General features: G+C 71.5%; 52 protein-coding genes (2 of these 52 cut by a window edge). 33 read left to right on the top strand and 19 right to left on the bottom strand.

Annotated features, from left to right (window positions below):
- Both QC818_RS02645 and QC818_RS02640 read left to right on the top strand, forming a co-directional pair.
- Window positions 1–407, top strand: the 3' portion of a protein-coding gene (locus QC818_RS02645) for a hypothetical protein (RefSeq protein ID WP_309651293.1). It extends 160 nt beyond the left edge of the window; only the last 407 of its 567 coding nucleotides appear in the window; its start codon lies beyond the left edge, outside the window; its stop codon occupies window positions 405–407.
- A 34-nt stretch (window positions 408–441) separates the two neighbouring features.
- Window positions 442–1,170 carry a hypothetical protein gene (locus QC818_RS02640; protein WP_309651292.1) on the top strand — a complete coding sequence of 243 codons (729 nt, stop codon included), beginning with the start codon at window positions 442–444 and terminating at the stop codon, window positions 1,168–1,170.
- A gap of 220 nt (window positions 1,171–1,390) precedes the next feature.
- On the opposite strand, the gene QC818_RS02635 is transcribed toward QC818_RS02640, so the two are convergent.
- The 5 genes from QC818_RS02635 to QC818_RS02615 form a co-directional block, all read right to left on the bottom strand.
- Entirely contained in the window at window positions 1,391–1,582 is a 192-nt protein-coding gene (locus QC818_RS02635; RefSeq protein WP_309651291.1) for a hypothetical protein, read from the bottom strand.
- 1 nt (window position 1,583) lies between these two features.
- Window positions 1,584–2,435 carry an IS3 family transposase gene (locus QC818_RS02630; protein ID WP_309651290.1) on the bottom strand — a complete coding sequence of 284 codons (852 nt, stop codon included), beginning with the start codon at window positions 2,433–2,435 and terminating at the stop codon, window positions 1,584–1,586.
- Window positions 2,399–2,710 (bottom strand): DUF1153 domain-containing protein, encoded by a 312-nt coding sequence (locus QC818_RS02625; protein ID WP_309651289.1) that lies wholly within the window; start codon window positions 2,708–2,710, stop codon window positions 2,399–2,401. The genes QC818_RS02630 and QC818_RS02625 overlap by 37 nt, the downstream gene beginning before the upstream one ends.
- Window positions 2,711–2,864: 154 nt before the next feature.
- Window positions 2,865–3,557 carry a contractile injection system protein, VgrG/Pvc8 family gene (locus QC818_RS02620; RefSeq protein ID WP_309651288.1) on the bottom strand — a complete coding sequence of 231 codons (693 nt, stop codon included), beginning with the start codon at window positions 3,555–3,557 and terminating at the stop codon, window positions 2,865–2,867.
- A gap of 152 nt (window positions 3,558–3,709) precedes the next feature.
- Window positions 3,710–3,868, bottom strand: a complete 159-nt coding sequence (locus QC818_RS02615; RefSeq protein WP_309651287.1) for a YqaE/Pmp3 family membrane protein — start codon at window positions 3,866–3,868, stop codon at window positions 3,710–3,712.
- A 356-nt stretch (window positions 3,869–4,224) separates the two neighbouring features.
- On the opposite strand from QC818_RS02615, the gene QC818_RS02610 reads away from it, so the two are divergent.
- Both QC818_RS02610 and QC818_RS02605 read left to right on the top strand, forming a co-directional pair.
- Window positions 4,225–4,455 (top strand): hypothetical protein, encoded by a 231-nt coding sequence (locus QC818_RS02610; RefSeq protein WP_309651286.1) that lies wholly within the window; start codon window positions 4,225–4,227, stop codon window positions 4,453–4,455.
- A gap of 36 nt (window positions 4,456–4,491) precedes the next feature.
- Complete coding sequence (locus QC818_RS02605) at window positions 4,492–4,674, top strand: hypothetical protein (RefSeq protein ID WP_309651285.1); 183 nt, start codon at window positions 4,492–4,494, stop codon at window positions 4,672–4,674.
- 7 nt (window positions 4,675–4,681) lie between these two features.
- Here QC818_RS02605 and QC818_RS02600 read toward each other — a convergent pair whose 3' ends face one another.
- Window positions 4,682–5,281, bottom strand: a complete 600-nt coding sequence (locus tag QC818_RS02600; protein WP_309651284.1) for a DUF938 domain-containing protein — start codon at window positions 5,279–5,281, stop codon at window positions 4,682–4,684.
- Between the two features lie 149 nt (window positions 5,282–5,430).
- Between QC818_RS02600 and hutC the strand changes: the two genes are divergently transcribed.
- Window positions 5,431–6,141, top strand: coding sequence for a histidine utilization repressor (gene hutC / locus QC818_RS02595; protein ID WP_309651283.1), 711 nt, complete (start codon window positions 5,431–5,433; stop codon window positions 6,139–6,141).
- Between the two features lie 91 nt (window positions 6,142–6,232).
- On the opposite strand, the gene QC818_RS02590 is transcribed toward hutC, so the two are convergent.
- The gene (locus tag QC818_RS02590) at window positions 6,233–7,561 is read right to left on the bottom strand and encodes a YjiH family protein (RefSeq protein ID WP_309651282.1); all 1,329 of its coding nucleotides are present in this window, start codon (window positions 7,559–7,561) and stop codon (window positions 6,233–6,235) included.
- A 283-nt stretch (window positions 7,562–7,844) separates the two neighbouring features.
- Between QC818_RS02590 and hutI the strand changes: the two genes are divergently transcribed.
- The 6 genes from hutI to QC818_RS02560 all read left to right on the top strand — a co-directional run bounded on the left by hutI (window position 7,845) and on the right by QC818_RS02560 (window position 16,433).
- Window positions 7,845–9,062: an imidazolonepropionase gene (gene hutI / locus QC818_RS02585; RefSeq protein WP_309651281.1), complete on the top strand. Its 1,218-nt coding sequence runs from the start codon at window positions 7,845–7,847 to the stop codon at window positions 9,060–9,062.
- The gene (gene hutG, locus QC818_RS02580) at window positions 9,052–10,011 is read left to right on the top strand and encodes a formimidoylglutamase (RefSeq protein ID WP_309651280.1); all 960 of its coding nucleotides are present in this window, start codon (window positions 9,052–9,054) and stop codon (window positions 10,009–10,011) included. Before hutI ends, hutG begins: the two co-directional genes overlap by 11 nt.
- 54 nt (window positions 10,012–10,065) lie before the next feature.
- The gene (gene hutU / locus QC818_RS02575; protein ID WP_309651279.1) at window positions 10,066–11,754 is read left to right on the top strand and encodes a urocanate hydratase; all 1,689 of its coding nucleotides are present in this window, start codon (window positions 10,066–10,068) and stop codon (window positions 11,752–11,754) included.
- Window positions 11,755–11,828: 74 nt separating this feature from the next.
- A complete protein-coding gene (gene hutH / locus QC818_RS02570) occupies window positions 11,829–13,361 on the top strand; it encodes a histidine ammonia-lyase (RefSeq protein ID WP_309651278.1) in 1,533 nt (510 codons plus the stop codon).
- An 87-nt stretch (window positions 13,362–13,448) separates the two neighbouring features.
- Entirely contained in the window at window positions 13,449–14,795 is a 1,347-nt protein-coding gene (locus QC818_RS02565) for a Na+/H+ antiporter family protein (protein WP_309651277.1), read from the top strand.
- A 303-nt stretch (window positions 14,796–15,098) separates the two neighbouring features.
- Window positions 15,099–16,433, top strand: coding sequence for a Na+/H+ antiporter family protein (locus QC818_RS02560; RefSeq protein WP_309651276.1), 1,335 nt, complete (start codon window positions 15,099–15,101; stop codon window positions 16,431–16,433).
- Between the two features lie 138 nt (window positions 16,434–16,571).
- Here QC818_RS02560 and QC818_RS02555 read toward each other — a convergent pair whose 3' ends face one another.
- Both QC818_RS02555 and hrpB read right to left on the bottom strand, forming a co-directional pair.
- Window positions 16,572–17,027, bottom strand: a complete 456-nt coding sequence (locus QC818_RS02555; RefSeq protein ID WP_309651275.1) for a YchJ family protein — start codon at window positions 17,025–17,027, stop codon at window positions 16,572–16,574.
- A gap of 40 nt (window positions 17,028–17,067) precedes the next feature.
- Window positions 17,068–19,518, bottom strand: coding sequence for an ATP-dependent helicase HrpB (gene hrpB / locus QC818_RS02550; protein WP_309651274.1), 2,451 nt, complete (start codon window positions 19,516–19,518; stop codon window positions 17,068–17,070).
- 198 nt (window positions 19,519–19,716) lie between these two features.
- Between hrpB and QC818_RS02545 the strand changes: the two genes are divergently transcribed.
- Window positions 19,717–21,090 carry an NCS2 family permease gene (locus QC818_RS02545; RefSeq protein ID WP_309651273.1) on the top strand — a complete coding sequence of 458 codons (1,374 nt, stop codon included), beginning with the start codon at window positions 19,717–19,719 and terminating at the stop codon, window positions 21,088–21,090.
- Here the strand turns inward: QC818_RS02545 and QC818_RS02540 are convergent.
- A complete protein-coding gene (locus QC818_RS02540) occupies window positions 21,077–21,760 on the bottom strand; it encodes a TetR/AcrR family transcriptional regulator (protein WP_309651272.1) in 684 nt (227 codons plus the stop codon). The two genes, QC818_RS02545 and QC818_RS02540, sit on opposite strands and share 14 nt — an antisense overlap.
- Before the next feature lie 178 nt (window positions 21,761–21,938).
- Between QC818_RS02540 and xdhA the strand changes: the two genes are divergently transcribed.
- From xdhA to guaD, 4 genes are read left to right on the top strand one after another with little or no spacing between them, the layout of a single operon-like run.
- Entirely contained in the window at window positions 21,939–23,423 is a 1,485-nt protein-coding gene (gene xdhA, locus QC818_RS02535) for a xanthine dehydrogenase small subunit (protein WP_309651271.1), read from the top strand.
- Entirely contained in the window at window positions 23,407–25,863 is a 2,457-nt protein-coding gene (gene xdhB / locus QC818_RS02530) for a xanthine dehydrogenase molybdopterin binding subunit (RefSeq protein WP_309651270.1), read from the top strand. Before xdhA ends, xdhB begins: the two co-directional genes overlap by 17 nt.
- Complete coding sequence (gene xdhC / locus QC818_RS02525) at window positions 25,850–26,716, top strand: xanthine dehydrogenase accessory protein XdhC (protein ID WP_309651269.1); 867 nt, start codon at window positions 25,850–25,852, stop codon at window positions 26,714–26,716. Before xdhB ends, xdhC begins: the two co-directional genes overlap by 14 nt.
- A gap of 34 nt (window positions 26,717–26,750) precedes the next feature.
- Complete coding sequence (gene guaD, locus QC818_RS02520; protein WP_309651268.1) at window positions 26,751–28,076, top strand: guanine deaminase; 1,326 nt, start codon at window positions 26,751–26,753, stop codon at window positions 28,074–28,076.
- 103 nt (window positions 28,077–28,179) lie between these two features.
- On the opposite strand, the gene QC818_RS02515 is transcribed toward guaD, so the two are convergent.
- From QC818_RS02515 to QC818_RS02490, 6 genes are all read right to left on the bottom strand, one after another.
- Window positions 28,180–29,175, bottom strand: a complete 996-nt coding sequence (locus QC818_RS02515) for an adenosine deaminase (protein WP_309651267.1) — start codon at window positions 29,173–29,175, stop codon at window positions 28,180–28,182.
- Between the two features lie 26 nt (window positions 29,176–29,201).
- Complete coding sequence (gene cydC, locus QC818_RS02510; protein WP_309651266.1) at window positions 29,202–30,935, bottom strand: thiol reductant ABC exporter subunit CydC; 1,734 nt, start codon at window positions 30,933–30,935, stop codon at window positions 29,202–29,204.
- Window positions 30,928–32,589, bottom strand: a complete 1,662-nt coding sequence (gene cydD, locus QC818_RS02505; protein ID WP_309651265.1) for a thiol reductant ABC exporter subunit CydD — start codon at window positions 32,587–32,589, stop codon at window positions 30,928–30,930. Before cydD ends, cydC begins: the two co-directional genes overlap by 8 nt.
- 4 nt (window positions 32,590–32,593) lie before the next feature.
- Entirely contained in the window at window positions 32,594–33,595 is a 1,002-nt protein-coding gene (gene cydB / locus QC818_RS02500; RefSeq protein WP_309651264.1) for a cytochrome d ubiquinol oxidase subunit II, read from the bottom strand.
- Window positions 33,596–33,598: 3 nt separating this feature from the next.
- Window positions 33,599–35,008 carry a cytochrome ubiquinol oxidase subunit I gene (locus QC818_RS02495; protein WP_309651263.1) on the bottom strand — a complete coding sequence of 470 codons (1,410 nt, stop codon included), beginning with the start codon at window positions 35,006–35,008 and terminating at the stop codon, window positions 33,599–33,601.
- Window positions 35,009–35,418: 410 nt separating this feature from the next.
- The gene (locus tag QC818_RS02490; RefSeq protein WP_309651262.1) at window positions 35,419–36,402 is read right to left on the bottom strand and encodes a calcium/sodium antiporter; all 984 of its coding nucleotides are present in this window, start codon (window positions 36,400–36,402) and stop codon (window positions 35,419–35,421) included.
- A 107-nt stretch (window positions 36,403–36,509) separates the two neighbouring features.
- On the opposite strand from QC818_RS02490, the gene QC818_RS02485 reads away from it, so the two are divergent.
- The 13 genes from QC818_RS02485 (at window position 36,510) to QC818_RS02425 (ending at window position 51,338) form a co-directional block, all read left to right on the top strand.
- On the top strand, window positions 36,510–37,859 hold the full coding sequence (locus tag QC818_RS02485; RefSeq protein ID WP_309651261.1) for a paraquat-inducible protein A: 1,350 nt from the start codon (window positions 36,510–36,512) through the stop codon (window positions 37,857–37,859).
- The gene (gene pqiB, locus QC818_RS02480; RefSeq protein ID WP_309651260.1) at window positions 37,856–39,538 is read left to right on the top strand and encodes an intermembrane transport protein PqiB; all 1,683 of its coding nucleotides are present in this window, start codon (window positions 37,856–37,858) and stop codon (window positions 39,536–39,538) included. The genes QC818_RS02485 and pqiB overlap by 4 nt, the downstream gene beginning before the upstream one ends.
- Window positions 39,535–40,125, top strand: coding sequence for a PqiC family protein (locus QC818_RS02475; protein WP_309651259.1), 591 nt, complete (start codon window positions 39,535–39,537; stop codon window positions 40,123–40,125). Before pqiB ends, QC818_RS02475 begins: the two co-directional genes overlap by 4 nt.
- Window positions 40,126–40,260: 135 nt before the next feature.
- Window positions 40,261–41,574 carry a DEAD/DEAH box helicase gene (locus QC818_RS02470; RefSeq protein ID WP_309651258.1) on the top strand — a complete coding sequence of 438 codons (1,314 nt, stop codon included), beginning with the start codon at window positions 40,261–40,263 and terminating at the stop codon, window positions 41,572–41,574.
- 82 nt (window positions 41,575–41,656) lie between these two features.
- Window positions 41,657–42,160: a hypothetical protein gene (locus QC818_RS02465; protein ID WP_309651257.1), complete on the top strand. Its 504-nt coding sequence runs from the start codon at window positions 41,657–41,659 to the stop codon at window positions 42,158–42,160.
- A gap of 3 nt (window positions 42,161–42,163) precedes the next feature.
- Window positions 42,164–42,706, top strand: a complete 543-nt coding sequence (locus QC818_RS02460; RefSeq protein ID WP_309651256.1) for a hypothetical protein — start codon at window positions 42,164–42,166, stop codon at window positions 42,704–42,706.
- Window positions 42,693–43,913 carry an MFS transporter gene (locus tag QC818_RS02455; RefSeq protein WP_309651255.1) on the top strand — a complete coding sequence of 407 codons (1,221 nt, stop codon included), beginning with the start codon at window positions 42,693–42,695 and terminating at the stop codon, window positions 43,911–43,913. Before QC818_RS02460 ends, QC818_RS02455 begins: the two co-directional genes overlap by 14 nt.
- A gap of 82 nt (window positions 43,914–43,995) precedes the next feature.
- The gene (locus QC818_RS02450) at window positions 43,996–44,709 is read left to right on the top strand and encodes an ABC transporter ATP-binding protein (RefSeq protein WP_309651254.1); all 714 of its coding nucleotides are present in this window, start codon (window positions 43,996–43,998) and stop codon (window positions 44,707–44,709) included.
- Window positions 44,706–47,063 (top strand): ABC transporter permease, encoded by a 2,358-nt coding sequence (locus QC818_RS02445; protein WP_309651253.1) that lies wholly within the window; start codon window positions 44,706–44,708, stop codon window positions 47,061–47,063. The genes QC818_RS02450 and QC818_RS02445 overlap by 4 nt, the downstream gene beginning before the upstream one ends.
- Window positions 47,064–47,076: 13 nt before the next feature.
- Window positions 47,077–48,285 (top strand): efflux RND transporter periplasmic adaptor subunit, encoded by a 1,209-nt coding sequence (locus QC818_RS02440; RefSeq protein WP_309651252.1) that lies wholly within the window; start codon window positions 47,077–47,079, stop codon window positions 48,283–48,285.
- 58 nt (window positions 48,286–48,343) lie between these two features.
- Complete coding sequence (locus tag QC818_RS02435) at window positions 48,344–49,402, top strand: asparaginase (RefSeq protein WP_309651251.1); 1,059 nt, start codon at window positions 48,344–48,346, stop codon at window positions 49,400–49,402.
- A gap of 70 nt (window positions 49,403–49,472) precedes the next feature.
- Window positions 49,473–49,709 (top strand): DUF2789 domain-containing protein, encoded by a 237-nt coding sequence (locus QC818_RS02430; RefSeq protein WP_309651250.1) that lies wholly within the window; start codon window positions 49,473–49,475, stop codon window positions 49,707–49,709.
- Between the two features lie 105 nt (window positions 49,710–49,814).
- A complete protein-coding gene (locus QC818_RS02425; RefSeq protein WP_309651249.1) occupies window positions 49,815–51,338 on the top strand; it encodes a sensor domain-containing diguanylate cyclase in 1,524 nt (507 codons plus the stop codon).
- A 16-nt stretch (window positions 51,339–51,354) separates the two neighbouring features.
- On the opposite strand, the gene QC818_RS02420 is transcribed toward QC818_RS02425, so the two are convergent.
- Complete coding sequence (locus QC818_RS02420; RefSeq protein WP_309651248.1) at window positions 51,355–51,765, bottom strand: SRPBCC family protein; 411 nt, start codon at window positions 51,763–51,765, stop codon at window positions 51,355–51,357.
- A 94-nt stretch (window positions 51,766–51,859) separates the two neighbouring features.
- Window positions 51,860–53,269, bottom strand: a complete 1,410-nt coding sequence (gene trhP / locus QC818_RS02415) for a prephenate-dependent tRNA uridine(34) hydroxylase TrhP (RefSeq protein WP_309651247.1) — start codon at window positions 53,267–53,269, stop codon at window positions 51,860–51,862.
- A gap of 291 nt (window positions 53,270–53,560) precedes the next feature.
- Between trhP and queC the strand changes: the two genes are divergently transcribed.
- Genes queC through QC818_RS02395 form a run of 4 tightly spaced genes read left to right on the top strand, consistent with a single transcriptional unit; the run spans window position 53,561 to window position 55,980 of the window.
- Entirely contained in the window at window positions 53,561–54,247 is a 687-nt protein-coding gene (gene queC, locus QC818_RS02410) for a 7-cyano-7-deazaguanine synthase QueC (protein WP_309651246.1), read from the top strand.
- Complete coding sequence (gene queE / locus QC818_RS02405) at window positions 54,240–54,881, top strand: 7-carboxy-7-deazaguanine synthase (protein ID WP_309651245.1); 642 nt, start codon at window positions 54,240–54,242, stop codon at window positions 54,879–54,881. The genes queC and queE overlap by 8 nt, the downstream gene beginning before the upstream one ends.
- Window positions 54,881–55,726, top strand: a complete 846-nt coding sequence (locus QC818_RS02400; RefSeq protein ID WP_309651244.1) for a 6-carboxytetrahydropterin synthase — start codon at window positions 54,881–54,883, stop codon at window positions 55,724–55,726. Before queE ends, QC818_RS02400 begins: the two co-directional genes overlap by 1 nt.
- The gene (locus QC818_RS02395; RefSeq protein ID WP_309651243.1) at window positions 55,723–55,980 is read left to right on the top strand and encodes a YkgJ family cysteine cluster protein; all 258 of its coding nucleotides are present in this window, start codon (window positions 55,723–55,725) and stop codon (window positions 55,978–55,980) included. The genes QC818_RS02400 and QC818_RS02395 overlap by 4 nt, the downstream gene beginning before the upstream one ends.
- 48 nt (window positions 55,981–56,028) lie before the next feature.
- Here the strand turns inward: QC818_RS02395 and QC818_RS02390 are convergent, their stop codons facing one another.
- On the bottom strand, window positions 56,029–56,199 hold the 3' portion of the coding sequence (locus tag QC818_RS02390; RefSeq protein WP_309651242.1) for an AAA family ATPase. The gene runs 3,729 nt beyond the window's last position; the window shows 171 of its 3,900 coding nt (coding positions 3,730–3,900); its start codon lies off the right edge, out of view; the stop codon is at window positions 56,029–56,031.

Below are 56,199 nucleotides of genomic sequence, written 5' to 3'. Positions count from 1 at the left end.
ATAAAAAAGAATGGAACAAAATTAATTCAAAATACAAAAGCATATTGAAAAACGACCCGCTATTGAAATATCTAAAGATCGCGCGAAACATCGAATATCACGGAATCAAGGAGATTACAGAACACCAGCCAGCGACAACCACAATCTCCTCCACACCACCGAAACCAGGATTCAAACAACCTGATGGCTCAACAGTCATCCCAGCCCAAGAACTACTAAAAATCAGACTGGACGGACCCAGAGTAAAACTAATATCACTAGAAGACCGGGGAAAGACGTTTCATCCACCAACTACTCACAGGGGAAAACCCATTGATCAAAACAACATCATCGAAGTAGCAAAAAAAGCGGCAGATTTTTATCAAGAGGTACTTCAAGCTGCCCAGACTGAAATTAACACAGACTGAACAAGGTGCAATAGATACTTACAAGGAGCGAAGGATGAACGACAAAAGGGACTCAGGTGATGACCACCAACGAAAAGCCAAGTATAAGAAGTCATCGCTGTACGGCTTCAATTTCGAGCTATTAGCTGATCAAGCTGAAAAGGCTTTCCAGTCATACCTCGACTCGGGAAAGACCGACATTGGATACTTGGCTACCGCTGCTCTGCACTCACTTCATTCGCTCGAATATATCTTACCCCCCTTAACTGTTAGGGCTGCTGCAAGATTTCACAATCCTTCGGCAACCGAATCTCTAGAAAGCAGTGAGAGCAAGCACGCCAAGGACACACTCAAGGAAAAGTCTAGGCTGGCTAAAATCAACGCTCGCGTAAACAACTGGATCAACCGAATTCCTTACGAAAATGGAGACATCAATCCACCTTCACCGTATGACAACCTTGTAAATGAGTTAATTGACCAAGCTCCAATGCTTTTCGCCATCGAGAACTTGGCCAACCACTTCAAGCACTCAGAGGCGCGCACAGACTCCCTGATTAGAGTAGAGAGGGTAAAAGGATTCCAAGCGGGATTTGCAAGAGCTGGAGATACACTCGGCATGGTGACATTCAAGGCCGCCACAAGCCGCTCCGCGGTCAGGGTAGATGACGCCGTACAAAGCATTTTAGGAATTATCCGTCGCCACCAAACTGGCAAGGCCTTCCATGAGATCATTGAAGAAGAGCTGAAGAAAGAAGCAGCGAAAGAGAATAATAGAATTTCGTGAGAAGCCCCCAGTGCCTGTCGAGAGGCAGCCGATCTGCTCGAGGAGATGCAGGCAACCGAAAGGAGCGCCACCAAGACGCCCCCTGCTGGCCATCAGGATTGGCTCAGTCGAAGCTGAACTCGCTGCGGTTGTTAGCTGCCGAGCTCTCCATCTGAACGCAGGACTCCAGCATGGTGTAACTGCCGGGGCCGCCGAAGCCGGCCACCTGCTCGCAATGGTCTTAGATCCTGGACGAAAGGTTGGCCCACTGTCCCTTCAGGTTGTTGTAGGCGCCCTGCTCCTGGTCGATGCAGCTGTTGTACATGGTGCTGCTGTAATCTCCCTCGAAGCCTGCCACTTGCTCGCAGTGGGTCTCCACGTCGAAGCGCGAGATCTGGTCGGCCTGTGTAATGACCCCCTGGTTTCTGCACACCCTACGCGGCTAATGCTGGGTGTGCTCGGGGTGCCACATAGTCCAGAGACTGATGTGGCCGCTCGTCGTTGTAGTACCGGATCCAGCGATCGATCACGACCCTGGCTTGCCCCAGCGACTCGAAGCGATGGAGCCAGATGCATTCTTCCTTCAAGGAGCGGAAGAAGCGTTCCACGAGCCCGTTCTGTTCCGGTGTATACGGCGTCGTGAATTCCTGGGTCAGGCCATAGGCCTTCACCGTGCCCGTGTAGTGCCGGCTGCTGAAGACCAGGCCGTTGTCGGAGCGTAGTGCCAGCGGTTGCTGAACGCGTCCCAGCGCTCCCAACCGATAGATCAGCGCCTCCTCCAGGGCAGCCTCCGCTGTCTTGCTGCTGCCATTGTCCGATAATCGCCAGCCGAGGATCTCTCGCGTACAGCAGTCGATGATCACCGCCAGGCTGGCCCGCCGATCCTTGCCGCACCACACGTGCGTGAGATCCGTCGCCCAGCGCTCGTCAGGCCTTGAGGCGACCGACGGCAAGTTCCTGGCACGGGGTCGGAAGCCTTGTGGCCGCTTGCGCACCTGCCAGCCTTTCACTTGCAGGATGCGCTGTATTGGCTTGCGGTTCTCCCCCAGGACGCACGCCAGGCGCCGATAGCCGTAGGTGGGGAACCGCTCCAGGGCCAGTTTCACTCGCGCCGCCAGATCGACATTGATGACACGCTGCCGCGCCTTGGGCCGGTAGTACAGGCTTCGCCGGGGGAATCCCAGCCAACGACAGAGTTTGACGAGCGATACCACATGGCCTTCCTCGGCCAGTTGCGCCTGCAGCGACCTTACGAGTTCTCGTCCTCGTCGAGCAGGCGGCGCCACTTTTTTAGCGCATAGATCTGCAGATGGGCCTCGCCCAGTGCCTCCTTGGTCTCCCGGAGCTCAGACTCGTACTGCTCACGGATGTCCTTGGGGCGGGCCTTGAACCCGTTTTCCATGCTGCGCTGGGCCTCATCGATCCAGCCCTCGACCTCGGAGACGGTGAGGTCGTGCTGGCGGGCCACCTCAGCGGCCGTGGTCTTGCCCTTGAAAATGTCCATGACCACGGCCGCCTTGCGCTTGGCGGTCCATCGCTTGATCGGGTTGTCGTCGCTCATCCTGTCCTCCTGATGGCTGCACTATACCCTGTGCAGCTATGGAGGGGGTCACTTCACCTGAGCGGTGGCGAGGGGCAGGATGGCCAAGGCGGCGGTGATGAGTGCTTTCATGCGATCTTCCTTGTGCGATGAGTGCCACACCAGCCTAGCAACATTAGCTATCGTCGCCAGGCAGCTCCCCCTTCACCAAGCTGGAGAAGCCGCTGGCATCGAGGCGGTGCTGTACCTCGGTGATCAGCCATTCGCCGTCGGCGCCCTCACGGAAGCCGGAGAGCGACAGCCGACCCTCGGCCATCAGGGCGGTGTTGCCCGGCAGGGTCAGCTCGAGAGCTTGCTCGCCCCGCTGCCCTCGGCGCAGGGCTGCCCGGGCCGCCGAGCGGGCAGCGGCCTCGTCCGGGTAGATCGTCTGGAGGCGCTGCACCGGCTCCCCCTTCCCTTCGGTGATCTCGAGGCTGGCCGCGGCCTCGGTGTCTCGCCAGCGTGCCACGACGCTGCCGGCGGCGCCGCGCTTGGCCAGCTTCATGCGCCCCCGGCTCTCCATGTCCGGGGTGATGACCACCGTCGGTAGCGTCTGGCCTCCACCCTCGCCCCCTGCACTCTGCGAGGCGGCGCGCTGCGCCAGCAGCAGCCTGCCGCCGCCCGGCTTGATGATGCCGTCGTACTGATGCGCCAGCCGCGTCAGCAGGCTCGTGTCGGATTCGTCGGTCTGATCGATATGCGAGAGGCCGATGCCGTCCATGGCGTCCTGGACGGCCGGCTCGAGGCCATGCTCGCCGGCGATGGTGCGCACCATGTCGCCGAGGGTGGTTCCGGCCTCCCAGCTGCGGGTCTTCTTGGTCTGGAGCATGGACCGCTGGCTGCACTCCCCTGGCCAGCTCATCTCGAGCATCAGAAAAACAAGCCGCCATCCCCGGCCGAGCCGTCAGGGACGACGCTCGCCGAGAAAAGGCCACCGGCGCGGCGGCCCTTGGCGTCGCGCCCCGGGCCGGGAGCTATCGCTCAGCGCCGGGCGATGATCCAGACGGCGTGGACGATCCCCGGGATGTAGCCGAGCAGGGTCAGCAGGATATTCAGCCAGAACTGCAGGCCGAGGCCGACCTGGAGGAAGACGCCGACCGGCGGCAGCAGGATCGCGAAGAGGATGCGGATCACGTCCATGAGCGGACTCCTTGTCGTTGGACCATGCCTCCCCACTGACCGCAACGCCGGCGAGGCGTTCGCCGGGGCCGCAAACGACCGCGCCCGGGGGCGGTCGACCCCCGGGCGCGGTGACGCCTCCGTGACGGCGATCAGCCGATGTAGCGGGCGATCGCCTCCTCGGCCTGCCGGCGGGCGACGGCGATGGCGTTCCAGTGGGCGAGCACTTCACAGGTCAGGGACGGGGTCATGGCGGGTCCTCGTTCGTACGCTTATATTATCGTTCGCAAGCATACCGTTTCGCCGGTCGCGGCGCCACTCGCCATTCGACGCACGCCTTGCGATACTGAGCGAAAGCCCCGAACCGGGAGGACGCCGTGCGCCGCCACGAGAGGACCCACATCGCCTTCGACGAGCAGGGCAACGAGTACGTCATCGACGAGTTCCACGACGGCGCCGGCCCGGAGGCTCCCCACCCGGGCCAGCCCCGCTTTCGCACCCGCGACGGCCACGAGGTCGAATGCCTGTCGCCCGGCGCCTTCGCGGTGCGCATTCCCGGCGAGGAAAAGGGCATCCCGGTCTGGACCCACGACGCCACCCATGTCTGATAGGCTGGCGCCGATTCCCAGCCGCAGGAGCCCCGGATGCGCCTCGCCCTCCTCGCCGCCCTCTGCCTGACGCTGCTCGCCGGATGCACCACCTATCGATGGCCGGACGGCCACCGGGAGACCGTCTGGGGCGTGCCGGCCCAGGACGATACCCGGACCCGCCACCAGCGCCGGGTGGAAGGGATCCAGTACCGAGGTCCCGGAACCCTGCCGCCGTGATGCCGTCCTAGCGGCGCTGCCAGATGACCGTCAGGTTGTTGGCGGGCATCGCCACCACCCGCTCCCGCACCAGCCCGTGGCGCTCGGCGATCGCCGAGATCGCGTCCAGGTCGCGCAGCCCCCAGCGTGGATCGCGCTCGCGCAGATCGGCGTCGAAGGCCAGATTGCTCTCGGCGGTCGGCCGCCCCGCCTGGAGGAAGGGGCCATAGACCACCAGCCGGCCACCCGAGGCGAGCCGCTCCCCCGCCCCCGCCATCAGCGCCTCGCTGACCGCCCAGGGGGAGATATGCAGCAGGTTGATGGCCACCACCGCCTCGAAGGGCCCGGCGGGCCAGTCGCCGGTGGCGTCGAGGGCCAGCGGCGGCGCCAGGTTGTCGAGCCCGGCATGGGCGCGCCAGGCGGCGATCGAGTCGCGGGCCCGCGGCGTCGGATCGCTGGGCTGCCACTGCCAATCCGGGCGGGCGGCGGCGAAATGCAGGGCATGCTCGCCGCTCCCCGAGGCCAGCTCCAGCACCCGGGCCGGCCCCGGCAGGGCGTCGTTCAACACTTCGAGAAGGGGAGCACGATTGCGTGCCGCGGCGGGACTCTGCAGACGGGCATCGGTCATCGGGGGCCTCGGGATGACGGGATCGGCCCACAGCATAAGGGGACCGGAGGCCCGACGAAAGCGCCCGTCGCGAGGATGCCTCGCGGCTCGCGCCCGGGTAGACTGTCCCGATCACCGCAGACCCACCAGTGAAGGATTCACGGCCGACCATGGGCAGCACTCTCCCGCTCTACCTGAAGATCCAGCAGCACCTGCTCGAGAAGATTCACGGCGGCGACTGGCCTCCCCATCACCAGATCCCCCCCGAGGAGCAGCTGGCCCGGGACTTCGGCGTCAGCCGCATGACCGCGAACAAGGCCATCCGCGACCTGGTGCAGCAGGGCTACCTGACCCGGCAACCGGGCGTCGGCACCTTCGTCACCGACCACAAGGCGGAGTCCTCGCTGGTCGAGGTGCACAATATCGCCGCCGAGGTCGCGGGCCGCGGCCATGCCTACGACAGCCAGGTGCTGGCCGCCGAGGCCCTGGACGCCAACGACGAGGTCTCCATGCGTCTGGGGGTGCGCCTCGGCACCCGGGTCTTCCACACGCTGATCGTCCACCGCGAGGACGGCGTGCCCATCCAGCTGGAGGATCGCTACGTCAATCCCCGCGAGGTGCCCCACTACCTGGCCACCGACTTCAGCCGCCAGACTCCCAACGAGGTGCTGGAGGCGGCCTGCCCGATCAGCGACGTGGAACACGTGGTCGAGGCGGTGCTCGTCGACCCGACCACCGCCGAGCGACTCGAGATGGCCGCCGACCAGCCCTGCCTGCGCATGATCCGGCGCACCTGGTCCGGCGACCACCTGGTCAGCTACGCGCGACTGCTGCACCCCGGCGACCGCTACAAGCTGCGCTCCTCGCTGCATACCGCCTGACCGCCCCGCCCGACGCGACGAGGCCGGTGGCGTGTCGCCACCGGCCTCGTCGCTCGTCCATGTCGTGGGCGTGGGCCGACGCCGCCGCGGGTCAGCCGCCCAGGCCCTGGACCAGATAGCCGGTGGGCACCGCCAGCAGCAGGCTCAGCGCCACCCGCAGGAACCACACCACCACGATCCGCCCCACCGACAGCGGGATGCTGGTGGACAGGATGCAGGGAATCGAGGCGGAGAAGAACAGCACCGCGGATACCGACACCACGCCGGTGGCGAAGCGCGCCACGAAGCCGGCCTCGCCCATCAGCAGCGCCGGCAGGAACATCTCGGCCAGCCCCGCCGCCGCGGCTTGAGCCAGCTCCGCCGCCTCCGGGATGCCCCAGACGGCGACGAAGGGATAGAACAGCCAGCCCAGCCATTCGAAGACCGGTGTGTACTTGGCCAGCAGCAGCCCGGCCAGGCCCACCGACATGATCGACGGCAGGATGCTGATGGCCATCACCAGCCCCTCGCGGAAATTCAGCGCCACGCTGGCCGGCAGGCTCGGCGCCCTGGCGGCCACGTCCAGGCCGGTGCGCCAGGCCGTGGACAAGCGCTCGCCGCGCCGAGCCTCGGGCTCGGGATCGGTCTTGGTGTCGTCCATGCCGGCCAGCGGCGGGATGCGCACGGTGATGGCGGTGACCAGGAAGGTGATGGCCAGGGTCAGCCAGAAGTAGGCGTTCCAGGCGCTCATCAGGTCCAGGGTCTTGGCGACGATGATCATGAAGGTCGCCGAGACCGTGGAGAAGCCGGTGGCGATGATCGCCGCCTCCCGCGCCGAATACTCGCCCGCCCGGTAGACCCGGTTGGTGATCAGCAGGCCGATGGAATAGCTGCCCACGAAGGAGGCCACGGCGTCGATGGCGCTGCGCCCCGGGGTGCGCCAGATCGGCCGCATCACCGGCTGCACCAGCACGCCGATCAGCTCGAGCAGCCCGTAGCTGATCAGCAGGGCCAGGAAGACCGCGCCGATCGGCACGATCAGCCCCACCGGGATCACCAGCTTGTCGAACAGGAAGGGCAGCATGTCCGGGGTGTGCAGGAAGGCCGGCCCCCAGCCGGTGAGCGCCAGCACCGCCGTGGCAATGCCGGCGAACTTCAGCAGCGTGAAGATCAGGTCGGTCGGCGTGCGCCGCCAGCTACCCTTGTAGAGGGGATAGAGGGCGCCGGCCACGATCAGCGCCAGGGCATAGAGGCCGCTGGCCTCGCCCAGCAGGGCCCGGGCGCCGGTGACCATGTGATCCAGGGGAATGGTGGTCTTGCCCCCCAGGGTCAGGGGCACGAAGAAGATCAGCACGCCCAGCAGGCTGGGCAGCAGGAGTTTCAGCACGACGGCCGGCGAGGGTCGCCGCGACGACGTCGAGACCGGGGTACGGGTGGACATGAGGCTCTCCAGGGTTGTCGTTGTGATGCCGGCGCCGGCCGGCCTTAATGTATATACATTATCCGGCCAGTCGACGCCAACGGCGCCCCGCCGCTCGCCCTTATACTTTGGTATAAGCGCCGCGCCGCGATCCTGCCTCGTCCGGCCTTTTACGATATAAGCACTTGTTTTTATTGATCTTTAATAGGGTCGCCAGGCTCCGAAAGCGATCGCTCACCGGGGGTGACGGCGTCGCGAGGATCGGCTAGCATTTGTATATACATTGCCCTGCCGGAGAGCCACCATGACCCAGACCTCACCGCAACGCCTGCTATGGCGCGACGTCACCGTCTTCGATGGTCTCGACAGCGGCGCCGAGCCCATGGCCGTGATCGTCGAGGACGGCGTCATCGCCAGCCTGACCCCGATGCGGGACTTCGACGAACGCCGGGCCGACGGCTGCCGCGACATGGGGCGCGGCGGCGTGATGACCCCCGGCCTGGTGGACTGTCACACCCATATCGTCTTCGGCGGCGGTCGCGCCGACGAGTTCGAGGCGCGCCTCGAGGGCGTGAGCTACGAGGAGATCGCCCGCCGCGGCGGCGGCATCCTGAGCACCGTCAACGCCACCCGCGAGGCCGACGAGGCCACCCTCTTCGCCGCCGCCCTGCCCCGCCTCGACGCCATGATCGCCGATGGCGCCACCACGGTGGAGATCAAGTCGGGCTATGGCCTGAGCGTCGCCGACGAGCTGAAGATGCTGCGCGTCGCCCGCCGACTGGGCGAGGCGCGCCCGGTGCGCATCGTCACCACCCTGCTCGGCGCCCACGCCCTGCCGCCGGAGTACCGGGACGACAGCGACGCCTATGTCGACCTGGTCTGCGAGGAGATGATCCCGGCGGCGGCCGCCGAGGGCCTGGCCGACGCCGTCGACGTCTTCTGCGAGAAGATCGCCTTCTCGGTGGCCCAGTGCGAGCGCATCTTCCGCGCCGCCGAGGCGCACGGGCTGCCGATCAAGGCTCACGCCGAACAGCTCTCCAACCTCGGCGGCAGCGCCCTGGCCGCCCGCCACGGGGCGCTGTCCGCCGACCACATCGAATACCTGGACCAGGCCGGCATCGACGCCATGCGCGAGGCCGGCACGGTCGCCGTCATCCTGCCCGGCGCCTTCCACACCCTGCGCGAGACCCAGCAGCCGCCCATCGAGGCCCTGCGCCGCGCCGGCGTGCCGATGGCCGTGGCCACCGACGCCAACCCCGGCAGCTCGCCGCTGTTCATGCCCAGCCTGATGCTCAACCTGGCCTGCACCCTCTTCCGCCTCACGCCCCGGGAGGCCCTGGCCGGCATGACCGCCCACGGTGCCGCCGCCCTGGGCCTGGGCGAGCTGGGTCGCCTGCGCGAGGGCGCCCCCGCCGACCTCTGCGTCTGGAACCTCGACTCGCCCGCCGAGCTGGCCTACGCCGTGCAGCCGGGCCGCCTGCGCCATCGCGTCTTCCAGGGAGCCGTCAGCCATGCCCACTGAAACCGCCAAGCCCGTGGAGATCGACATGACCCCCTGGCAAGGCCGCACCGACCCGGAGCCGGACAGCGAGCGCTGGCACCAGCGGATCCGGCCCCTGACGGCGGACGCCGAGCGCGGCAGCGTGCTGGTCGGCTTCGCCAGCGACGCCGGGGTGGCGCGCAACCAGGGCCGCACCGGCGCCGCCGCGGGCCCCGCCGCGATCCGCCGGGCCCTGGCCCCGCTGGCCTGGCACCGGGAAGGCCCCGCCTTCGACGCCGGCGACGTGCGCTGCCAGGGCGATGCCCTCGAGGCCGCCCAGGACGCCCTGGCCGGCCGCCTGGCCCCGCTGCTTGACGCCGGCCACCTGCCGATCGTGCTGGGCGGCGGCCACGAGGTGGCCTACGCCAGCTGGTCGGGCCTGGCCCGCCATCTCGAGGCGCGGGAGGCCGCGCCGCGCATCGGCATCATCAACTTCGATGCCCACTTCGACCTGCGCGACCCGGCCCATGTGCGCTCCTCCGGGACGCCCTTCGCCCAGATCGCCGAGCAGAGCCGGGATCGCGGCTGGCCCTTCCGCTACGCCTGCCTGGGCGTCAGCCGGGCCGCCAACACCCGCGCGCTGTTCGCCCGCGCCGAGGCCCTCGACGTGCTGGTCCGCGAGGATCGCGAGTTCGACGCCCGGCGTCTCGACGCCCTGCGCCGTGACCTCGAGCGCTTCATCGCCCGCTGCGATCACGTCTACCTGACCATCGACCTGGACGTGCTGCCCGCCGCCGAGGCCCCGGGAGTCAGCGCCCCCGCCGCCCGGGGGGTATCCCTGGCCCTGCTCGAGCCGCTGCTCGAGGCGATCCGCGACAGCGGCAAGCTGCGCCTGGCCGACCTGGCCGAGCTGAATCCCGATTTCGACCTGGACGCCCGCACCGCCAAGGCGGCGGCCCGGCTCGTCCATCTCCTGACCCTGAACGGCTGAATCGGCATCCGGCCGTCAGCCCCCTTACCGCGAGACCCAGCGAGGAATCCGAGCATGTCCCATACCGACAAGCGCCACGACCCCAGCCGCCAGATCGCCGCCCCCACCGGGCCCGAGCTGTCCTGCAAGAGCTGGCTCACCGAAGCGCCGCTGCGCATGCTGATGAACAACCTGCACCCGGACGTCGCCGAGCGCCCCGAGGACCTGGTGGTCTACGGCGGCATCGGCCGCGCCGCCCGGGACTGGGAGTGCTTCGACAAGATCGTCGAGACCCTGCAGCGCCTGGAGGACCACCAGTCCCTGCTCATCCAGTCCGGCAAGCCCGTGGCCGTCTTCGAGACCCACAAGGACGCCCCCCGGGTGCTGATCGCCAACTCCAACCTGGTGCCGGCCTGGGCCAACTGGGAGCACTTCAACGAGCTGGATCGCAAGGGCCTGATGATGTACGGCCAGATGACCGCCGGCTCCTGGATCTACATCGGCTCCCAGGGCATCGTCCAGGGCACCTACGAGACCTTCGTCGAGGCCGGCCGCCAGCATTACGACGGCGACCTCAAGGGCCGCTGGATCCTCACCGCCGGCCTCGGCGGCATGGGCGGCGCCCAGCCGCTGGCCGCCACCCTGGCCGGCGCCTGCTCACTGAACATCGAGTGCCAGCAATCCAGCCTCGACTTCCGCCTGCGCACCCGCTACCTGGACGAGCAGGCCGAGGACCTGGACGACGCCCTGGCCCGCCTCGAGCGCTACACCGCCGAGGGCAAGGCCATCTCCATCGGCCTGTGCGCCAACGCCGCCGACATCCTGCCGGAACTCGTGCGCCGCGGGGTTCGGCCGGACATGGTCACCGACCAGACCAGCGCCCACGACCCGCTGCACGGCTACCTGCCGTCCGGCTGGACCTGGGACGACTACGTGGCCCGCGGCAAGGCCGAGCCCGAGGCCACCGTCAAGGCCGCCAAGCGGTCCATGGCGGTGCACGTGCGCGCCATGCTCGACTTCCAGAAGATGGGCATCCCGACCTTCGACTACGGCAACAACATCCGCCAGATGGCCCAGGAAGAGGGCGTCGACAACGCCTTCGACTTCCCCGGCTTCGTGCCGGCCTACATCCGGCCGCTGTTCTGCCAGGGCATCGGCCCCTTCCGCTGGGCCGCGCTGTCCGGCGACCCCGAGGACATCTACAAGACCGACGCCAAGGTCAAGGAGCTGATCCCGGACGACGCCCACCTGCACAACTGGCTGGACATGGCCCGCGAGCGGATCGCCTTCCAGGGCCTGCCGGCGCGCATCTGCTGGGTCGGCCTCAAGGACCGCGCCCGCCTCGGCCAGGCCTTCAACGAGATGTACCGCAACGGCGAGCTCAAGGCGCCGGTGGTGATCGGCCGCGACCACCTGGACTCCGGCTCGGTGGCCAGCCCCAACCGCGAGACCGAGGCGATGATGGACGGCTCCGACGCCGTCTCCGACTGGCCGCTGCTCAACGCCCTGCTCAACACCGCCGGCGGCGCCACCTGGGTGTCGCTGCACCACGGCGGCGGCGTGGGCATGGGCTACTCCCAGCACGCCGGGGTGGTGATCGTCGCCGACGGCACCGACGACGCCCACGCCCGCCTGGGCCGGGTGCTGCGCAACGATCCGGGCACCGGCGTGATGCGCCACGCCGATGCCGGCTACGACATCGCCAAGCGCTGCGCCGCGGAGAACGGCCTCGACCTGCCGATGGTCGACGCCACCCAGCGCTGAGCCCGACCCGGCCCGCGACCGTCGCCCGCCGGCGGCGGTCGCGCCCCTTCCACACGACTGCGAGTGACACCGCCATGTCCCATATCCAGATCCAGCCCGGCCAGATGACCCTGGCCCAGGCCCGCCAGGCCTTCCAGGCCCCGGTCACGGTCGACCTGCCCGCCGGCGCCGACGCCGACATCCAGAAGGCCGTCGACTGCGTCGACCGGGTGATCGCCGAGGACCGCACCGTCTACGGCATCAACACCGGCTTCGGCCTGCTGGCCCAGACCCGCATCGAGCAGGACCAGCTCGAGAACCTGCAGCGCTCCCTGGTGCTCTCCCACGCCACCGGCGTCGGCGAGGCCATGGACGACGACCTGGTGCGCCTGATCATGGTGCTCAAGGTCAACAGCCTGGCGCGCGGCTTCTCCGGCATCCGCCGCGAGGTGCTGGACGCCCTGGTGGCGCTGATCAACGCCGGGATCTACCCGCATATCCCGCTCAAGGGCTCGGTCGGCGCCTCCGGTGACCTGGCGCCGCTGGCCCATATGAGCGTGGTGCTGCTCGGCGAGGGCAAGGCCCGCCATCAAGGCGAATGGCTGCCGGCCATTGATGCGCTGGCGATCGCCGGCCTCGAGCCGCTGGCCCTGGCGCCCAAGGAGGGCCTGGCCCTGCTCAACGGCACCCAGGTCTCCACCGCCTACACCCTCAAGGGGCTGTTCGAGGCCGAGGACCTGTTCGCCGCGGCCACCGTCTGCGGCTCGCTCACCGTGGAGGCGACCCTGAGCTCGCGCTCGCCCTTCGACGCCCGCATCCACGAGGTGCGCGGCCAGCGCGGCCAGATCGACGCCGCCGGCGCCTACCGCCACCTGCTGGGCAGCCGCAGCGAGGTCAGCGACTCCCACGCCAACTGCGGCAAGGTCCAGGACCCCTACTCCCTGCGCTGCCAGCCCCAGGTGATGGGCGCCGCCCTGACCCAGATCCGCCAGGCCGCCGAGGTGCTGGGCATCGAGATCAACGCGGTGTCCGACAACCCGCTGGTGTTCGCCGCCGAGGGCGACGTCATCTCCGGCGGCAACTTCCACGCCGAGCCGGTGGCCATGGCCGCCGACAACCTGGCGCTGGCCATCGCCGAGATCGGCTCGCTCACCGAGCGCCGGGTCTCGCTGATGATGGACAAGCACATGTCCCAGCTGCCGCCCTTCCTGGTGGAGAACGGCGGGGTCAACTCCGGCTTCATGATCGCCCAGGTCACCGCCGCGGCCCTGGCCAGCGAGAACAAGGCGCTGGCCCATCCGCACAGCGTCGACAGCCTGCCCACCTCGGCCAACCAGGAGGATCACGTCTCCATGGCGCCGGCCGCCGGCAAGCGCCTGTGGGAGATGGCCGACAACGTGCGCGGCATCCTCGCCATCGAGTGGCTGGCCGCCTGCCAGGGCCTCGACTTCCGCGACGGCCTGGCCACCACCGAGCCGCTGGAGCAGGCCCGCCGGACCCTGCGCGAGCGCGTCGCCTACTACGACAAGGACCGCTTCTTCGGCCCGGACCTCGAGGCCGCCGGCGAGCTGCTGAAGACCCGCCCCCTCAGCCGCCTGGTGCCCGCCGAGCTGCTGCCCAGCCACTGATGCCACGCCCTGCCGTCCACCCCTCGCGGTGGACGGCTCCTACGCCTTTCCAATAACAAGCATCGATTCTCGAGGGATATCAACAACATGAATGCAGTCGTCCTGGCCATCCTGGTGATGGTCGTGCTAAGTCTCGCCCGGGTGTCCGTGGTCTTCGCCCTGATCGCCGCCACCCTGGTGGGCGGCCTCTATGCCGGCATGCCGGTCAGCGAGATCATGAACGCCTTCAACGACGGCCTCGGCAATGGCGCCACCGTGGCCATCTCCTATGCGGTGCTCGGCGCCTTCGCCGTGGCGCTGTCCCGCTCCGGCATCACCCAGATGCTGTCCCAGAAGGCCATCGCCAAGCTGCATCTCGATGAGGGCATCCCCCATCGCAAGACGATCGTCTTCGCCCTGCTCGGGATCCTGCTGGCTGCCTCGGTGAGCTCCCAGAACCTGATCCCGGTGCACATCGCCTTCATCCCGGTGCTGGTGCCGCCGCTGCTCAAGCTGATGAACCACCTCAAGCTCGACCGCCGCGCGGTGGCCTGCGTGATCACCTTCGGCATCACCGCCCCCTACATGCTGCTGCCGGTGGGCTTCGGCTCGATCTTCCTCAACGACATCCTGCTGGCCAACCTCAACGAGGCCGGCGCCGCCCTGGGCCTCACGGTCACCGCCGACATGGTGCCGATGGCCATGATCGTGCCCATCGGCGGCATGCTCCTGGGGCTGCTGGTCGCCACCGGGTTCAGCTATCGCGGCAAGCGCGAGTACCAGGACCTGGACCTGTCCCATGGCGACGAGACCCCGGCCCAGGCCGCCGGCCACCTCAAGCCCTGGCAACTCGGCGTCCTGGCGATCGCCCTGGGCGGCACCGTCGCCACCCAGCTGATCACCGGCTCCATGGTGCTCGGCGGCATCTTCGGCTTCGCCCTGCTGTCGGTGAGCCGCGTCTTCCACTGGCACGAGCAGGACGGCATCTTCACCGAGGGCATGCGCATGATGGCCCTGGTCGGCTTCATCATGATCTCGGCGGCCGGCTTCGCCAGCGTCATGGAGGCCAGCGGCGAGGTCGAGGCCCTGGTGGAGAGCTCCGCCGCCCTGATCGGCGACAACAAGGGCCTGGCCGCGCTGATCATGCTGCTGGTGGGGCTGTTCATCACCATGGGCATCGGCTCGTCGTTCTCGACCATTCCGATCATCGCCTCGCTGTACGTGCCGCTGGCCATCAACTTCGGCTTCTCGCCGATGGCCACCGTGGCCCTGGTGGGCACCGCCGCCGCCCTGGGCGACGCCGGCTCGCCGGCCTCGGACTCCACCCTCGGGCCCACCGCCGGCCTCAACGCCGACGGCCAGCACGACCACATCTGGGACAGCGTGGTGCCGACCTTCCTGCACTACAACATCCCGCTGATCGCCTTCGGCTGGCTCGCCGCCATGACCCTGTGAGCCCCGCACCGGCCCGCCCCGGGCCGGTGCCCCTCCCTCCGCGTTCCGGCAGGGCAATCGCAGTTGGGTCCAACGAGGGCGCCGGGGACAGGTCGAAGAGGGGGTCCTACGCCATGGATGGCGTCGGTAGCGCCCATGGAGGGGTTCACAGCGCCCCCTCGCAGACCTGTCGACGAATCAGCCCCGAGCGATAACGCTAACTGCGATAGCCCTGCCCGTTCCGGCGCTTCCCTGGCGTCGCGGGCCCAGATGGCTACAATGGGCGCTTCGCCCGCCATCCGACGTCGCCTGCAAGGAACGCTCATGAATGCCATCGTGCTCGCCATCCTGGTCATGGTCACCCTCAGCCTGATGCGGGTGTCCGTGGTCTTCGCGCTCATCGCCGCCACCCTGGTCGGCGGCCTCTACGCCGGCATGCCGATCGGCGCGATCATGGACGCCTTCAACGACGGCCTCGGCAATGGCGCCACCGTGGCCATCTCCTACGCCGTGCTCGGCGCCTTCGCGGTGGCCCTGTCACGCTCCGGCATCACCCAGCTGCTGTCCCAGAAGGCCATCGCCGGCCTGCACCTGGACGAGGGCATCCCCCGCCGCGGGGCGATCGTCTTCGCCCTGCTCGGCGTGCTGCTGGCCTTCTCGATCAGCTCCCAGAACCTGATCCCGGTGCACATCGCCTTCATCCCGGTGCTGGTGCCGCCGCTGCTCAAGCTGATGAACCACCTCAAGCTCGACCGTCGCGCCGTGGCCTGCGTGATCACCTTCGGCATCACCGCCCCCTACATGCTGCTGCCGGTGGGCTTCGGCTCGATCTTCCTGCACGACATCCTGCTGACCAACCTCAACGACAACGGCCTGGACGTCGCCGCGGGTATGGTGCCCACGGCGATGATCGTGCCCATCGGCGGCATGGCCCTGGGCCTGGCCGTGGCCGTGCTGCTGAGCTATCGCGGCAAGCGGGACTACCAGGACCGCGACCTGGCCCACGGCGACGAGACGCCCGCCGAGGCCGCGAGCCACCTCAAGCCCTGGCAGATGGGCGTGCTGGCCCTGGCCCTGGTGGGCACCGTGGCCGTGCAGCTGATGAGCGGCTCCATGGTGCTCGGCGGGCTGTTCGGCTTCGCCCTGCTGTCGGTGAGCGGCGTCTTCCACTGGCACGAGCAGGACGACATCTTCACCGAGGGCATGCGCATGATGGCCCTGGTCGGCTTCATCATGATCGCCGCGGCCGGCTTCGCCAGCGTCATGCAGGCCAGCGGCGAGGTCGAGACCCTGGTGGCCAGCTCCACCGCGCTGATCGGCGACAACAAGGGCCTGGCCGCGCTGATCATGCTGCTGGTGGGGCTGTTCATCACCATGGGCATCGGCTCGTCCTTCTCGACCATTCCGATCATCGCCTCGCTGTACGTGCCTCTGGCCATCAACTTCGGCTTCTCGCCGATGGCCACCATCGCCCTGGTGGGCACCGCCGCCGCCCTGGGCGACGCCGGCTCGCCGGCCTCGGACTCCACCCTCGGCCCCACCGCCGGCCTCAACGCCGACGGCCAGCACGACCACATCTGGGACAGCGTGGTGCCCACCTTCCTGCACTACAACGTCCCGCTGATCGCCTTCGGCTGGCTCGCCGCCATGACGCTCTAGCCCGGGCGTCGCCCGGGAGCCGGAAGCGGTAAGCCTGAAGCTGTAAGACAAGACTCCCCCGCTGCGCTGGGTGAACTGCTCCGAACACCGGGGCAGTTCATTTAACCGACAGGGCCGCTTGCCTCCAACCTTGGGGAACTAGCCTGTCACGCAGCAGGCCTTGCCCTTATTCCCGCTGCCGCAGGGGCAGGGAGCGTTGCGGCCAGGCTTAAGCCGCGTCACCGAGGGCGTACCGTCCAGGTAGACCCAGCGGCCCGCCTCGCGACGAAAGCGGGAGATCTCCTCCAGCACGCCCCAGCGGCGCCCCTCTCGGAAGGTGGCGCGAAAGTGCACCCGGCCCTCGTCCCCGGTCTCCCGATGATCGAGGATTTGCAGGCGCACCCACTGGGTCGGGTCATCGTCCGGCAGGGCCGCCGGCCGGGTCTCGAGCGCCCAGCTTTGCAGCAGGTAGTCGGTCAGGCCCAGGGCGAAGGCGCTATAGCGCGAGCGCATCAACGCCTCGGGCGTGGGCGCCGGCTCGCCATCGTGGTAACGGCCGCAGCAGGCGGCGAGCGGCCGGCCGCTGCCGCAGGGGCAGTCGTTGGAAGTCGTCATCGGGGGTATCCGTCGTGAAAACGTACTTGGCGAAACGCGCTCAGGCGCCCCGCCGCTTGGTGCGCGCGGTGGCCTCGGCGGACCAGGGGTCTTCCGGCCAGGGGTGCTTGGGGTAGCGGCCGCGCATGTCCTTGCGCACCTCCGGGTAGCCGTTGGCCCAGAAGCTCGCCAGGTCCGCCGTGACCTGCAACGGGCGACGGGCCGGCGACAGCAGGTGCAGCAGCGGCGCCACCCGGCCGTCGACCAGCCGCGGCGCCTCCCGCCAGCCGAACACCTCCTGGAGCTTGACCGCCAGCACCGGCGTCCCGTCCCGGTAGTCCAGGCGGATCCGCGAGCCGCTGGGCACCCTCAGGTGGGTCGGCGTCAACTCGTCGAGGCGGGTCCGCGATCGCCAGTCCAGGCGGTCCAGAAGGATCCGTGAGAACGGCAGCCGCTCGACCTCGTCGAGCCGGCTCAGCCCCTGGAGATAGGGCCCGAGCCAGGCCTCCAGGTCGTCGAGCAGCGCCTGATCGGACCAGTCCGGCCAGGTCTCGCCCAGTTCGTGGCGCAGCAGCGCCACCCGGGCGCGCAGCTGCTCGGCCTGCTCGTCGAATGCCAGGCCGCGGCGCCGCACCGCCTCGAGCAGGGCTCGGCGCACCGCCTCGGGGTCCGGCGCCGGCAACGGCCGGCGTTCCAGCACCACCGCCCCCAGGCCCCGGCGTCGCTCGCCGACCAGCCGGCCGCGCTCCTCGGACCATTCCAGGTGCTCCCGCCACTCGCCGGCCTCGGGATGCAGCGCCGGCAGGCGATCGGGGTCCAGGGCCGCGGCGCGGAAGATGCGCCCGCCCCCGCCCTCGCCGTCCAGGGCCACCGCCACCAGCAGCTCGGCATGGGCCAGGGGGTGGGCCTCGGGCAGCGTGGCCTGTCCCCCGCCGGCCAGGCGGAAGCGTCCCGGGGCGAGGCGCTGGGCGATACGCTCCGGCCAGGCCAGGGCCAGCAGCTCGCCCAGGGGCGCCAGGCTCGGCGCCGCCAGGCGGCGGCCCATCCGGCGCGCCAGGCGCTCGGCGTCGCGCCGCCAGGCGCGATCCTCGCCGGGCGCGGCGAAACGCCGCTCCAGGGCGGCGGCCAGGTCCCGCTCGTCGTCGCCGTCGCGCCCCTCGAGCAGCGCCGCCAGGCCGCAGGCCAGGCTCTCGGCGTCGAGCTCGGCGGCCCGCTCCAGCATCACCGCCAGGCGCGGATGCACCGGCCAGCGGCCGCAGGCGCGGCCGAGCGGCGTCAGGCGGTGCGCGGCGTCCAGCACGCCGAGGCGGATCAGCAGCTCGCGCCCCGCCGCCAGGGCGCCCGACGGCGGCAGGGTGATCCAGGTCAGGGCATCGGGGTCGGCGATGCCCCAGCGGGCCAGCTCGAAGGCCAGCGGCGCCAGGTCGGCCTGGCGAATCTCCGGCTCCCGGTCCGGGGCCAGGGGCTGCTCCTCGGCCCACAGCCGGTAGCAGACCCCGGGGCCCTGGCGTCCGGCGCGGCCACGGCGCTGGTCGGCGCTGGCGCGGTTGACCCGCCGGGTCTCGAGGCGCGTGAGACCGGTGCGCGGCTGGAAGACCGGAAGGCGCTCGCGGCCGGCGTCGATCACCAGGCGCACCCCGGGCACGGTGACGCTGGACTCGGCGATGGCGGTGGCCAGCACCACCCGGCGGCGGCCCTCGGAATCCGCGGCCAGGGCGCGGCGCTGGGCGTCCAGCGGCAGCCGCCCATGGAGTTCGCGGATCGCCACCTCCGGCAGCCGCTCGGCCAGGCGGCTCGCCAGGCGGCGGATCTCGCCGACCCCGGGCAGGATCACCAGGGCATCGCCGGCGTCGGCGGCCAGGGCCTCGGCGACCACCGCCGCCTGGTGGCGGGCCGCCTCGTCCCGGGCCCGGGGCGGCCGGTGGCGGGTCTCGACGGGGTACTGGCGGCCGGGGCAATCGATCACCGGCGTGGCCTCGCCGAGCGCCGCGGTCAGCCCGGCGACGTCCAGGGTCGCCGACATCACCAGCAGGCGCAGGTCGTCGCGCGCCGAGCGGGCGTCCAGGGTCAGCGCCAGGCCGAGATCGGCTTCCAGGCTGCGCTCGTGGAACTCGTCGAAGATCACCCCGGCCACGCCCTCGAGCAGGGGATCGTCCTGGAGCATCCGGGTCAGCACCCCCTGGGTCACCACCTCGAGCCGGGTGCCCGGCCCCACCCGGGACTCCCCGCGCATCCGGTAGCCCACGGTCTCGCCGACCCCTTCACCCAGGGCCTCGGCCATGTGGCCGGCGGCCAGCCGCGCGGCCACCCGGCGCGGCTCCAGCAGCAGCAGCCGCCGCCCGCGACACCAGTCGGCGTCGAGCAGCGCCAGGGGCACCCGGGTGGTCTTGCCGGCGCCGGGCTCGGCGACCAGCAGGGCCAGGCCCGAGGCCGCCAGGGCCTCCTTCACCGCCGGCAGGCGATGCTCGATCGGCAGTTCTGCAAGACCTGGCTGGTCAACGCTTCGCTTCATGCGCTCCTTCTCTCCTCGTCCGCGGCATGGCGCCGCTCGCGACGCCCCGCGGGCCTACTGGCTTCGTTGAATGCCGATACAAGGCGGCCGCTTGCCCGGCCTCTCCGCCGTGACTAGCCTTGGCTTCGATCATCTTGACCGATAGGTCAGGAAATGACACCTTCCACCTACCGCCCACAACAACAACAGGGTTCAACCATGCAAGAGACAACCACCCGCACCGCCGGGGAGCTCCGCTCGGACACCCCTCGCCAGGAGGGCCTGCCGCGCCTCGACCAATGGTTCGGCGTCAGCCGCCGCGGCTCGTCGCTGAAGACCGAGATCCTGGCCGGCATCGCCACCTTCCTGGCCGGGATGTACATCATCGTGGTCAACCCCGCCGTGCTCTCCGACGCCGGCATCCCCTTCTCCGCGGCCCTCTCGGCCACGGTGCTGATCAGCTTCATGAGCAGCCTGGCCATGGGCCTCTACGCCCGCAACCCCATCCTGGTGGCGCCGGGCATGGGCATGAACGCGCTCTTCACCTACACCCTGGTGCTCGGCGCCGGCCTGACCTGGGAGGTCGCCCTGGGCTGCGTGTTCTGGTCCGGGGTGATGTTCGCCGTGCTGGCGGTGTTCAACGTGCGCCGGGCGATCATCGAGGCCATCCCGCTGTCGCTGCGCTACGCCATCACCTGCGGCATCGGCCTGTTCATCACCTTCATCGGCCTGCAGAACGCCGGCTTCATCGTCGGCAGCGACGCCACCCTGGTGTCGCTGGGGGCCATGGACGCCAGCCTCGCCACCTTCTTCATCGGCCTGGTGGCCACCGCGGTGTTCGTGATCCTGCGCTTCAACGGCGCCCTGATCATGGGCATCGCCCTGACCACCCTGCTGGCCGCGCCCATGGGCCGGCTGTGGGGCGAGGAGGTGATGGTCGCCTGGAACGGCCTGGCCGCCTGGCCCGACTTCGGGGCCGTCATGAAGGTGGACATCCTCGGCGCCCTGGAGGTGGCCTACCTGCCGTTCATCTTCGTGATGCTGTTCACCAACTTCTTCGACGCCCTGTCCTGCTTCATGGCGCTGTCGGAGTCCGCGAACCTGAAGGACGAGGACGGCAATCCGCGCAACCTGAAGCGCTCGATGACGGTGGACGCCTTCGCCTCGATGATCGCCGCCCCGCTCGGCACCAGCGCCGCCCAGACCTTCATCGAGTCCGGCGCCGGCGTCGCCCAGGGCGGCCGCACCGGCCTGGTGGCGGTGGTCATCGCCCTGCTGTTCCTGCCCTTCCTGTTCCTGTCGCCGCTGCTGTCGCTGGTGCCGGGCATCGCCACCGCGCCCGCGCTGGTGCTGGTCGGGCTGTTCATGATGGCGCCCATCGGCAAGATCGACTGGCAGCACTTCGACCAGGCGTTCCCGGCCTTCCTGGCGATCATCCTGATGCCGCTGACCTACTCCATCACCCTGGGGATCGCCTTCGGCTTCATCAGCTTCGTGCTGATCAAGGCGCTGACCGGCCGCCTGAGCGAGATCAAGCCGGCCATGTGGGTCAGTGCCGCGCTGTCGGTGCTGATGCTGCTCACCGCTCAGTGAGGGTCGCCGGATCCTCGACGCGGCCTGCGGGGTGCTTCACCCCGCAGCCCTTGATCACCACCCGGGTCAGGAACTCGGTGATCTCCTCCAGGTCGTCGTCGCCGAGCGCGTCGCGCCCGGTGATGCCCAGCACCTGGGCCTCGAAGTCGGCGTAGTGCTGGGTCGAGGACCAGATCAAGAAGATCAGCCACACCGGGTCGATCGGGTCCATCAGCCCCCGCTCGGCCCATTCCCGGAACACCGCCGCGCGGCTCTGCACCCAGTCGCGCAGCTCGCCCTTCAGGTACTCCTGGAGGAAGGGGGCGCCGCCCAGGATCTCACTGGCGAACAGCCGCGATCCCTCGGGATGCCGGCGCGAGATCTGCATCTTGGAACGGATGAAGGCCGACAGCACCTCGGCCGGATCATCCTCCGGCGAGATGTCGTCGAGCATGGCGTTCCAGCGCTCCATCATCCGCTCCAGCAGGCGCACGTAGAGCTTGCGCTTGCTGCCCATGTAGTAGAGGACGTTGGACTTGGGCAGGCCCGCCTGCTCGGCGATCTCCTGCAGGCTGGCGCCGCGGTAGCCGTGGCGGGCGAACACCCGCTCCGCCGCCGCCAGGATCGCCCGCTCGTTGCGCCGGCGGATGGCGCCTCCCTCCGTGTCGTTGCCGTGTCGTGCCTTGGCCATGGGCCCTCGCTGTTCGAATCGTGATGGGGCGAAAGCTTGCCTGAGAGGCGGGAGCCAAGCAATTCGACAGGGGACGACGAAAAAAGTGGCGACGAAAACTTGTCAAAGCTGACCATATGGTCAAGAATCAGGACATCCCTTGCCAATCGGCTTACACAACCACAATCGGAGCCGGCCCATGATCGACTTCTATCTCAACGGCAGGCGTCAGCGCTGCCAGGACGTGACCGCCGACACCAGCATCCTCGAGCTGCTGCGCACCGGCCTCGGCCAGACCGGGACCAAGGAAGGCTGCGCCTCCGGCGACTGCGGCGCCTGCACCGTGGCCATCGGCGAGCCGGATGCCGACGGCGAGCTGGTCTACCACAACGCCAACGCCTGCATCACCCCGGCCCACCAGCTGGACGGCTGCCACCTGGTCACGGTCGAGGGCCTGGCCGACGGCGACACCCTGCACCCCGCCCAGGCGGCCATGGTCGACTGCCACGGCAGCCAGTGCGGCTTCTGCACCCCGGGCATCGTGATGTCGCTGTTCACCCTCTACGAGAACCAGCGTCGCCAACCCGCGCCGCTGACCCAGTCGCGCCTGGAGGAGGCCCTGGGCGGCAACCTGTGTCGCTGCACCGGCTACCGGCCGATCCGCGAGGCCGCCCTGGCGATGGGCGACTACCCCGCCGCCGACCCCGCCTGGGCCGAGGACGACCAGCTCGCCGGCAACGTCGCCTGGCTGCGCCGTCCGCGCAACGGCGCGCCCGCCGCCGAGGGGCACTACGTGGCCCCCCAGGACCTGGCCGCGCTGCGCGCCCTCAAGGGCCGGCGTCCCGGGGCCCGGCTGGTGGCCGGCGGCACCGATCTCTGGCTCGAGACCACCCAGCAGCTCAAGCCCCTCGACGACGTCATCGACGTGCGCCAGGTGGAGGAGCTGGGCGCCATCGAGGAGACCGCCGAGGGCTGGTGGATCGGTGCCGCCGTGACCCTGGCCCGGCTCACGCCGCTGCTCGCCGAGCCCTACCCGGCCTTCGAGCACCTGATGCACCGCTTCGCCTCCTCACAGATCCGCAACCGCGCGACCCTGGGCGGCAACATCGCCAACGCCTCGCCGATCGGCGACACCCCGCCGGTGCTGCTGGCCCTCGACGCCCGGCTGCGCCTGGACGGCCCCCGGGGCGAGCGGGAACTGCCCCTGGCGGACTTCTTCCTGGACTACAAGCAGACGGCGCTGGCCGAGGACGAGTTCATCGCCGCGATCTTCCTGCCGCGCCCGGCCGACGAGCAGAATCTCAAGGTCTGGAAGCTGTCCAAGCGACGTGAGGACGATATCTCCGCGGTGCTGGGCGCCTTCGCCTGGCGACTCGAGGAGGGCGTGATGCGCGACGTCCACCTGGCCTTCGGCGGCATGGCGGCGATTCCCCGCCGGGCCCCGGCGGCGGAGGCCGCCCTGGAGGGCCAGGCCCCCGACGCCGCCGCCTTCGACGCGGCCCGCGCCGCGCTGGCCGAGGAGCTGACGCCGATGAGCGACGTGCGCGGAAGCGCCGACTACCGCCGCGTCGCCGCCGGCAACCTGCTGGAGCGGCTGCGCCTGATGCTCGACGGCCCGACCGCCACCGACGCCGACAACAACAACCCTGCGACCAAGGTGACCCTCGATGCGTACGCTCACTGACATTGCCCAAGACACCTCCCGTCGCAACCAGGGCGACGCCCCCCTGGCTCGGGAGACCGTCGATCCCCGGGGCGGTGCCGGCAGCGCCCGGGCCCACGAGAGCGCCGTCAAGCACGTGACCGGGCGCGCCGCCTACATCGACGACATCCCCAGCCCCGCCGGCACCCTGCACCTGGCGCTGGGGCTGTCGCCGGTGGCCCACGGCCGGCTGACCCGCCTGGACCTGGAGAAGGTCAAGGCGGCCCCGGGCGTGGTGGACGTCATCACCCTGGCCGACGTGCCCGGCCACACCGACATCGGCCCGGTCTTCCCGGGCGACCCGATCTTCGCCGACGACGAGATCAGCTACGTCGGCCAGTGCCTGTTCGCCGTGGCCGCCGAGAGCCACAAGGCCGCCCGCCTGGCCGTCCGGGAGGCGGTGGTCGAGATCGACGAGCAACCGGCGTCCCTGGACCCGGTGGCCGCCGCCGAGCGCGAGGACTTCGTGCGGCCCACCCACGTCCACGAGCGCGGCGACTGGCGGCAGGCGCTGAGCGAGGCGCCCCACGTGATCGAGGGCGAGCAGTTCGTCGGCGGCCAGGAGCACTTCTACCTGGAGGGCCAGGCCTGCCTGGTCCAGCCCACCGAGGACGAGGGGGTGATGGTCTACACCTCCAACCAGCACCCCAGCGAGACCCAGAAGCTGGTCGCCGAGGTGCTGGGCATCCCCTTCCACGCGGTGACCATGGAGATGCGCCGCATGGGCGGCGGCTTCGGCGGCAAGGAGACCCAGGCCTCACCCTGGGCCTGCATCGCGGCCCTGATCGCCAGGCGCACCGGCCGGGCCGCCAAGATCCGCCTGCCCCGGGCCGAGGACAGTCGCGCCACCGGCAAGCGCCATCCCTTCCATAACCGTTATCGGCTGGGCTTCGACGACCGGGGCGTGCTGGCCGGCGGCGAGATCACCGTGATCGGCGACTGCGGCTATTCCCCGGACCTGTCCGACGCCATCGTCGACCGGGCCATGTTCCACGCCGACAACGCCTACTCGCTGGGCGACGCCCGGGTCACCGGCCAGCGCGCCAAGACCCACAAGGCCTCCAACACCGCCTTCCGCGGCTTCGGCGGCCCCCAGGGCATGATGATCATCGAGCGCGCCATGGACGACATCGCCCGCCACCTGGGCGAGGATCCGCTGACCGTGCGCAAGCGCAACCTCTACCGCGCCCAGGACCCGGACGGCAAGCCAAGGGACGTGACCCACTACGGTCAGCGGGTCGAGCAGCTGGGCCTGCTCCACGACCTGGTCGACCAGCTCGAGGCCAGCAGCGACTACTGGGCCCGTCGCCGGGAGATCGCCGCCTTCAACGCCAAGAGCCCGATCGTCAAGAAGGGCCTGGCGCTGACCCCGGTGAAGTTCGGCATCTCCTTCACCGTCCAGCACCTCAACCAGGCCGGCGCCCTGCTGCTGGTCTACACCGACGGCAGCGTGATGATCAACCACGGCGGCACCGAGATGGGCCAGGGCCTGCACACCAAGGTCTGCCAGGTGGTGGCCCGGGAGCTGGGCCTGGACCTGGAGCGGGTGCGCATCAGCGCCACCCGCACCGACAAGGTGCCCAACACCTCGCCCACCGCCGCCTCCAGCGGCGCCGACCTCAACGGCCAGGCGGCCCGGGACGCGGCCAGCAAACTGCGCGAGCGGCTGTTCGACTTCGCCGCCGCCCACTTCGACCGCGAGGCCGGCGGGCTCGACCGCGAGAGCATGCGCCTGGAGGACGGCCACCTGGTGGCCGGCATCGGCGAGGCCCAGCGGCGCATTCCCTGGGGCGAGCTGGTCCAGGAGGCCTACATGGGCCGGGTGTCGCTGTCCGAGAAGGGCTTCTACGCCACCCCGCTGATCCACTACGACCGCGCCACCGGCCGCGGCCGGCCCTTCTACTACTACGCCCACGGGGCCGCCGTGGCCGAGGTCGAGGTCGACACCCTGTCCGGCGAGTATCGGGTCAGCCGCGCCGACATCCTCCACGACGTGGGCGACTCCCTGAACCCGGCCATCGACATCGGCCAGATCGAGGGCGGCTTCATCCAGGGCATGGGCTGGCTGACCAGCGAGGAACTGGTCTGGAACGACGCCGGCCGGCTGGTCTCCGACGGCCCGGCCACCTACAAGATCCCGGCCTTCGGCGACCTGCCCGAGACCTTCAACGTCGAGCTGCTGCAGGGCCACCCGAACTCCCAGGCCAGCATCTACCGCTCCAAGGCGGTGGGCGAGCCGCCCTTCATGCTGGCCATCTCGGTGTGGTCGGCGCTGCGCGACGCCCTGGCGAGCCTCGCCGACTACCGGATCAGCCCGGCGCTGGACACCCCGGCGACCCCCGAGCGGGTGCTGATGGCCGCCGAGGCCCTGCGCCGGGACGCGGCCGCCCCTGCCACGAGGCGCGACCATGCGCCGGCCTGAGCCCTGGCACGCGGCCCTGGACCGCCTGCAGCGCCAGGCCCGCCCCCACGCCCTGGCCAGCGTGGTGGGCGTGGCCGGCTCCACGCCCCGGGAGCCCGGCGCCAAGATGGTGATCACCGAGGACGCCGTCCACGACACCCTGGGCGGCGGCACCTTCGAATTCCAGGTGATCGAGGCGGCCCGGGACGCGCTGGCCGCGGGCCACGCCGACACCCGGCTGGAGGCCTTCCCGCTGGGCGGGCGCTCCGGCCAGTGCTGCGGCGGCTATGTCCACGTGCTGATCGAGCTGTTTCCCGGCGCCGAGATGGACGTCGCCCTGTTCGGCGCCGGCCATGTGGGTCAGGCGCTGGTCGAGGTGCTCGCCCCCCTGCCCTGGCGGGTGCTGTGGTTCGACAGCCGGGAGGACGCCTTCCCGGACGGCGGCGCCGACCGCGAGCGCCTGCACCACCGGCGCTTCGTGATGGGGCCCGAGGGCCCGGACGCGGCCGCCGCCGTGGCCTCGCTGCCGGCGGGCTGTCACGCCCTGGTGATGACCCATGACCACGCCGAGGATCGCGCCCTGGTCGACGCCCTGCTGCGGCGCGGCGACTGCGCCTCGATCGGCCTGATCGGCTCCGACAGCAAGTGGGCGAGCTTCCGCCGCCGGCTGACGGACGCCGGCCATGAGGAGGCGGCGCTGGCGACGGTGCGCTGTCCCATCGGGGTGCCCGGGGCCCACGGCAAGCGGCCCTACGAGATCGCCCTGGCGGTGGCCGCCGAACTGCTGACCCTCAAGCCCGACACCACGCGCCAGGACCGCCGCGGCGTGTCCCCCGAGACCCTGCGCGCAGGCTTTTCCCCTACACGCGACTGAGCGCCGGCCTGGCCGGTGCCCATCGGAGATTCCCATGACCGATTCCCGCACTTCCATGCGCGTCCTGCGCGGCCCCCTGCTGAGCTTCGACGGCGACCCCGGCGACGGCGACGCCCCGGCCCCGGGCAGCGTCCGTCACCTGGAGGACGGCGCCGTCTGGCTGGTCGACGGCCATGTCCGCGCCGTGGCCGACTACGCCGAGCTGGCCCCGCACCTGCCCGCCGACATCGAGGTGGTGGACTACTCGGACAAGCTGATGATGCCGGGCTTCATCGACAGCCACGTGCACTACTCCCAGCTCGACATCATGGCCTCCTACGGCCGCCAGCTGCTCGACTGGCTCAACGACTACACCTTCCCGGCGGAATGCCGCTTCGCCGAGCGCGCCCACGCCGAGTCGGTAGCCGAGGCCTTCCTAAACGAGACCCTCCGGGCGGGCACCACCACCGCCCAGGTGTTCTGCACCTCGCATCCGGGCTCGGTGGACGCCTTCTTCACCGCCGCCCGGGGCCGCGGCCTGCGCATGCTGGCCGGCAAGGTGCTGATGGATCGCCACGCCCCGGAGGCCCTGGTGGACGACACCCTGGGCGGGCTGCGCGACAGCGAACGGCTGATCGGCGACTGGCACGGCAAGGGCCGGCTGGGCTACAGCCTGACGCCGCGCTTCGCCCCCACCTCGACCCGCGAACAGCTCGAGGCCACCGGCGCGGTGCTGCGCAACGCCCCGGACCTGCACCTGCAGACCCACCTCTCCGAGAACGAGGGCGAGATCGCCTGGGTCGCCGAGCTGTTCCCGGAGTGCCAGGACTACCTGGCGGTCTACGAGCGCTACGGGCTGGTGGGGCCGCGCAGTACCTTCGCCCACGGCATCCATCTGGACCAGCCGATGCGCGAGCGCCTGGCCGGCGCCGGCGCCAGCATCGCCTTCTGCCCCACGTCCAACCTCTTCCTGGGCAGCGGGCTCTTCGACCGCCAGGCCTGTCGCGAGGCCGGCCTGGCCACCAGCCTGGCCAGCGACGTGGGGGCCGGCACCGACCTCTCGGGCCTGGCCACCCTCAAGGCCGCCTACCAGGTCGGCCAGCTGCTCGGCCAGCCGCTCACCGCCTGGCAGGGCTTCTACCGGCTGACCCTGGGCAACGCCCGGGCCCTGCACCTGGACGATCGCATCGGCCGGCTGCGCGAGGGCGGCGAGGCCGACATCGTGGTGCTCGACCCGGCGGCCACGCCGCTGCTGGCCCGGCGCACCGCGCGCTGCCAGACCCTGGCGGAGCGGCTCTTCGCGCTGATGATGCTGGGCGACGACCGGGCGGTCTACGCCACCTGGGCGGACGGACGCAAGGTTCACCAGCGGGCGGCCTGAACGCCGCCGCAACAGGCATTGGGTGTGGTACCCCTTGGGCGGCTCGCGAGAGCCGCCCCTTTTTTTGCGGTGGTCAAGGGCTGTGGGGGGCGAGGCAAGCGCCTCAACGGCAGGCGGCGAGACGCTCGCGCAACTCGCCGCGGCGGGCCTCGCTCATGAAGGCGGCGTCGATGGCATTGCCGGCCAGCTCCAGGAACACCTCCCGGGACCAGCCGAAGGCTCGCCGGCAGGCGATGAAGTTGTCCAGCATGCCGCCGCCGAAGTAGGCGGGATCGTCGGAGTTGAGGGTGATATTCAGGCCGGCGTCGAGCAGCCGCGGCAGGGGATGGTCCTCGAGGCGCTCGACCACCCGGAGCCGCAGGTTGGACAACGGGCAGACGGTCAGCACCATGGCCTCGTCGCACAGCCGCTCGACCAGGGTCGGATCCTCCAGGCAGCGCACGCCGTGATCGATGCGGCAGACGTCGAGGACGTCCAGCGCCTCGAGGATGTAGTCCGGCGGACCCTCCTCGCCGGCATGGGCGACCCGGGCCAGGCCCAGGGCCTTGGCTCGGCGGAAGACCTCGGCGAACTTGGCCGGGGGGTGGCCGACCTCGGCGCTGTCGAGGCCCACGGCATCGAGGGTCTCCCAGTAGGGGGCGGCCCGCTCCAGCAGCTCCAGGGCCTCCTCCGCGGGCCGGTCGCGGAGGAAGGCCATGATCATCGCCGAGGACAGGTCGAGCTCGCGCTCGGCGCGACGCCGGGCCCGGCCGAGCCCCTCCATGACGGTGGCCAGCTCGACGCCCCGCGCCAGGTGCGCCTGGGGGTCGACGTGCATCTCCACGTGCACCACGCCCTCGGCGGCGGCGCGGCGGAAGTAGTCCATGGCCAGGTCCTCGAAGTCCCGGGCGCTGCGCAACACGCTCATGCCCTGGAAGTAGAGGTCCAGGAAGGACTGCAGGTCGCGGAAGTCGTAGGCGGCGCGGATCGCCTCCACGGAGTCGTAGGGCAGGCGGATGCCGTTGCGCTCGGCGAGCGCCATCATCATCTCGGGCTCCAGGGTGCCCTCGATATGCAGATGCAGCTCGGCCTTGGGCAGGGCCTTGAGGAAATCCCGCATGGCGCACCTCGCGTCGATACTTTGCCCTATCGTGTCGGATTCGGCGCCGCGGCGCAAAGCCCCCCTCCCTCGTCGGCCGCCAACGCCTGCCAACGACTCACCCCCGGCAGGCCCGGCCCCGCCGCCCGCTCGTGCACCAGCAAGACCACGCTGCGCCCGGCGAGCCAGGCGTCCAGTCGGCCGGCGATGCGCCCGGCCAGGGCGTCGTCCAGCCCGGCGAAGGGCTCGTCGAGGATCACCAGCCCCGGATCGCGCAGCAGCAGCCGGGCCAAAGCCACCCGCCGGGCCTGGCCCCCGGAGAGCCGACGTCCGCCCTCGCCCACCCGGGTAGCCAGCCCCCGGGGCTGCGCCTCGGCCCAGTCGGCCAGCTCCACGGTCTCGAGCACCGCCCAGAGCCTGGCGTCGTCGGCGTCGGGCGCCGCCAGGCGCAGGTTCGCCGCCAGGCTGTCGTCGAACAGCTCGGTGAGCTGGGTCAGGCAGGCCACCCGCTCGGCGAGCGCCGCCGGGGCCAGGGCGTCCAGCGGGATGCCGCCCAGACGCAGCCCGCCGGCATCCGGCGCCAGCTGGCCGCTCAGCAGCGCCGCCAGGCTGGACTTGCCGCTGCCCGAGGCGCCGTGGAGCGCCAGGCGGTCCCCCGGCGCCAGCCGCAGGTCGAGCCCCGAGAACACCGGCGCCAGGGCCCCGGGGAAGCGCAGCGCGATCCCCGCCAGCTCGACCGACAGCGGCCCCGCGGGCAGCCGCGACCTCGCCGCGGGGGCCGGGCGGCGGGCCTCGGCCAGGGCATTGAGGCGCTCCGCGGCGGCCAGGGTGGCGCCGGCCTGGGTGAAGGCCAGCGGCAAGGCGGCCAGGGCCTCGTTCAGGGCCAGCACCGCCAACGGCATCATCACCATCACCGGCCCCGACAGGGCGCCCGCCTGCCAGCCCCGGGCGGCGCACCACAGCACCAGCAGGGCGGTCCCGCCGACGGCCAGCCCGGTCACCGCCGAGCCCAGGGCCGCGGCCCGGCCCAGCCGACGCTGATCGGCCTCCAGCCGGTCCTCGATGGCCGACAGCCGCCGCCGCTGCACGGCCAGGCTGCCGTAGGCCTCCAGCTCGGCCAGGCCCTGCAGGCGCTCCAGGACGGCGGCCCTCAGCCGCTCCAGCTCGTCGACCCGGCGACGGCTGGCGGCCAGGCCCAGCCGCGCCTGGCCCAGGGTCAGCCAGCCCCAGGCCACACCCAGCCCCAGCGCCACGGCGAGCCCCGCGGCCGGCGCCCACGGCGCCAGCAGGCCTGCCAGGCCGAGGATCGCGGCCAGCGCCACCCCGGCCGGGGCGACCAGGCGCAGGAAGAGGCTGTCGAGGGTGTCGATGTCGGCGGTCAGGCGATTCAGCCAGTCGCTGGCCCGACGACGACTCAGGGTCCGGGCGTCGAGGCCGGCCAGCACCGCGAACATTCGCCCGCGCAGGTCGGCGAGCAGGCGCAGCACGGTGTCGTGGTTGTAGAGGCGCTCCAGGTAGCGCGCCACCGTCCGGGTCAGGGCGAAGGCGCGGATGCCCCCGCCGGGCACGTAGACGTCCAGGGTCAGCGCCGCGCCGCCGGCCAACGCCATGCCGGCGAGCCCCGTCGCGGTGATAAACCAGCCGGACAGGGCCAGCAGGCCGACCGCCGCCGCCAGGGCCAGCGCCATCAGCGCGACGCCGCCCAGCAGCCGCCCGCGGCGACGCGCCAGCAGGCGCCACCAGGGCGCCAGGGTGGCCAGCGGACCGGGCGACTCAGCCATCGGACACCTCCTCGACGCGTCCCTCGCGCAGCCGCAGCCGGCGGTCGGCGAGCGCCAGGGGCGCGGCCTGATGGCTGGCGATCACCAGGGTCCGCCCCTGAGCGGCCAGCGCCCGGAGGCCCTCGAGCACCTCCGCCTCGCTGGCGGCGTCGAGGCTGGCGGTGGGCTCGTCGAGCAGCACCAGCGAGGCCGGGGACAGGAAGACCCGGGCCAGGGCCAGGCGCTGGGCCTGGCCGCCGGAGAGCCCCGCCCCCCGCTCGCCCAGGCGGGCGTCGAGGCCGTCCGGCAGGCTCGCCACCAGCGGCGCCAGCCCCGCGGCGGCGATCGCCCGGCGCAGGGCCGCCTCATCGGCGTCGGGGGCGGCCAGCCGCAGGTTGTCGGCCAGGCTGCCGTGGACCAGCAGCGGCCGCTGATCCATCCAGGCGATGTCGAGCCGGGCGCGGCGCAGCGCCCCGCCCTGGTGGTCGACGAAGCCCGCCAGCAGCTGCAGAAGGGTCGACTTGCCCGCCCCCGAGGGGCCGGCGATCGCCAGGATCTCGCCATGGCGCAGGGCCAGGTCCAGCGGGCCGAGCACCCGGCCGCGCTCGGGATGCGACACCGCGACGCCTTCCAGCTCGAGCAGCCGGTCGGCGCGACGGGGCGGATCGGCGGGGCCGGCCGGACGGCGCGGGGGCTCGTCGAGCAACGCCGCCATGCCGTCGGCGGCGCCCAGGGCGGCGGCCCGATCATGGTAGTGCTGGGCCAGGCTGCGCAGCGGCTGGAAGAACTCCGGGGCCAGCAGCAGGACCGTCAGCCCGGAGGACAGCGTGAGGGCGTCGGCGGGCCCGAAGGCGATATAGCCGAGCAGCCCGAAGCCCACGTAGATGGCCACCACGGCGATGGCCACGGCGGCGAAGAACTCGAGCACCGCCGAGGACAGGAAGGCCAGGCGCAGGGTGCGCAGGCTGCGGCGACGATAGTCGTCGGCGGCGGCGTGGACCTCGCCGGTGGCCGCGGCGGCACGCCCGAACAGCTGCAGGGTGGCGATGCCGCGCACCCGGTCGATGAAATGGCGGGAGAGCCGCGCCACGGCGTCGAACTGCTCGCGATTGAGCCGCTCGGCGCCCATGCCCACCAGGGCCATGAACAGCGGGATCAGCGGCGCCGAGAGCAGCAGGAAGAGCGCGGCCAGCCAGTCCAGCCAGGCCACCACCGCCAGCACCAGCAAGGGGATCGCCACCGCCAGCGCCTGCTGAGGCAGGAAGCGCGCCACATAGCCGTCCAGGGCCTCGACCTGGTCGACCGCCCGGTTAGCCAGGCTGGCGCTGTGGTGGCCGGTGAGGCCCACCGGGCCCAGCCGCGCCAGGTGGTCGAGCAGTTCGCCGCGGGCCCGGCGCCGCAGGCGCAGGCTGGCGGCCAGGCCCGCCGCCTCCTGGCCCCACTGGGCCAGGGCGCGGGCGGCCACCAGCGCCGCCAGGACGGCGAAGCTCGGCCACAGCGACGCCAGCGGCGGCGCCTCGACCACCAGGGTGGCGATCAGCCGGGCCAGCAGCACCAGCTGGACGATGGTCAGGACGCCGGCGACCAGGCCGCAGGCCACGGCCAGCGCGAGCCGGGGGCGTTCGGCCCGGGCCAGGCGCGCCAGCCAGGCTCGGGCATCGCGCGGTGCCGCCACGGCCTCAGTGGTACCCCTCGCCGTGGCGGACCTTGCCGCGGAACACCCAGTAGGTCCAGGCGGTGTAGGCCAGCACGATGGGGATCACGAACAGCATGCCGAGCAGCAGGAAGAGCTGCGACTCCGGCGCCGAGGCGGCCTCCCAGAGGGTGTAGTCCGGCGGCACGATCACCGGCCACTTGCTGACCACCAGGCCCAGGTAGGTGAAGGCGAACAGCCCCAGGGTGGCGATGAACGGCTGCCCTTCCCGGCGCGCCCGCACCGACTGCCACAGCCAGACGGCGCTGGCCAGCGCCAGCGCCGGGAAGACCCAGATCAGGTGCAGGTGGCCGAACCAGCGCTGGCGCACCGCGGCGTCGACGAAGGGCGTCCACAGGCTGATCGCGGCGAACACCGCCAGCACCGCCAGCAGCAGCCGGGGCGCCAGCCGGTAGGCCCAGGCCTGGGTGTGGCCCTCGGACTTCATGATCAGCCAGGTGGCGCCGAGCAGCGCATAGCCGGCCATCAGGCCCAGCCCGGTGAGCACCGTGAAGGGCGACAGCCAGTCCAGAGGGCCGCCCACGTAGACGAAGTCATCGACCGCGAAGCCCTGGATGTAGGCGCCGACCACCGCCCCCTGGGCGAAGGCGGCCACCGCCGAGCCCCAGCTGAAGGCGCGGTTCCACCAGCGGCGGTGGCGATGCGACTTGAAGCGGAACTCGAAGGCGATGCCGCGGAAGATCAGCCCGGCCAGCATCAGGAAGACGCCGATGTACAGCGCCGGCAGGAACACCGAATAGACCAGCGGGAAGGCCGCCAGCAGCCCGGCGCCGCCCAGCACCAGCCAGGTCTCGTTGCCGTCCCAGACCGGCGCCACCGAGTTCATCATCACGTCGCGGCTGCCCTCGTCCGGGGCGAAGGGGAAGAGGATCCCCACCCCCAGGTCGAAGCCATCCATCAGCACGTACATGATCACCCCGAAGCCGATGATGGCGGCCCAGATCAGCGACAGATCGAACATCTCCATGGTTCAGCTCCTTCCCGGCTGGTTGGCGGCATCGTCGAACGGCACATGGGCGGCGGACAGCGGCCGCTTGGGGCGCTCGACCTCGTCGTCGTGGGGCGGCTCGGGCAGCATGCCCTGACGCACCACCCGGGTCAGGTAGAGGATCCCGGCCCAGAACACCACGGCATAGACCAGGCCGTAGCCGATCAGGGTGAACAGCGCCATGCCCCCGGTCAGCGAGGGCGTCAGCGCCTCGGCCTGGTCCATGAGGCCGTAGACCAGCCAGGGAGCCCGCCCGGTCTCGGTGACGAACCAGCCGGCCAGCACCGCCAGGAAGGGCGTGACGGTCATCGCCCGCATCAGCTGCAGGAAGCCGCGATGCGCGTAGAGCCGGCCGCGCCAGCGCAGCCAGAGGCCGGCGACGGCCGCGGCGATCATCGCCAGCCCCATGGCGACCATGACCCGGAACGACCAGAAGACGATCCACACCGGCGGCTGTTCCGCCGGCGGCACCTCGCTGATCCCCGGCACCTCGCCGTCCAGGTGGTGGGTCAGGATCAGGCTGGCCAGGCCCGGGATGCCGACCTCGAAGCGGTTCTCCTGGGCATCCTGGTCGGGCCAGGCGAACAGCAGCAGCGGCGCACCCGGCTGGGTCTCCCAGTTGCCCTCCATGGCGGCCACCTTGGTGGGCTGGTGCTCCAGGGTGTTGAGGCCGTGGAAGTCGCCGACCACCGCCTGGGCCGGCGCCAGCACCAGCAACAGCCACAGGCACATGGAGAAGGCCTTGCGGTTGGCCTCGACGTCGCGGCCGATCAGCAGGTACCAGGCGCTGACCCCGGCCACCACGAAGCCCCCGGTGAGGAAGGACGCGAGCACCTTGTGGGCGAAGCGATAGGGGAAGGAGGGATTGAAGATCGCCGCGCTCCAGTCGGTGACGCGGAAGCGGCCGTCGATCAGCTCGAACCCGGCCGGGGTCTGCATCCAGCTGTTGGCCGCCAGGATCCAGAAGGCCGAGATGAAGGTGCCGACGGCCACCATGATCGAGGCGAAGAGATGCACGCCCTGGGGCACCTTGCCGCGGCCGAACAGCAGCACCCCCAGGAAGGCGGCCTCCAGGAAGAAGGCGGTGACCACCTCGTAGCTCAGCATCGGGCCCAGGAAGTTGGACGACGCCAGGGCGAAGTTGCTCCAGTTGGTGCCGAACTGGAAGGACATGACGATGCCCGAGACCACCCCCATGCCGAAGACCACGGCGAACACCTTGGTCCAGAACACGGCCAGGCGCTCCCAGGCGGGGTTCTCGGTGCGATAGAAGAGGCCGTTGAGCACGGCGATGTAGGACGCCAGCCCGATGGTGAACACCGGGAAGATGGCGTGGAAGGACACCACGAAGGCGAACTGCAGCCGCGATAGCAGCAGGGGATCCAGGTCCATGAGGCGCTCCTCGTTCCTGCGGGGCATGGGTACGGGATGCGTCAGGCACTGGGCGTGCTCTTGTGCGTGGGGCGCCGGGCGCCCTGCCGCATTCTTGCCTGATCGGGGATCAGCCTAGGCAATGCCTGAAAAGTGCCTGCGCTCGGCTATACGGCGTTAAAAATCGGCTCAAAGTACTCATTTACTACCCGTAAACTCCGTCTTTTCACCGATTTTTGCCTTGTCTAGCCTTCGCTCGCCGACTTCTCAGACAAATCCTAGAGGATCCGGCCCGGCCGGAGACGCGGAAGACCATACCGAGACCGAATAAGCTAATTCCCCGATTCGCTTCCCTATCCTACGCCTTCCGACCCGTCCGGGGGGAGGCGGTTCGCGCCTCGCGGCTGTGTCGCGTTGTCGCAGGCCCGTAATCAGCCCGCGGCGGCGCCGACCACCAGGGCGACCATGAAGCCGAGATAGGCCAGGTACATGACCAGCAGGGCGCCGCCCTCCAGCCGATTGACGCGCCCCTGGCGGCCCCGCCAGCCCATGGCGAAGACCACCATCAGCACGGTCATGGCGGCCATCAGGCTCCAGTCGCGCAGCAGCACCTCGCGGCCGGCGTCGATCGGCGCGATCAGTGCGGCCAGGCCCACCACCCCCAGGGTGTTGAAGAGGTTGGAGCCGACCACGTTGCCCAGCACCAGGTCATGCTCGCGGCGCCGCAGGGCGCTCAGCGAGGAGGCCAGCTCCGGCAGCGAGGTGCCCACCGCCACCACCGTCAGGCCGATCACCAGGTCGCTGACCCCGAACTGCTGGGCGATGGTCACCGCGCCCCACACCAGCAGGCGGGAGCTGGCGACCAGCAGCACCAGGCCGATCGCCGTCCAGGCCAGGGCCCCGCGCAGCGACATGGGATGGGCGGCGAGGTCGGTCTCGGTGTCCGAGGACAGCGGATCGCCGCCGGCCTTCAGCCCCTGGACCACGCTCACCACCATGAAGGCCGCCAGCACCGCCAGCAGCAGCCCGCCCTCGAGGCGGCCCACGCCGCCGCCGAGCAGCACCAGCGCCGCGAGCAGCGTCGCCCCGCCCAGCACCGGCAGCTCGCGGCGAATGACCCCGGACTGCACGGTCAGGGGCGCGACCAGCGCCACCAGCCCCAGGATCAGGCCGATGTTGGCGATGTTGGAGCCGAAGGCGTTGCCCAGCGCCAGTCCGGGATTGCCCTGGCCGGCGGCGATCGCCGAGACCACCAGCTCCGGCGCCGAGGTGCCGAAGCCGATCACCAGCATGCCGATCAGCAGCGGCGACAGGCCGAGGCGCGCGGAGGTCGCCGCCGCCCCGTCGACGAAGCGCTCGGCGCTCCAGACCAGCAGGATCAGGCCTGCCACCACCGCCAGCGCGGGAAGCATCATGGGATCTCCATCGGGACATTCAGGCCCGCATGTTTGACTATGGTGCCCCCCGCGTCAACGTGACACACTTCAGGCATTGCCGTGGACCGTCAGGAGGATGCCGCTTCGTGCCAAGGCCGGCCCTTCGCCCCGCCTCCCTGCCCCGGCGGGCCCCCTATGTCGACCGCGTGCCGCCGGAGGCGCGGACCACGCGCCGCCGCCTGCGCGCCTGCCACCAGTGCGACTGGCTGATGGCCCTGCCGCCCCTGGGCTCGGGCGAACAGGCGCTGTGCCCCCGCTGCGGCCACGCCGAGGTGCGCCGCCACCGCCACCCGGCCCAGCGCAGCCTGGCCCTGGCCCTGGCGGCCCTGGTGGCGCTGGGCCTGGCGCTGAGCTTCCCCTTCCTCGGCTTCAGTGCCCGCGGCGTCGGCCACCGCATCGAGCTGACCCAGACCGCCTCCGAACTGATCGTCCGCCACGAGCCGCTGGTGGCCCTGGCGGTGCTGCTGACCATCCTGGTGCTGCCGGCCCTCTACCTGGCCGGGGTGATCTGGCTGCAAGTGGGCCTGCTGCGCGCCCGTCCGCTGCCCGCCAGCCGGCTGCTGGCCCGCGGCCTGGCCCACGTCGAGCCCTGGATGATGGCCGACGTCTTCCTGGTCGGCGCCCTGGTCAGCCTGATCAAGATCGCCGGGCTGGCCGACATCGAGCTGGGCGCGGCCTTCTGGGCCTTCGGCGCCTTCGTGCTGCTGTTGCTGGCCACCAGCCAGTCGGTGGACCGGGACTGGCTGTGGTTCGCCCTGGCCGGGGAGCCGCCCGCCCCGGACGGCAGCCGCACCGGCCGCCCCGCCGCGCCCCAGGGACTCGCGGGCTGCCCCACCTGCGGCCTGGTCGGGCGCCTGGACGCCGCCGGCCACGGCCAGTGCCGCCGCTGCCGGGAACCCCTGCACGCCCGGCAGCCGCACAGCCTGCAGCGCACCTGGGCGCTGCTGGCCGCCGCCGCCATCCTCTACGTGCCGGCCAACGTCTACCCGATCATGACCACCACCAGCCTCGGCCACGCCAGCCCCTCGACCATCATCGGCGGGGTCGTGCAGCTGATCGAGATGGGCTCCTGGCCGGTGGCGGCGGTGATCCTGGTGGCCAGCGTGATCGTCCCGATGGGCAAGCTGATGGCCCTGGCCTGGCTGTGCCTGGTGGCGCCGCGGGATCGCCGCGACCGCTCGCTGACGCGCACCCGCATGTATCGCCTGACCGAGTTCATCGGCCGCTGGTCGATGGTCGACATCTTCGTGGTCGCCATCCTGGTGGCGCTGATCCGGGCCGGCAACCTGATGGCGGTGGCCCCCGGCCCCGCCGCCCTGGCCTTCGGCGGCGTGGTGATCCTGACCATGCTGGCCGCCATGACCTTCGACCCCCGGCTGATCTGGGACGATCCCGCCGGGCGGCTCGCTCCCGCGGACGAGGACGCCCCCGCATGACCGACACGCCCCGAGACGACGCCCAAGAGGACCGCCATCGCGCCCGCACCGGCCGCCAGGCGCCGCTGTCGCCGATCTGGATCGTGCCCATCGTGGCGCTGCTGATCGGCGCCTGGCTGGTCTACGACAGCTACCTGAGCCGCGGCCCGACGATCACCCTGACCATGGAGAGCGCCGACGGCATCGAGGCCGGCAGCACCCTGATCAAGACCCGCAACGTGGAGATCGGCCGGGTCGAGTCGGTGAACCTGGCCGAGGACCTGTCCCGGGTGGTGATCCGCGCCCGGATGCGCCCCGAGGCCACGCCCCTGCTGGTCGAGGACAGCACCTTCTGGGTAGTCAAGCCGCGCATCGGCCGCGAGGGCATCAGCGGGCTCAACACCGTGCTCTCCGGCGCCTACCTGCAGCTCGAGCCCGGCCAGAGCGACGCCGAGGCCAGGCGCTTCGCGGTCCAGGAGCAGCCCCCGGTGGCCCCGCCCGGCGCCGAGGGGCTGCGCGTCAACCTGCTCAGCCGGGTGGGCAACGCCCTGGCGGTGGGCGACCCGGTCACCTACCAGGGCTTCACCGTGGGAAGGGTCGAGGAGGCGACCTTCGACGTCGAGACCCGGCGCATGCACCACCGGGTGTTCATCGAGAGCCCCTACCATCGCCTGGTCACCGGCAACACCCGCTTCTGGACCACCAGCGGCCTCGACCTGCGGCTCGACTCCGAGGGCGTGCGGGTGCGGCTGGAATCCCTGGAGGCCGTGCTCGCCGGCGGCGTGACCTTCGGCGTCCCCGAGGATCTGCCCCGGGGAACGGCCGTCGAGCCGGACGCCACCTTCACCCTCTATCCCGACGAGGACAGCGCCCGCCAGGGCACCTTCGACCGCTACCTGGAGTATGTCCTCCTGGTCGAGGACACCGTGCGCGGGCTGAGCCGCGGCGCCCCGGTGGAGTTCCGCGGCGTGCGCCTGGGCACCGTGGCCAGCGTGCCCTGGAACTTCGCCACGCCCCGGCCGGGCCGCGACGGCGGCCTGGCGATCCCGGTGCTGGTGCGCCTGGAGCCCCAGCGCCTGGGCATCGACAGCGAGACCATGGACCTCGAGGCCTGGCGGGCCCGCTTCGAGGGGCTGTTCGAGCGCGGCCTGCGGGCCACGCTGAAGAACGGCAACCTGCTCACCGGGGCGCTGTTCGTGGACCTCACCCTGGAGGCGGAGCGCGCCGGCGACTACCGCCCCGAGACCTTCGCCGACCGCCCGGTCCTGCCCTCCACCTCCGGCGGCCTGGCCCAGATCCAGGCCCAGGTGACCGCCCTGCTCGACAAGCTGAACGCCCTCGACGTGGCCCCGCTCCTCGACGGCCTGGAGCGCAACCTGGCCAGCTCGGAGGCCATGCTGGCCGAGGTCCGCGAGCTCGCCGAAGGCGTTCGGACCCTGGTCGACGACCCCGACACCCGGGCCCTGCCGGGGGAGCTCAACGCCACCCTGGCCGAACTGCGCGAGACCCTCGAGGGCGTCGCCCCGGACGCCCCCGCCTATCGCGAGCTGACCGGCACCCTGACGCGCCTCGAGCGCCTGCTGCGCGACCTGCAGCCCGCCGCCCGGCGACTCGGCGATGCCCCGGGCGCGCTGCTGTTCGACGACCCGGACGCCGCCGACCCCGTGCCCCGCGCCCCGACGGAGAGGACCGCCCCATGACGCGCCTGCGCCTTCTGCTCCCCGCCCTGCTGCTCGGCTGGCTCGCCGGCTGCGCCTCCCTGGCCGGCCCCCCGGCGACCCGCTATGCGCTGCCCGAGCCGCCTGCCGCCGCCGCGCCGTCCGGCGCCGAGGCCCAACGGGTGCTGACCCTGCGTCCGCTGCGGCTGGCCGCCTTCCTCGACGTGGAGGGCATCGTCGTCCAGCTCGACGACATCACCGTCCACGAGGCCAGCGGCCACCGCTGGGCGGAGCCCCTGGGGCGGCAGCTGGAACGCGGCCTGCGCGACCGCCTGGCCGCCGCCCTGCCTGCCACCCGGGTGCGGCTCGCCGACGAGGACGGCGCCGCCGGCGACCTTTCGCTGCGCCTCGCGGTGGAGCGCTTCCAGGGCCGGCCGGACGGCCATGCCCTGGTCGCCGGACGCTGGCAGCTGCGGGATGCCCGGGACACGCTGCTGGCCGCCGCCCCCTTCCGGGTCGCCACGCCCCTGGCCCGGGACGGCTACCCGGCCCTGGTCCGCGCCCTGGGGCGGAGCTGGGACGCCGTGGCCCGGGAACTGGCCGAGGCCCTGCGCCGCCACGCCGAGTGAGCCGGCTGCGTCGCGGCCGGCGCTGTGGCATAATGCGCTTCCCTCGCGGCCCGGCCGCGACCCACCTCATTCCACGCCCCGCCCGTGACGCGCCTTCGGCGACGTCGGCGACCGGGGCGTCGCCTCGGAGACCGCATGACCTTTTCCGACCTCGGCCTGAGCGCCGAACTGCTGCGCGCCATCGACGCGCAGGGCTACACCACCCCGACGCCCATCCAGGCCCAGGCCATCCCGGCCGTGCTCGAGGGCGGCGACCTGCTGGGCAGCGCCCAGACCGGCACCGGCAAGACCGCCGGCTTCACCCTGCCCATGCTGCAGCGCCTGTCCGGGGGCAAGCGGCCGGCCAAGCGCGGCGTCCGCGCCCTGGTGCTGACACCGACCCGCGAGCTCGCCGCCCAGGTGGGCGAGAGCGTGCGCGACTACGGCCGCCACCTGCCGCTGACCTCGCACGTGATCTTCGGCGGCGTCGGCCAGCAGCCCCAGGTCGATGCCATCCGCCCCGGCCTGGACATCCTGGTGGCCACGCCCGGGCGACTGCTCGACCTGCACCAGCAGGGCCACGTGGATCTCTCCGGCGTGGAGATCCTGGTCCTGGACGAGGCCGACCGCATGCTCGACATGGGCTTCATCCACGATATCCGCAAGGTCCTCAAGCTGCTGCCGGCCCAGCGCCAGAACCTGCTGTTCTCGGCGACCTTCTCCAAGGAGATCCAGTCGCTGGCCAACAAGCTGCTCGACGCCCCCACCCTGATCGAGGTGGCCCGGCGCAACACCACCGCCGAGACCGTCGACCAGGCCGTGTATCGCGTCGACCGCGAGCGCAAGCGCGAGCTGCTGGCGCACCTGATCCACGATCAGCAGTGGTTCCAGGTGCTGGTCTTCACTCGCACCAAGCACGGCGCCAACCGGCTGGCCGAGCACCTGGGCAAGCGCGACATCCCGGCCATGGCCATCCACGGCAACAAGAGCCAGTCGGCGCGCACCCGGGCGCTGTCCGCCTTCAAGTCCGGCGAGCTCCAGGTGCTGGTGGCCACCGACATCGCCGCCCGCGGCCTGGACATCGACGAGCTGCCTCACGTGGTCAACTTCGAGCTGCCCAACGTGGCCGAGGACTACGTCCATCGCATCGGCCGCACCGGCCGCGCCGGCAACGACGGTCAGGCGGTGTCGCTGGTCTGCGTCGACGAGCACGGCCTGCTGGCCAATATCGAGCGGCTGATCAAGCGGGAGCTGGTCAAGCACGTGGAGCCGGGCTTCGAGCCGGACCCCAACGCCACGCCGGAACCCATCGAGAACGGCCGTGGCCGGCGTGGCGGACGCGGCCGCCAGGGACAGGGCGGCCAGCGGCAGCGCCAGGGCAACGGCGGCGGCGAGGCCCGCGCCGAGGACGGCCAGCGCCCGGCCCGCCGCCGTCGGCGCCGCGGCGGACGGAACCGCCAGCAGGCGTGAATGGTCTGACGACGGGAAGTATGCGAACCTAGCGATACGGCGGGCCCGGCCCGCCCCTTCCCTCCCTGAGCAAGGAATGCCCATGGACGCCGACACCCTCCTCGACGACTACCACCGCTGGCGGCGCTTCCAGCACCAGGCCCGGCTCGACCGCGAGCACCAGGCCGCCTGGCAGCAGCTGCAGGACGCCGGGGTTTCCGCCCAGCGCACCACCGAGGCCTATCGCAGCATGGCCGAGAAGGCCGCCGCCCAGGGGGCCTGCTATCGCACCCTCTTCCTGCGCGAGCACGCCCCGGGACAGCCCCTGGCCTGCGAGGGCTGGCTGTTCGTGCGCCGGGTGCTGGCGGATGGCGGCGCGACGAGGGTGCGCGCCACCCTGCTGCCCGCCTTCACCCTGCCGCTGGGCGCCGTGGCCCCCGGGGCCGATCGGGCCGAGGCGGTGACCCTGGAGATCTTCGACCAGCTGCTGGTCGATCGGGGCCTGGCCAGCATGGCCCGGGTGGATCGCGTCGATGCGGCGGGCGACACCCGCTTCATCACCCTGATCGACAGCGTCCGGGGCGACCTGCGCCGGCACCTGGAGTAGGGCATGTGGAAGCGACTCTTCGGCCGCTCGCCGATCCGCGTCTGGGTGATCAAGCAGATCGACGACCGGCTGCTGCACCTGTGCGGCGAGGGCAGCATCGAGCCCGACGGCAAGCGCGAGACGACGCTGGAGGCCCTGCACCGCCGCGACTATCGAGGGCCGGTGCAGATGGCCGGCAGCGGCCTGGTGCTCAACGCGCGGCTGTTCGCCGCCCTGGTCCCCCATGACGGCCTCCACCTGGGCGCCGACGGCCAGGCCCACTGGCAGGGCCAGCTGTGGCGGGTCGCCCGGGTGCCCCAGCGCTGCTGGGCCTACGAGGGGCGATTGATCGCCCAGACCACCGCTCAGGGGCCTCTGGACCTGGTGAGCACCGAGGACACCTCCGGCATCCGCCGGCGCGCGCGCGCCGACGGCGATACGCGCCCGGGGGAGGTGGCCTTCCGGGCCGCCGACGAGCTCGAGCACGAGGCCGAGTTCGCCGCCCGCTGGCGCCGCGATGCCGTCAAGCCCGGCCGCGAACGAAGCCGGCGCCATGACGACGACTAGTCCCGCGGCGGCCTCGCCGGTGTCGCGCCCGCTGTTCATCGTGCTGATGGTGCTGGTGGGGCTCAACCTGCGCCCCGCCCTCTCCTCCCTGGCCCCGCTGCTGCCGCGCATCGAGGCCCAGACCGGCCTGCCGCTGCTGGCCATCGGCGCCCTGACCACCCTGCCGGTGCTCTGCCTGGGGCTGTTCGCGCCCCTGGCGCCCTGGCTGTCACGGCGCCTCGGCGTCGAGCGCAGCCTGTCGCTGGCGCTGCTGGTCCTGGCCCTGGGCCTGGGGCTGCGCGGCCTGGCCGCCCCGGCCTGGCTGTTCGCCGGCACCCTGCTGGCGGGGGCGGCCATCGGGGTCGCGGGCACCCTGCTCCCGGCCCTGGTCAAGCGCGAGCTGCCGGCCAGCGCCGACCTGATGACCGGCGTCTACACCATGGCGCTGTGCCTGGGCGGCGCCCTGGGCGCCGGCCTGGCCATTCCCCTGGCGGAGGCGCTGGGCGGCTGGGCGGCATCCCTGACCGGCTGGGCGGGGCTGGCGGTGCTGGGCCTGGTCGCCTGGCAGGGGCTGATGCCCGCCGCCGCGCCGCCCGCCGCACGCCCGGCGCGCACCGGCACCACCCGCGCCCTGCTGCGCCAGCCGCTGGCCTGGCAGGTCACCCTCTACATGGGCTTCCAGTCCTCGCTCGCCTACATCGTCTTCGGCTGGCTGCCCAGCCTGCTGGTCGCCCGGGGCTACGGCGAGGCCGAGGCCGGCTGGCTGATGGGCGTCTCGGTGATGGTCCAGCTGGGGGCCGCCCTGGCCGCCCCCTGGCTGGCCCGCCTGGGCCGGGACCAGCGCCCGGCCCTGGCGCTGGTGCTGAGTCTGGTGGCCGGCGGCTTCTGGGTGCTGCTGCTGGGGCCGGCCGATTGGCGCTGGGGCGGCGCGATGCTGCTGGGGCTCGGCCAGGGCGGCGGCTTCAGCCTGGCGCTGTCGCTGATCGTGCTGCGCACCGCCGACGCCCGGCTGGCCGGCCGGCTCTCCGGCATGGTCCAGGGCGCGGGCTATGCCCTGGCCGCCCTGGGGCCGCTGGGCGTCGGCCTGGCCCTGGACCTGGGCTGGAGCCTGCGCGCCATCACCCTGGCCCTGCTGGCGGTGGTCGCGGCCGCCGCCTGCTTCGCCCTGCTCGCCGGACGCAACCGCCGCCTGATGACCGACGAGGCGGGCCGCCTGACGGTGCGTTGAGCCCCGCCCCCTGACCGAGCGCAAGGGTGGGCTCCCGGGCACCTGCTAGGCTGTAGCCGAGTTCCCCGACACGGGCCCCGCCATGACGACACCCGAGATCGTCCTTGATGCCCGGGGGCTGGTTCGCACCTACCTGACCGGCGAGGTCGAGGTGCCGGCCCTGCGCGGCGTCGACCTCGCCCTGTCCCGCGGCGAGCTGGTGGTGATGCTCGGCGCCTCGGGCTCCGGCAAGTCCACCCTGCTCAACATCCTCGGCGGGCTGGATCGCGCCGACGCCGGGCGGCTGCGCTACCTCGACCAGGATCTTTCCGGCGCCACGCGGCGCCGCCTCACCGACTATCGACGCCGGCACGTGGGCTTCGTCTTCCAGTTCTACAACCTGATCTCGAGCCTCACCGCCCGGGAAAACGTGGCGATCGTCGCCGACATCAGCGAGTCGCCCATGACGCCGGAGGAGGCCCTCGAGCTGGTCGGCCTGGGGCATCGGCTGGATCACTTCCCCTCCCAGCTGTCCGGTGGCGAGCAGCAGCGCGTGGCCATCGCCCGGGCGCTCGCCAAGCGGCCTGCCCTGCTGTTCTGCGACGAGCCTACCGGCGCCCTGGACTTCCGCACCGGCATCCGTGTCCTGGAGGTCATCGAGCGAGTCAACCGGGACACCGGCACCACGGTGGCGATCATCACCCACAATGCGGTCATCGGCGAGATGGCCGACCGGGTCCTGCACCTGCGTGACGGACGCCTCGAGGCCCAGACGCGCCCCGAGCAGCGCCAGGCCGCCGGAGCGCTGATCTGGTGAGCGCCACCCTGGGCCTCAAGCGGCGACGGGATCTGTGGCGGCTCAAGTCTCAGGTCCTGGCCATCGGCGTGGTCATCGCCGGCGGCGTCATGACCCTGGTGCTGGCACTCAGCATGATCGAGACCCTGACCGAGGCCCGGGCGGCCTTCTATGCCAGCCATCACTATGCCGAGGTGTTCGCCCGCGTCAGCCGGGCCCCGGAGGGCCTGGTGCCCCGGCTGCAGCGGCTGCCCGGAGTCAACCTGATCGAGTCTCGGGTCGGCGCGCCGGTGCGACTCGCCGTGGCCGGCTTCGACGATCCGGTCCAGGGCCGGGCCATCTCGCTGCCGGACGGGCGCCAGCCGGTCCTCAACCGCCTGCACCTGCTGCGCGGCGGCCTGCCCGGGCCCGGCCGCGAGGACCAGGTGGTGATCAGCGACGCCTTCGCCGAGGCCCACGACCTCGCGCCCGGGGAAGCGCTGGAGGCCATCCTGGAGGGCCGGCGGATCCGGCTGCTCGTCAGCGGGGTGGCGCGCAGCCCCGAGTTCCTCTACCAGGCCGGCCCCGCCGACCTGGTGCCCGACTACCACCGCTATGCGCTGCTGTGGATGAATCGCCGCGCCCTGGCCGAAGCCATCGACATGCGAGGCGCCTTCAACGAGCTGAGCCTGACCCTGCAGGCCGGCGCCGACCGCGAGGAGGTGATCGATGCCCTGGACCTGGCCCTGGCGCGATACGGCGGCACCGGCGCCGGCAGCCGCCATGACCAGCAGTCCCATCGCTTCCTCGAGGAGGAGCTGGCCATGCAGCGCGCCCAGGCCAGGGTGCTGCCCACGGTCTTCCTGCTGGTCTCGGCGTTCCTGCTCCACGTCATCATGGTCCGCACCATCCGCACCCAGCGCGAGCAGATCGCCGTCCTCAAGGCCTTCGGCTACCGTGACGGCGAGCTCGCCCGTCACTACGCCGGCCTCGCCGGCGGGGTAGTGCTGCTGGGATGGGGACTCGGGGTGGGGCTGGCCACCTGGGCCGCCCAGGCGATGGCCGACCTCTACGCGGAATACTTCCGGTTTGCCGACCTGCCCCTGCGCCTGTCGATCGAGGCCATGGTGCTGTCCCTGGCCTTCTCGGGCCTGGCCGGGCTCGGCGGCTGCTGGCGGGCGGTCTGGGTGGCCGTGCGCCGTCCACCCGCCGAGGCCATGCGCCCTCCGGCGCCGCAACGCTTCCGGCGTACCTGGCTGGAACGCTGCCTGCCGGGAGGCGGACCGGCGGCGCGCATCGTGCTGCGCCATCTAGGCCGGCACCCGGTCAAGGCGAGCCTCTCGGTCACCGGGATCGCCCTCTCGGCGGGATTGCTGATGATGGGGGCCTGGCAGCTCGACGCGGTGGAACGCATGGTGGACCGCCAGTACCGGGAGGTGATGCGCATGGACATCGAGCTGAGCTTCACCGAGGCCGTCCCCGCCAGGGCGGCCGGTGAACTGCGCCACCTCCCCGGCGTCCTCGGGGTGGAAACCTGGCGCGCCGTCCCCGTCACCCTGAGCCATGGCCATCGTCGCTACCGGACCCGGCTGACGGGCCTGCCGGACTGGCCCGGGATGCGCCGTGTTGACGCCGCCGGCCCACCCCGCCCGGTGCCCGACGCCGGGCTCTGGCTGACCCGTTACCTGGCCGAGTGGCTCGGCGTCCGGCCGGGCGACCCGGTGGAAGTGGCCGTCATGACCGGTCATCGCCGTCGTGTCGCCCTGCCCCTGGCCGGGCTCGTCGACGAACCCATCGGGGTCGGCGCCTACCTAAGCCGAGATGGCCTCAATCGCCTGATGCAGGAAGGGCCCGCCGTCAGCGGCGCCTGGTTGCTGGTCGACGCCGCACGTCGCGAGGCGCTGCTCGACGAGCTTCACGGCCTGCCCGCCGTGGCCGGCATCGGCCTGCTCGACGAGGCCGAGCGGGGCGTGCGCGACTACCTGGACGAGACGATGGGGGTCTTCGCGACCATCTTCGTGCTGCTGGCCGGGTCCATCGCCTTCGGGGTGATCTACAACGACGCCCGCATCAGCTTCGCCGAGCGCGCCCGGGAACTGTCGACGCTGCTGGTCCTGGGCTACACCCGCCTCGAGGTATCGCGGATACTGGCGGGGGAGATCCTGCTGCTCACGCTGCTGGCGATCCCGCCGGGCTGGGCGCTCGGGGCCGGTTTCTGCTGGCTGCTCGCCGAGGCCATCAGCAACGACCTCTTCCGTATCCCGCTGGAGCTCACCCCGCGCATCCTGGCGGTCGCCGCCAGCGGCATCCTCGGCGCCGCGGCACTGGTCGGCCTGCTGATGCTGCGTCGCCTGCGACGCCTGGACATGATCGCGGTGCTCAAGGCACCGGAGTGACGAAGGAGAGCCCATGCGCCACCCGCAAACGACGCTCGTCCGCCTGGGATGGGCCCTGCTCGCCCTGGCCCTGATCGGCCTGCTGGCCTGGGCCCTGCGCCCGGTCCCCGAGACGGTGACCACCGCGCCGGTGACCTCGGCCCCCTTCACCGACAGCGTCCGCGAGGAGGGCCGGACGCGGCTGCGCGACACCTGGCACGTCTCCGTCCCCATCGACGGCTACCTGCAACGGGTCACCCTGGAACCCGGCGACCCGGTGTCCCCGGGGCAGGTGCTGTTTCGTCTGGAACCCAGCCCCGCGCCGGCCCTCGACGCCCGCAGCCGCGAACAGGCGGAGGATGCCCTCTCGGCCGCCCGCGCCCGGCTCCGCGCCGCCGAGGCCAACCTGGAGACCGCCGAGGCCGAGCGGCGCTTCGCCGAAGCGGAGTACCAGCGCTACCGGCGCCTGCACGAGCGCCAGCTGGTGTCCACCGCCGAGCTCGAACACTACGCCAGCCGGCGCGACCGCCAGCGCGCCCTGGCCCGCGCCGCCGCCTCCGGGGTGGAGGCGGCGCGCTTCGAGGTCGAGAGCGCACGCGCGGTGCTGGCGGTGGCCAGCGGCACCCGCGGCGACGACGATACCCCCTGGCTCGAGGTGTCCTCACCGGTGGGCGGCGTGGTGCTCGAGCGGATGCGCTGCTGCGAGGGAGCCGTGGCCGCGGGCGAGACCATCCTCGAGATCGGCCGGCTCGCCGACATGGAGGTCCGCGTGGACCTGCTGTCGATGGATGCCGTGCGCCTGACACCGGGCATGGAGGTGGAGATCGTCGGCTGGGGCGGCCCGCCGTTGCGGGGGCGCGTGCGACGCATCGAGCCGGCCGGCTTCACCCGGGTCTCGGCGCTGGGGGTCGACGAGCAGCGGGTGCCGGTGATCGTCGACTTCGCCGAGGACGTGGACCCCGCCGCGCTGGGGCTCGGGGTGGGCTTCCGGGTCGAGGCGACCTTCCTGATCTGGCAGGCCGAGGACGTCCTGCAACTGCCCACCAGCGCGCTCTTCCGCGATGCCGGGCGCTGGGCCGCCTTCGTGGTCGAGGACGGCCGTGCCCGCCTGCGCCATCTGGAGATCGGTCGCCAGAGCGGGCTGGTCACCCAGGTGAGCGACGGGCTGGAGGCGGGAGAGACGGTCATCGTCCATCCCGGGGAAGGGATCGCGGACGGCATCGCGGTGGCGCCTCGCGCCTGACTTGCCTGGGGCCTCCATGCCCGTATCATGACGCCATTGCCAAGCACCCGGAGCCGACATGACCGCAACCGACTCGTCCCTGCTGGTGATCTACACCGGCGGCACCCTGGGCATGCGCGCCGGGCCGGACGGCCTGGCCCCCGGCGGCGACATCGAGGCCCGCCTGCGCCGCGCCCTGGCCGCGCTCCCCCCCGACCGCCGGGCGAGCCTGCCCGATTTCCGGGTCCTCGAGACCGCCGCGCCCATCGATTCCAGCGCCGCCACGCCCCGGGACTGGCAGGCCCTGGCCCGGCTGATCGCCGACCACTACCGGACCTGCGCCGGCATCGTGGTGATCCACGGCACCGACACCCTGGCCTGGACGGCCGCCAGCCTGGCCTACCAGCTCCAGGGGCTGGACCGGCCGGTGGTGGTCACCGGGGCCATGCGTCCGCTGGAGGCCTCCGGCAGCGACGCCACGGCCAATCTCGAGGCGGCGCTGCGCTTCGCCGCCGATCCCCGCCTGCAGGAGGTCGCGGTGTGCTTCGCCGGCCGATTGCTGCGCGGGGTGCGCACCCGCAAGTGGCAGACCCGCGAGGCGGATGCCTTCGCCAGCCCCAACCAGCCGCCGCTGGGCGAGTGCGTGGGCGAGGACGCCGTGCTCTATCCCGGCCGCGGCCTGGAGCGCCGGCAGCGCGGCGCGCCGCGCTTCGAGCTGCCGGACTACACCCCCCTGGCGGATGGGGCCGTGCCGCGGATCGTCCTCTGGCCGGGGCTCGCCGCCTGGCAGCTCGAGGCCTGGCTGGCCGACGACCGGGTGGGGGGCGCCCTGCTGGAGCTCTGGGGGGCGGGCAACCTGCCCGACGACCCGGCGCTGGCCGAGGCGCTGGCCCGCGCCGCCGGCGAGGGCAAGCTGATCGCGGCGATCAGCCAATGCCCCCGGGGCGCCGTGGCGATCGGCGACTATGCCGCCGGCCGCCCGCTGCTCGAGTCCGGGGTGCTGGCCGGCGACGACATGACGCCGGAGGCGGCGGTCACCAAGCTGGTGCACCTGCTGGCCCAGCCGCTGCCGACGGCAGAACGCCGGGCACGCTTCCTGACGCCGCTGGTCGGCGAGCGCGCGGCGCCGGAGCGTTGAAGCCGCGAGCCTGCCCGGGCACGCCCCGGCAGGCTAGAGTGGGAAGCGACGACCCGCCAGGAGCCACACCATGGAACACCCCGATCATCCCTTCAGCGAACTCTTCGAGCAGCTCGGCCTGGCCGCCGACCCGGCGTCCATTCAGCGCTTCATCGAGCGTCACGCGCCGATTCCCGAGGAGGTGGAGCTGCCCGACGCTCCCTGCTGGAACGAGGGCCAGGCGGAGTTCCTCCGCGAGGCCATCGCCGAGGACGCCGACTGGGCGGAGGTGGTCGACCACCTCAACGCCTCCCTGCGCAAGGCCTGAGCCCCCCGACGGCGAGACGCCCCGCCCGGGACAGGGTAAACTGGGCCGTCCGCCGACGGCCCCGACCACGCCGCCGCGGCCCATCGCGATGACCAGGAGCCTGGCTTGCCCGACCACTTGACCGACCCCGCCGTACTCGACACGCCGCTGCGCGGCCTGCCCATGCTGCCGGACGACCTGGCCCTGCGCCTGGAGGCCTGCCGGGATCTTCCCTCGCTGCCCTCGGTGGTGATGGAGGTCCTCCAGCTGTCCCGGAACGAGGAGGCGGGCCCCGCCGACTATGCCGATCGCATCGCGCCCGACCCGGCGCTGACCCTGCGGGTCCTGGCGCTGGCCAACAGCGCCTTCTACGCCCGGCGGGGCCTGGAGGCCGCGACCTGCCACGAGGCCGTCGCAAGGCTCGGCACCGACGCCACCCTGGCGGCGGCCATGAGCTATGGCCTGCAGGACAGCCAGGCGCCGGATCACTTCTGGCACCGCAGCCTGACCGCCGCGGTGGCCGCCCGGGAACTGGCCAACCGGCTGTGCCCCGCCGAAGCCGGACGCCTGTTCACCGCCGGCCTGCTCCAGGACATCGGCATCCTCGCCCTGTCCGCGCTGGACGGCGAGAGCTACGACCACCTACTGGCACGGCGCCCCCGCCACCTGCGCCTGGTCCAGGCCGAACACGAGGCCTTCGGCTGCGACCACGCCCTGGTCGGCGGCTGGCTGGCCCGGGACTGGGGGGCCTCCCTGGCCATGGCCCGTCGCATCGCCGACAGTCACGGCCCCCTGACCGACGGCGACGCGGCCCGGCTGTGCCTGCGGCTGTCGGGCCGTATCGCCGACGCCCGGCTGGCCGAGGATCCGGGCCTGGCCTTCGCCAAGCTCGCCCAGTCGCTCGAGCACCTCGACGACCTCGCCGCCTTCTCGCTGGACGCCCTGCTCGAGGAGCTGCGCGCCGCCCTGCCCTCCATGGCCGAGCTGCTGACCCTGACCCGCCCGCCCGAGCAGGACACGCCCAGCCTGCTCCGGGAGGGCAAGCAGCGGCTGGTGGAACTGACCCTGAGCCTGAGTCGCCGGCTGGACGCGCAGCGCGACACCATGGACGCGCTGCGCCAGGAGAACCGCGAGCTCGACCACCGCAGCCACACCGACCCTTTGACCGGGCTGGCCAACCGCCGCTGGCTGGAGCGCTGCCTCGGCGAAGAGATCCGCCGGGCCGGCACGGATCACCGCGGGCTCGCCCTGCTGTTCATCGACCTGGATCACTTCAAGGCCTTCAACGACCGCCACGGCCACGCCCTCGGCGACAGCGTGCTGGTCCACTTCGCCGCGACCCTGCGCGACCTGGTGCGGGAGGGCGACCTGGCCGGCCGCTACGGCGGGGAGGAGTTCATGGTCGTGCTGCCCGGCGAGACCGAGGCCGGGGCGCGGGTCGTCGCCGACCGGCTGCTGGCCCTGCTGGAGACCCAGCCCATGGCCGAGACGGACGGCGAGTCGCTTTACGTCACCGCCTCCATCGGCATCGCCAGCCTGGACCTCGCCCTCCCCGGCAATGTCGCCGAGCTGATCGATGCCGCCGACCGCCAGATGTACAGCGCCAAGCAGGCCGGCCGGGCCCGGGTCTCCACCGCGCGACCGGGCTGAGCCGCTCGGCGACCGCTCACAGCCGGGCCGCGACCCGCTCCAGGATCTGCCGGCTGACCCGGTTGACCAGCGGCGACACCGCCCGGTTGACCGCCTTCTCCAGCAGCCGATTCTTGATCTCGTACTCCAGCGTCAGCGCCACCTCGGTGCCGGCCCCGCTCGGGCGCAGGCGATAGCGCCCCCGGTTGCGGACCCCGCTGAGAGACTCCCAGGCCAGCACCTCGGGAGAGCGGGACTCGGTGATCTCGACCTCGAAGGTCCAGTCCATGCCCACGGCGTGCACGTGCCAGCGGTAGCGGCCCCCGCCGAGGGGCTCGATGGCCTGGATGGGGTCGGCGTAGTCGACGAAGTCCTCGACCCGCTCCAGGAGGGCGAAGACCCGCTCCGGGGGCGCGTCCAGGGTGGCGCTGTGCTCGATGATGGCCATGCCGGATCCTTGTGGTGGGAGTCATCGTGACCGCAGGGCAGGCTCGCCCTGCCGGTCCAGCTTCCCCGACGGGAGCGGCGGGTGTCCAGTCCGCTCAGCCCAGGTCGCGCATCAGCAGGGCGAACTCGATGCGCTCGGGGCCGATCGGCTCGCCCGGCACCGGGATGCGCACCACGTGGCCGGAGCCCGGGGCCGCGCCCACGGACTCGCCGCGCCGGTTCTCGATGTGCTCGAGGACGAAGCGGCGATTGCCGCCGGGCAGCATCAGCTCCATGCCGTCGCCGACCTCGAAGCGGTTCTTGACGTCGATCTCCAGCACCCCGCGGTCCGGGTCGTAGCCCAGCACCTCGCCGACGAACTGCTGGTGCACCCCCACCGAATGGCCGTGCTCGTAGTTCTGGTACTCGTCGTGGACGTGGCGGCGATAGAAACCCTCGGTATAGCCGCGGTTGGCCAGATTCTCGAGCTCGTCCATCAGCCGCATGTCGAAGGGCCGGCCGGCCACGGCGTCGTCGATGGCGCGACGGTAGACCTGGGCGGTGCGCGCCACATAGTAGGGCGACTTGGTGCGGCCCTCGATCTTCAGCGAGGTCACGCCCATCTCGGCGAGCCGGGGCACGTGCTGGACGGCGCGCAGGTCCTTGGAGTTCATGATGTAGGTGCCGTGCTCGTCCTCGTGCACCGGCATCAGCTCGCCGGGGCGCGAGCGATCCTCGATCAGCGCCGAGAGCTCGTCGCGCTCCTGCGGGGCCTGGGCCGCGGCCGCCATCTCGGCGCTGCCGCCGCCGGAGGCGATCAAGCCGCCCTGGTCCGGGGTCCAGATGCCGCCGGCGTCGTGGGCCCGGGCCGAGTTGGCGGGCACCAGGTCGCCGGTCTCGTCCTCGGCGGCGGCCACGGTGTTGTACTTCCAGCGGCAGGCGTTGGTGCAGGTGCCCTGGTTGGGATCGCGGTGGTTGAAGTAGCCGGACAGCAGGCAGCGACCGGAATAGGCGATGCACAGCGCGCCGTGGACGAAGGTCTCGATCTCCAGGTCCGGGCACTCGGCGCGGATCTGGGCGATCTCCTCCAGCGACAGCTCGCGGGAGAGGATGATCCGGCTGATGCCCTGGCGCTGCCAGAACTTCGCCGCGGCGTAGTTGACCACGTTGGACTGCACCGACAGGTGGATCACCTGCTCCGGCCAGCGCTCGCGGATCATCATGATCAGGCCGGGATCGGACATGATCAGGGCGTCGGGGCCGGCCTCGATCACCGGCTCCATGTCCCGCAGGTAGGTCTTGAGCTTGCTGTTGTGGGGCGCGATGTTCGACGCCACATAGAACTGCTTGCCCCGCTCGTGGGCATAGGCGATGCCCTTGTGCAGGTTGTCGATCTTGAAGTCGTTGTTGCGCACGCGCAGCGAGTAGCGGGGCTGGCCGGCATAGACCGCATCCGCGCCGTAGGCGAAGGCGTAGCGCATGTTCTTGAAGGTGCCGGCGGGCGACAGCAGTTCGGGGGCTTTCATGGGGGTCACCGTTGTCAGGACGATGGCGCGCGTCAGCGCGGGAAACGAAGGGGGCGGATTATAACAGCGCCGAGCGCCGTGCGCCGAACGGCCTCGCCCCTCGCACCTCGCACCTCGCACCTCGCACCTCGCACCTCGCACCTCGCACCTCGCACCTCGCACCTCGAGGGTTTGGCGCCTGTCCCGCCGGTCAAGTACACTGGGCGCCTCCTGCCGGACCGGACCCCGGCCATGGTCCCGACGCGCCCGAGGCGCGGCGGGCGGACAAATTCTCCGACCCACAGGTACCCTATGTCCCAGTCTTCCGCACCGGCCACCGTGGTGATCTACTCCGGTGGCATGGACTCCTATACCGTGCTGCACCGCGCCCTGCGCGAGGGCCGCCGGGTGCATGCCCTGTCCTTCGACTACGGCCAGCGCCACGCCCGCGAGCTCGACGTCGCCCGCCGGGTCTGCCGCGAGCTCGACGTGCCCCACCAGGTGGTCGACATCACCGCCATCCATGGCCTGATCGACGCCTCGGCGCTCACCGACGCCGAGCGGGCGCTGCCCGACGGCGACTACGCCGAGGCCAACCTCCGCGATACCGTGGTCCCCAACCGCAACATGGTGCTGCTGTCGCTGGCCATCGCCAAGGCGGTGAACATCGGCGCCGACCGGGTCGACTACGGCGCCCACGGCGGCGATCACGTCCTCTACCCGGACTGCCGGCCCGAATTCGTGGAGGCCATGAACGCGGTGGCCGGTATCGCCAACTTCGAGCCGGTGACGATCCACGCCCCCTACCTGCGCGCCGGCAAGGACGCGATCCTCGCCGAGGGCCTGGCCATGGGCCTCGACTACGCCCGGACCTGGACCTGCTATCGCGGCGAGGCCCTGGCCTGCGGGCGCTGCGGCAGCTGCCGCGAGCGCCTCGCGGCCTTCGCCGCCAACGGCGCCCGCGACCCCCTGCCCTACGAGGACGCCGGCGATGTATAGCGTCAAGGAGGCCTTCTACTCGCTGCAGGGCGAGGGCGGCCAGGCCGGCCGCGCCAGCGTGTTCTGCCGCTTCAGCGGCTGCAACCTGTGGTCCGGCCGGGAGGCCGACCGGGCCACGGCGGCCTGCCGCTTCTGCGACACCGACATCCGCGGCACCGACGGCCAGCATGGCGGGCGCTTCGCGTCGGCCGACGCCCTCGCCGACCACCTCGCCGGCCTGTGGCCCGATGCCCCGGGCACCGCCACGCCCCAGGTGATCTTCACCGGCGGCGAGCCGCTGCTGCAGCTCGACGCCGAGCTCATCGACGCCATGCACCGGCGCGGCTTCGACGTGGCGGTGGAGACCAACGGCACCCTGCCGGCCCCGGCCGGCATCGACTGGCTGTGCGTCAGCCCCAAGGGCGACGCCCCGCTGGTCCAGACCACCGGCGACGAGCTCAAGCTGGTCCATCCCCAGGCCGACGCCCCGCCGTCGCGCTTCGTCGACCTGCCCTTCCGCCACTTCTTCCTGCAGCCCATGGACACCGCGCCGCTGGGTGGCGGGGACAGCCTGGCCCAGACCGTCGCCTACTGCCTCGCCCATCCCCAGTGGCGGCTGTCGCTGCAGACCCACAAGATCGCGGGGATCGACTGATGACGCTGTTCGTGAATCGCCTCACCCACCTGGACGCCTCCCTGTGGTGCCCCGAGCGCGGCCTGATCGGCGCGAGCTGGCGGGTGGATGCCGAACTCGACGGCGAGCTGGGCGCCGACGGCATGCTGTTCGACTTCGGCGAGGTCAAGCCATGGATCAAGGCGCGCCTCGACGGCGGCGCGGATCACACCCTGCTGGTGCCCACCGAGGCGCCCGGGGTCAGCGTGCAGGACGTCCCCGAGGGGCTCTGCGTGCGTGCCGACTCGCCCTATCCGTTCGAGGTCCGCGGGCCGCGGCAGGCCTTCACCCTGCTGCCCTGGCCGGCGGTCACCCCCGGGCGCCTGGCCGACCGGCTGTCCGCCGCGCTCTCCCGCCAGCCCCCCGCCCGGGTCGAGGCCATTCGCCTGACCCTGAGCGACGAGCCCATCGACGGGGCCGCCTATACCTACAGCCACGGTCTCAGGCGGCATGCCGGCAACTGCCAGCGCATCGCCCACGGCCATCGCTCGCGGCTGCACGTCTGGCAGGACGGCGAACGCCGCCCGGCGCTCGAGGCCGAGTGGGCCGAGCGCCTGGCGGATCGCTATCTGGTGGACGAGGCGGACGTGGCCGAGGGGCTGGACGCCTCCTTCCTGGGCCGGCTGACCAGCCGCTACACCGCGGCCCAGGGGCGCTTCGCCCTGAGCCTGCCCCGGGAACGCTGCGTGGTGATGCCGACGCCCACCACCGTGGAGCACATCGCCGCCTGGCTGGCCGGGGAGATCGCCCGGGAAACCGGCCGCGCCACCCGCGTCCAGGCCTTCGAGGGCATCGACAAGGGGGCCCTGGCCGAGGCGCGGCCGTGAGCGCCGACGGCTGCCGGCCGGGCTGCGGGGCCTGCTGCATCGCCCCCTCGATCAGCTCGCCGATCCCTGGCATGCCCCACGGCAAGCCGGCGGGGGTGCGCTGCGCCCAGCTCGACGACGACAACCTCTGTCGGCTGTTCGGCGACCCGCGTCGCCCCGCGGTATGCCGGCGCTTCGACTACGATCCCGAGCTGTGCGGCGAGCGCCGCGACCAGGCCCTGGCCCGCATCGCGGCCCTGGAAACGGCGACCTGACGCCTCCCGCCCCGGGCGTCTGGCGTGGCGAGGGCCCCGAGGCGGGGGTCAGTCCTCCAGGTCGGCGGTGTGCGGCAGGCGCCGGTCGAGCAGGGTCCGCCAGCGCACCAGCACCGGGGCATCGCTGTGGCTGACCTCCCCCAGCAGCCGGCGGAAGGCCGTCCGGGCCGAGGCATCGTCGCCGTCGACCAGGGTCAGCCAGGCCTCCAGGCCGCACAG

Origin of the sequence: Halomonas koreensis (assembly GCF_031451675.1) — a bacterium.
Lineage (GTDB): Bacteria > Pseudomonadota > Gammaproteobacteria > Pseudomonadales > Halomonadaceae > Halomonas > Halomonas koreensis.
Note: the sequence above shows the minus strand (reverse complement) of the source record. Positions and strands in the feature narration are given on the sequence as shown.

Excerpts from the sequence above, each read along its gene's own strand:
- QC818_RS02420 (WP_309651248.1), bottom strand. The coding sequence starts at position 51,765 with ATGGCCATCATCGAGCACAGCGCCACCCTGGACGCGCCCCCGGAGCGG.
- QC818_RS02615 (WP_309651287.1), bottom strand. The coding sequence starts at position 3,868 with ATGGACGTGATCCGCATCCTCTTCGCGATCCTGCTGCCGCCGGTCGGC.
- QC818_RS02560 (WP_309651276.1), top strand. The coding sequence starts at position 15,099 with ATGAATGCCATCGTGCTCGCCATCCTGGTCATGGTCACCCTCAGCCTG.
- QC818_RS02640 (WP_309651292.1), top strand. The coding sequence starts at position 442 with ATGAACGACAAAAGGGACTCAGGTGATGACCACCAACGAAAAGCCAAG.
- xdhC (WP_309651269.1), top strand. The coding sequence starts at position 25,850 with ATGCGCCGGCCTGAGCCCTGGCACGCGGCCCTGGACCGCCTGCAGCGC.
- QC818_RS02565 (WP_309651277.1), top strand. The coding sequence starts at position 13,449 with ATGAATGCAGTCGTCCTGGCCATCCTGGTGATGGTCGTGCTAAGTCTC.
- QC818_RS02620 (WP_309651288.1), bottom strand. The coding sequence starts at position 3,557 with ATGCTCCAGACCAAGAAGACCCGCAGCTGGGAGGCCGGAACCACCCTC.
- QC818_RS02515 (WP_309651267.1), bottom strand. The coding sequence starts at position 29,175 with ATGCGGGATTTCCTCAAGGCCCTGCCCAAGGCCGAGCTGCATCTGCAT.
- QC818_RS02430 (WP_309651250.1), top strand. The coding sequence starts at position 49,473 with ATGGAACACCCCGATCATCCCTTCAGCGAACTCTTCGAGCAGCTCGGC.
- hrpB (WP_309651274.1), bottom strand. The coding sequence starts at position 19,518 with ATGAAGCGAAGCGTTGACCAGCCAGGTCTTGCAGAACTGCCGATCGAG.
- QC818_RS02450 (WP_309651254.1), top strand. The coding sequence starts at position 43,996 with ATGACGACACCCGAGATCGTCCTTGATGCCCGGGGGCTGGTTCGCACC.
- QC818_RS02545 (WP_309651273.1), top strand. The coding sequence starts at position 19,717 with ATGCAAGAGACAACCACCCGCACCGCCGGGGAGCTCCGCTCGGACACC.
- QC818_RS02435 (WP_309651251.1), top strand. The coding sequence starts at position 48,344 with ATGACCGCAACCGACTCGTCCCTGCTGGTGATCTACACCGGCGGCACC.
- cydB (WP_309651264.1), bottom strand. The coding sequence starts at position 33,595 with ATGGAGATGTTCGATCTGTCGCTGATCTGGGCCGCCATCATCGGCTTC.
- QC818_RS02470 (WP_309651258.1), top strand. The coding sequence starts at position 40,261 with ATGACCTTTTCCGACCTCGGCCTGAGCGCCGAACTGCTGCGCGCCATC.
- QC818_RS02460 (WP_309651256.1), top strand. The coding sequence starts at position 42,164 with ATGTGGAAGCGACTCTTCGGCCGCTCGCCGATCCGCGTCTGGGTGATC.
- xdhB (WP_309651270.1), top strand. The coding sequence starts at position 23,407 with ATGCGTACGCTCACTGACATTGCCCAAGACACCTCCCGTCGCAACCAG.
- trhP (WP_309651247.1), bottom strand. The coding sequence starts at position 53,269 with ATGAAAGCCCCCGAACTGCTGTCGCCCGCCGGCACCTTCAAGAACATG.
- QC818_RS02440 (WP_309651252.1), top strand. The coding sequence starts at position 47,077 with ATGCGCCACCCGCAAACGACGCTCGTCCGCCTGGGATGGGCCCTGCTC.
- QC818_RS02455 (WP_309651255.1), top strand. The coding sequence starts at position 42,693 with ATGACGACGACTAGTCCCGCGGCGGCCTCGCCGGTGTCGCGCCCGCTG.
- xdhA (WP_309651271.1), top strand. The coding sequence starts at position 21,939 with ATGATCGACTTCTATCTCAACGGCAGGCGTCAGCGCTGCCAGGACGTG.
- QC818_RS02400 (WP_309651244.1), top strand. The coding sequence starts at position 54,881 with ATGACGCTGTTCGTGAATCGCCTCACCCACCTGGACGCCTCCCTGTGG.
- hutC (WP_309651283.1), top strand. The coding sequence starts at position 5,431 with ATGGGCAGCACTCTCCCGCTCTACCTGAAGATCCAGCAGCACCTGCTC.
- queE (WP_309651245.1), top strand. The coding sequence starts at position 54,240 with ATGTATAGCGTCAAGGAGGCCTTCTACTCGCTGCAGGGCGAGGGCGGC.
- hutH (WP_309651278.1), top strand. The coding sequence starts at position 11,829 with ATGTCCCATATCCAGATCCAGCCCGGCCAGATGACCCTGGCCCAGGCC.
- QC818_RS02465 (WP_309651257.1), top strand. The coding sequence starts at position 41,657 with ATGGACGCCGACACCCTCCTCGACGACTACCACCGCTGGCGGCGCTTC.
- cydC (WP_309651266.1), bottom strand. The coding sequence starts at position 30,935 with ATGGCTGAGTCGCCCGGTCCGCTGGCCACCCTGGCGCCCTGGTGGCGC.
- QC818_RS02475 (WP_309651259.1), top strand. The coding sequence starts at position 39,535 with ATGACGCGCCTGCGCCTTCTGCTCCCCGCCCTGCTGCTCGGCTGGCTC.
- QC818_RS02590 (WP_309651282.1), bottom strand. The coding sequence starts at position 7,561 with ATGTCCACCCGTACCCCGGTCTCGACGTCGTCGCGGCGACCCTCGCCG.
- QC818_RS02495 (WP_309651263.1), bottom strand. The coding sequence starts at position 35,008 with ATGGACCTGGATCCCCTGCTGCTATCGCGGCTGCAGTTCGCCTTCGTG.
- queC (WP_309651246.1), top strand. The coding sequence starts at position 53,561 with ATGTCCCAGTCTTCCGCACCGGCCACCGTGGTGATCTACTCCGGTGGC.
- hutU (WP_309651279.1), top strand. The coding sequence starts at position 10,066 with ATGTCCCATACCGACAAGCGCCACGACCCCAGCCGCCAGATCGCCGCC.
- QC818_RS02555 (WP_309651275.1), bottom strand. The coding sequence starts at position 17,027 with ATGACGACTTCCAACGACTGCCCCTGCGGCAGCGGCCGGCCGCTCGCC.
- pqiB (WP_309651260.1), top strand. The coding sequence starts at position 37,856 with ATGACCGACACGCCCCGAGACGACGCCCAAGAGGACCGCCATCGCGCC.
- QC818_RS02605 (WP_309651285.1), top strand. The coding sequence starts at position 4,492 with ATGCGCCTCGCCCTCCTCGCCGCCCTCTGCCTGACGCTGCTCGCCGGA.
- QC818_RS02490 (WP_309651262.1), bottom strand. The coding sequence starts at position 36,402 with ATGATGCTTCCCGCGCTGGCGGTGGTGGCAGGCCTGATCCTGCTGGTC.
- QC818_RS02600 (WP_309651284.1), bottom strand. The coding sequence starts at position 5,281 with ATGACCGATGCCCGTCTGCAGAGTCCCGCCGCGGCACGCAATCGTGCT.
- hutG (WP_309651280.1), top strand. The coding sequence starts at position 9,052 with ATGCCCACTGAAACCGCCAAGCCCGTGGAGATCGACATGACCCCCTGG.
- hutI (WP_309651281.1), top strand. The coding sequence starts at position 7,845 with ATGACCCAGACCTCACCGCAACGCCTGCTATGGCGCGACGTCACCGTC.
- QC818_RS02540 (WP_309651272.1), bottom strand. The coding sequence starts at position 21,760 with ATGGCCAAGGCACGACACGGCAACGACACGGAGGGAGGCGCCATCCGC.
- guaD (WP_309651268.1), top strand. The coding sequence starts at position 26,751 with ATGACCGATTCCCGCACTTCCATGCGCGTCCTGCGCGGCCCCCTGCTG.
- QC818_RS02625 (WP_309651289.1), bottom strand. The coding sequence starts at position 2,710 with ATGAGCGACGACAACCCGATCAAGCGATGGACCGCCAAGCGCAAGGCG.